This window comes from Pseudomonas sp. NBRC 111119, assembly GCF_001320125.1.
Taxonomy (GTDB): domain Bacteria; phylum Pseudomonadota; class Gammaproteobacteria; order Pseudomonadales; family Pseudomonadaceae; genus Aquipseudomonas; species Aquipseudomonas parafulva.
The window spans coordinates 1-57671 of record NZ_BCAV01000023.1 but is presented as its reverse complement, the minus strand read 5'-3'; the positions used below and the strand labels follow the sequence as shown (position 1 = coordinate 57671).

Annotated in this window: 49 protein-coding genes and 1 pseudogene (1 of these 50 running past the window's edge); 16 read left to right on the top strand and 34 right to left on the bottom strand. The window is 63.0% G+C overall.

The window, feature by feature from the left end; translation table 11 throughout:
* From APH25_RS25470 to pedF, 8 genes are all read right to left on the bottom strand, one after another.
* Nucleotides 1–38 carry the start of a hypothetical protein gene (locus APH25_RS25470; protein WP_154660085.1) on the bottom strand. The gene continues 196 nt to the left of window position 1, outside the view, so the window shows 38 of its 234 coding nt (coding positions 1–38); the start codon lies at nucleotides 36–38; its stop codon lies beyond the left edge, outside the window.
* Nucleotides 39–175: 137 nt separating this feature from the next.
* On the bottom strand, nucleotides 176–1903 hold the full coding sequence (locus APH25_RS10440) for a NahK/ErcS family hybrid sensor histidine kinase/response regulator (RefSeq protein WP_060481847.1): 1728 nt from the start codon (nucleotides 1901–1903) through the stop codon (nucleotides 176–178).
* Nucleotides 1887–3050, bottom strand: a complete 1164-nt coding sequence (gene ercA / locus APH25_RS10435) for an alcohol dehydrogenase-like regulatory protein ErcA (protein ID WP_060481846.1) — start codon at nucleotides 3048–3050, stop codon at nucleotides 1887–1889. Before ercA ends, APH25_RS10440 begins: the two co-directional genes overlap by 17 nt.
* Before the next feature lie 135 nt (nucleotides 3051–3185).
* On the bottom strand, nucleotides 3186–3257 hold the full coding sequence (gene pqqA, locus APH25_RS24920) for a pyrroloquinoline quinone precursor peptide PqqA (protein WP_080667878.1): 72 nt from the start codon (nucleotides 3255–3257) through the stop codon (nucleotides 3186–3188).
* Between the two features lie 121 nt (nucleotides 3258–3378).
* Entirely contained in the window at nucleotides 3379–4899 is a 1521-nt protein-coding gene (locus APH25_RS10430) for an aldehyde dehydrogenase family protein (protein ID WP_060481845.1), read from the bottom strand.
* Nucleotides 4900–5500: 601 nt separating this feature from the next.
* On the bottom strand, nucleotides 5501–6436 hold the full coding sequence (locus tag APH25_RS10425) for a quinoprotein relay system zinc metallohydrolase 1 (RefSeq protein ID WP_060481844.1): 936 nt from the start codon (nucleotides 6434–6436) through the stop codon (nucleotides 5501–5503).
* Nucleotides 6437–6473: 37 nt separating this feature from the next.
* A complete protein-coding gene (locus APH25_RS10420; RefSeq protein WP_060481930.1) occupies nucleotides 6474–7184 on the bottom strand; it encodes a quinoprotein dehydrogenase-associated SoxYZ-like carrier in 711 nt (236 codons plus the stop codon).
* Nucleotides 7185–7246: 62 nt separating this feature from the next.
* Nucleotides 7247–7708 (bottom strand): cytochrome c-550 PedF, encoded by a 462-nt coding sequence (gene pedF / locus APH25_RS10415; protein ID WP_028634287.1) that lies wholly within the window; start codon nucleotides 7706–7708, stop codon nucleotides 7247–7249.
* Nucleotides 7709–7960: 252 nt separating this feature from the next.
* On the opposite strand from pedF, the gene exaA reads away from it, so the two are divergent.
* Nucleotides 7961–9856 (top strand): quinoprotein ethanol dehydrogenase, encoded by a 1896-nt coding sequence (gene exaA, locus APH25_RS10410; protein ID WP_060481843.1) that lies wholly within the window; start codon nucleotides 7961–7963, stop codon nucleotides 9854–9856.
* Nucleotides 9857–9917: 61 nt separating this feature from the next.
* The gene (locus APH25_RS10405; RefSeq protein ID WP_060481842.1) at nucleotides 9918–10577 is read left to right on the top strand and encodes a pentapeptide repeat-containing protein; all 660 of its coding nucleotides are present in this window, start codon (nucleotides 9918–9920) and stop codon (nucleotides 10575–10577) included.
* 6 nt (nucleotides 10578–10583) lie between these two features.
* Here the strand turns inward: APH25_RS10405 and APH25_RS10400 are convergent, their stop codons facing one another.
* Nucleotides 10584–11222, bottom strand: a complete 639-nt coding sequence (locus tag APH25_RS10400) for a response regulator transcription factor (protein ID WP_028634290.1) — start codon at nucleotides 11220–11222, stop codon at nucleotides 10584–10586.
* Nucleotides 11223–11372: 150 nt separating this feature from the next.
* Here APH25_RS10400 and APH25_RS10395 point away from each other — a divergent pair, with 150 nt between their 5' ends.
* Together APH25_RS10395 and APH25_RS10390 are read left to right on the top strand one after the other, a co-directional pair.
* Nucleotides 11373–11933: a PQQ-dependent catabolism-associated CXXCW motif protein gene (locus tag APH25_RS10395; protein ID WP_060481841.1), complete on the top strand. Its 561-nt coding sequence runs from the start codon at nucleotides 11373–11375 to the stop codon at nucleotides 11931–11933.
* Nucleotides 11934–11991: 58 nt separating this feature from the next.
* Nucleotides 11992–12657 (top strand): response regulator transcription factor, encoded by a 666-nt coding sequence (locus APH25_RS10390; RefSeq protein WP_028634292.1) that lies wholly within the window; start codon nucleotides 11992–11994, stop codon nucleotides 12655–12657.
* Here the strand turns inward: APH25_RS10390 and nahK are convergent.
* The 9 genes from nahK to pstS all read right to left on the bottom strand — a co-directional run bounded on the left by nahK (nucleotide 12654) and on the right by pstS (nucleotide 23148).
* The gene (nahK, locus tag APH25_RS10385) at nucleotides 12654–15302 is read right to left on the bottom strand and encodes a hybrid sensor histidine kinase/response regulator NahK/ErcS' (RefSeq protein ID WP_082428258.1); all 2649 of its coding nucleotides are present in this window, start codon (nucleotides 15300–15302) and stop codon (nucleotides 12654–12656) included. The two genes, APH25_RS10390 and nahK, sit on opposite strands and share 4 nt — an antisense overlap.
* Entirely contained in the window at nucleotides 15232–16395 is a 1164-nt protein-coding gene (gene nosP / locus APH25_RS10380; protein ID WP_060481839.1) for a nitric oxide-sensing protein NosP, read from the bottom strand. The genes nahK and nosP overlap by 71 nt, the downstream gene beginning before the upstream one ends.
* Nucleotides 16396–16522: 127 nt before the next feature.
* Nucleotides 16523–17707, bottom strand: a complete 1185-nt coding sequence (locus APH25_RS10375; RefSeq protein ID WP_060481838.1) for a porin — start codon at nucleotides 17705–17707, stop codon at nucleotides 16523–16525.
* A 262-nt stretch (nucleotides 17708–17969) separates the two neighbouring features.
* Nucleotides 17970–18569, bottom strand: coding sequence for a hypothetical protein (locus tag APH25_RS10370; RefSeq protein ID WP_060481837.1), 600 nt, complete (start codon nucleotides 18567–18569; stop codon nucleotides 17970–17972).
* Nucleotides 18569–19261: a hypothetical protein gene (locus APH25_RS10365; protein ID WP_028634297.1), complete on the bottom strand. Its 693-nt coding sequence runs from the start codon at nucleotides 19259–19261 to the stop codon at nucleotides 18569–18571. Before APH25_RS10365 ends, APH25_RS10370 begins: the two co-directional genes overlap by 1 nt.
* Nucleotides 19262–19354: 93 nt before the next feature.
* Nucleotides 19355–20116 (bottom strand): phosphate ABC transporter ATP-binding protein PstB, encoded by a 762-nt coding sequence (gene pstB / locus APH25_RS10360; protein WP_042141089.1) that lies wholly within the window; start codon nucleotides 20114–20116, stop codon nucleotides 19355–19357.
* Between the two features lie 75 nt (nucleotides 20117–20191).
* Complete coding sequence (gene pstA, locus APH25_RS10355) at nucleotides 20192–21085, bottom strand: phosphate ABC transporter permease PstA (protein WP_060481836.1); 894 nt, start codon at nucleotides 21083–21085, stop codon at nucleotides 20192–20194.
* A complete protein-coding gene (pstC, locus tag APH25_RS10350) occupies nucleotides 21085–22050 on the bottom strand; it encodes a phosphate ABC transporter permease subunit PstC (RefSeq protein ID WP_028634300.1) in 966 nt (321 codons plus the stop codon). The genes pstA and pstC overlap by 1 nt, the downstream gene beginning before the upstream one ends.
* A gap of 66 nt (nucleotides 22051–22116) precedes the next feature.
* Nucleotides 22117–23148 (bottom strand): phosphate ABC transporter substrate-binding protein PstS, encoded by a 1032-nt coding sequence (gene pstS / locus APH25_RS10345; RefSeq protein ID WP_028634301.1) that lies wholly within the window; start codon nucleotides 23146–23148, stop codon nucleotides 22117–22119.
* A gap of 196 nt (nucleotides 23149–23344) precedes the next feature.
* On the opposite strand from pstS, the gene APH25_RS10340 reads away from it, so the two are divergent.
* Together APH25_RS10340 and APH25_RS10335 are read left to right on the top strand one after the other, a co-directional pair.
* Nucleotides 23345–24040: a type 1 glutamine amidotransferase domain-containing protein gene (locus APH25_RS10340; RefSeq protein ID WP_060481835.1), complete on the top strand. Its 696-nt coding sequence runs from the start codon at nucleotides 23345–23347 to the stop codon at nucleotides 24038–24040.
* A 163-nt stretch (nucleotides 24041–24203) separates the two neighbouring features.
* Nucleotides 24204–24611, top strand: a complete 408-nt coding sequence (locus APH25_RS10335; protein ID WP_033728069.1) for a response regulator — start codon at nucleotides 24204–24206, stop codon at nucleotides 24609–24611.
* Between the two features lie 42 nt (nucleotides 24612–24653).
* On the opposite strand, the gene APH25_RS10330 is transcribed toward APH25_RS10335, so the two are convergent.
* On the bottom strand, nucleotides 24654–26252 hold the full coding sequence (locus APH25_RS10330) for a hybrid sensor histidine kinase/response regulator (RefSeq protein ID WP_060481833.1): 1599 nt from the start codon (nucleotides 26250–26252) through the stop codon (nucleotides 24654–24656).
* Nucleotides 26253–26450: 198 nt separating this feature from the next.
* On the opposite strand from APH25_RS10330, the gene APH25_RS10325 reads away from it, so the two are divergent.
* The 3 genes from APH25_RS10325 to APH25_RS10315 all read left to right on the top strand — a co-directional run bounded on the left by APH25_RS10325 (nucleotide 26451) and on the right by APH25_RS10315 (nucleotide 29723).
* Nucleotides 26451–27260, top strand: a complete 810-nt coding sequence (locus APH25_RS10325) for an alpha/beta fold hydrolase (RefSeq protein ID WP_028634305.1) — start codon at nucleotides 26451–26453, stop codon at nucleotides 27258–27260.
* Complete coding sequence (locus APH25_RS10320; RefSeq protein WP_060481832.1) at nucleotides 27257–28435, top strand: PAS domain-containing sensor histidine kinase; 1179 nt, start codon at nucleotides 27257–27259, stop codon at nucleotides 28433–28435. Before APH25_RS10325 ends, APH25_RS10320 begins: the two co-directional genes overlap by 4 nt.
* 82 nt (nucleotides 28436–28517) lie before the next feature.
* Nucleotides 28518–29723: a zinc-dependent alcohol dehydrogenase gene (locus APH25_RS10315; protein WP_028634307.1), complete on the top strand. Its 1206-nt coding sequence runs from the start codon at nucleotides 28518–28520 to the stop codon at nucleotides 29721–29723.
* A gap of 52 nt (nucleotides 29724–29775) precedes the next feature.
* On the opposite strand, the gene APH25_RS10310 is transcribed toward APH25_RS10315, so the two are convergent.
* From APH25_RS10310 to APH25_RS10300, 4 genes are all read right to left on the bottom strand, one after another.
* Nucleotides 29776–31806: a PAS domain-containing sensor histidine kinase gene (locus APH25_RS10310; RefSeq protein ID WP_028634308.1), complete on the bottom strand. Its 2031-nt coding sequence runs from the start codon at nucleotides 31804–31806 to the stop codon at nucleotides 29776–29778.
* Nucleotides 31807–31915: 109 nt separating this feature from the next.
* Nucleotides 31916–32440 (bottom strand): hypothetical protein, encoded by a 525-nt coding sequence (locus tag APH25_RS10305; RefSeq protein WP_028634309.1) that lies wholly within the window; start codon nucleotides 32438–32440, stop codon nucleotides 31916–31918.
* A 30-nt stretch (nucleotides 32441–32470) separates the two neighbouring features.
* Nucleotides 32471–32641 carry a hypothetical protein gene (locus APH25_RS25650; RefSeq protein ID WP_177331166.1) on the bottom strand — a complete coding sequence of 57 codons (171 nt, stop codon included), beginning with the start codon at nucleotides 32639–32641 and terminating at the stop codon, nucleotides 32471–32473.
* A gap of 9 nt (nucleotides 32642–32650) precedes the next feature.
* Nucleotides 32651–32884, bottom strand: a complete 234-nt coding sequence (locus APH25_RS10300; protein ID WP_060481929.1) for a PLDc N-terminal domain-containing protein — start codon at nucleotides 32882–32884, stop codon at nucleotides 32651–32653.
* Between the two features lie 171 nt (nucleotides 32885–33055).
* Between APH25_RS10300 and APH25_RS10295 the strand changes: the two genes are divergently transcribed.
* Nucleotides 33056–33559, top strand: coding sequence for a CinA family protein (locus tag APH25_RS10295; RefSeq protein WP_028634311.1), 504 nt, complete (start codon nucleotides 33056–33058; stop codon nucleotides 33557–33559).
* A gap of 16 nt (nucleotides 33560–33575) precedes the next feature.
* Here the strand turns inward: APH25_RS10295 and APH25_RS10290 are convergent, their stop codons facing one another.
* Nucleotides 33576–33860 carry a DUF6555 family protein gene (locus APH25_RS10290; RefSeq protein WP_028634312.1) on the bottom strand — a complete coding sequence of 95 codons (285 nt, stop codon included), beginning with the start codon at nucleotides 33858–33860 and terminating at the stop codon, nucleotides 33576–33578.
* A gap of 228 nt (nucleotides 33861–34088) precedes the next feature.
* Here APH25_RS10290 and APH25_RS10285 point away from each other — a divergent pair, with 228 nt between their 5' ends.
* Nucleotides 34089–35840, top strand: coding sequence for a glycoside hydrolase family 15 protein (locus APH25_RS10285; RefSeq protein ID WP_256217513.1), 1752 nt, complete (start codon nucleotides 34089–34091; stop codon nucleotides 35838–35840).
* Nucleotides 35841–35881: 41 nt separating this feature from the next.
* On the opposite strand, the gene APH25_RS10280 is transcribed toward APH25_RS10285, so the two are convergent.
* Nucleotides 35882–36991 (bottom strand): Gfo/Idh/MocA family protein, encoded by a 1110-nt coding sequence (locus tag APH25_RS10280; protein ID WP_060481831.1) that lies wholly within the window; start codon nucleotides 36989–36991, stop codon nucleotides 35882–35884.
* Nucleotides 36992–37049: 58 nt separating this feature from the next.
* A complete protein-coding gene (locus APH25_RS10275; protein ID WP_028634315.1) occupies nucleotides 37050–37274 on the bottom strand; it encodes a hypothetical protein in 225 nt (74 codons plus the stop codon).
* A 291-nt stretch (nucleotides 37275–37565) separates the two neighbouring features.
* Here APH25_RS10275 and APH25_RS10270 point away from each other — a divergent pair, with 291 nt between their 5' ends.
* Together APH25_RS10270 and APH25_RS10265 are read left to right on the top strand one after the other, a co-directional pair.
* Nucleotides 37566–39116, top strand: a complete 1551-nt coding sequence (locus tag APH25_RS10270; protein ID WP_060481830.1) for a sensor histidine kinase — start codon at nucleotides 37566–37568, stop codon at nucleotides 39114–39116.
* Nucleotides 39117–39244: 128 nt separating this feature from the next.
* Entirely contained in the window at nucleotides 39245–40402 is a 1158-nt protein-coding gene (locus APH25_RS10265) for a mechanosensitive ion channel family protein (RefSeq protein WP_060481829.1), read from the top strand.
* A gap of 47 nt (nucleotides 40403–40449) precedes the next feature.
* Here APH25_RS10265 and APH25_RS10260 read toward each other — a convergent pair whose 3' ends face one another.
* The 4 genes and pseudogenes from APH25_RS10260 to pssA form a co-directional block, all read right to left on the bottom strand.
* A complete protein-coding gene (locus APH25_RS10260; protein WP_060481828.1) occupies nucleotides 40450–40737 on the bottom strand; it encodes a hypothetical protein in 288 nt (95 codons plus the stop codon).
* A gap of 216 nt (nucleotides 40738–40953) precedes the next feature.
* Nucleotides 40954–42091: pseudogene (locus APH25_RS10255) on the bottom strand (GGDEF domain-containing protein).
* A gap of 126 nt (nucleotides 42092–42217) precedes the next feature.
* Complete coding sequence (locus APH25_RS10250) at nucleotides 42218–44764, bottom strand: EAL domain-containing protein (protein ID WP_060481827.1); 2547 nt, start codon at nucleotides 44762–44764, stop codon at nucleotides 42218–42220.
* Nucleotides 44765–44867: 103 nt separating this feature from the next.
* Nucleotides 44868–46196, bottom strand: a complete 1329-nt coding sequence (pssA, locus tag APH25_RS10245) for a CDP-diacylglycerol--serine O-phosphatidyltransferase (RefSeq protein ID WP_060481826.1) — start codon at nucleotides 46194–46196, stop codon at nucleotides 44868–44870.
* A gap of 52 nt (nucleotides 46197–46248) precedes the next feature.
* Here pssA and APH25_RS10240 point away from each other — a divergent pair, with 52 nt between their 5' ends.
* Nucleotides 46249–47253 (top strand): GlxA family transcriptional regulator, encoded by a 1005-nt coding sequence (locus APH25_RS10240; RefSeq protein ID WP_060481825.1) that lies wholly within the window; start codon nucleotides 46249–46251, stop codon nucleotides 47251–47253.
* Here APH25_RS10240 and APH25_RS10235 read toward each other — a convergent pair.
* Nucleotides 47234–48451 (bottom strand): aminopeptidase P family protein, encoded by a 1218-nt coding sequence (locus APH25_RS10235; protein WP_060481824.1) that lies wholly within the window; start codon nucleotides 48449–48451, stop codon nucleotides 47234–47236. The two genes, APH25_RS10240 and APH25_RS10235, sit on opposite strands and share 20 nt — an antisense overlap.
* A gap of 239 nt (nucleotides 48452–48690) precedes the next feature.
* On the opposite strand from APH25_RS10235, the gene APH25_RS10230 reads away from it, so the two are divergent.
* Nucleotides 48691–50883, top strand: coding sequence for a TonB-dependent siderophore receptor (locus APH25_RS10230; RefSeq protein ID WP_060481823.1), 2193 nt, complete (start codon nucleotides 48691–48693; stop codon nucleotides 50881–50883).
* Nucleotides 50884–50919: 36 nt separating this feature from the next.
* On the opposite strand, the gene katG is transcribed toward APH25_RS10230, so the two are convergent.
* Both katG and APH25_RS10220 read right to left on the bottom strand, forming a co-directional pair.
* A complete protein-coding gene (katG, locus tag APH25_RS10225) occupies nucleotides 50920–53178 on the bottom strand; it encodes a catalase/peroxidase HPI (protein WP_060481822.1) in 2259 nt (752 codons plus the stop codon).
* Nucleotides 53179–53288: 110 nt separating this feature from the next.
* Nucleotides 53289–54167: a DMT family transporter gene (locus tag APH25_RS10220; protein WP_028634325.1), complete on the bottom strand. Its 879-nt coding sequence runs from the start codon at nucleotides 54165–54167 to the stop codon at nucleotides 53289–53291.
* A 246-nt stretch (nucleotides 54168–54413) separates the two neighbouring features.
* Here APH25_RS10220 and APH25_RS10215 point away from each other — a divergent pair, with 246 nt between their 5' ends.
* A complete protein-coding gene (locus APH25_RS10215; protein ID WP_060481821.1) occupies nucleotides 54414–55238 on the top strand; it encodes an aldo/keto reductase in 825 nt (274 codons plus the stop codon).
* Between the two features lie 14 nt (nucleotides 55239–55252).
* On the opposite strand, the gene APH25_RS10210 is transcribed toward APH25_RS10215, so the two are convergent.
* A complete protein-coding gene (locus tag APH25_RS10210) occupies nucleotides 55253–57364 on the bottom strand; it encodes a bifunctional diguanylate cyclase/phosphodiesterase (RefSeq protein ID WP_060481820.1) in 2112 nt (703 codons plus the stop codon).
* Nucleotides 57365–57671 lie beyond the last annotated feature (307 nt).

Genomic DNA, 57671 nt, shown 5'->3' with positions numbered 1-57671 from the left:
ATGGACTCGGCCTGCCCCGCGCATATCAGACAACTCATGTTAGCCCCCTATTGTTCTTGTTCAGCTGCGAGCAGCTGCAAGGTCAACCCGGCTGCGCCGTGCCCGCATTACATGAGATATCCATGCCAACCTTAAAATTCCCTGACAATGCCCTGACGTTGTCAGCCAAATAGCGTCAGGCCAGCAATTGGCTCAACACCGCCCGTAACTTGCCCGGCTTGACCGGTTTGTTGAGTATCGGCATGCCCAGCGCCTGCAGCGCCCGGCGGCATGGGTCGCTGCGGTCTGCCGTGATGACTACCGTAGGGATGTGCTGGGCGAAATGCGCCCGCAGCCGGCAAGCCACATCGCAGCCCAGCACACCATGGTCAAGGTGGTAGTCGGCCAGAATCAACTCAGGCGACTGGCCCTGCAAGGCCAGCAAGGCAGCCTGCTGGTCGGTGGCGGTGACCACTTCGCACCCCCATTGGCCCAGCAACGCGCCCATGCTTTGCAGAATGCTCGCTTCATTATCCAGCACCAGCAGGCGCCGCCCCGGCAGCGGGTCCCCCGCCATCGGCAGCACCTGGCAGGGGCGAACCTCCACTGGCAGTGCATCGGCCAATGGCACCTCGATGCTGAACACCGAGCCCCGCCCCGGCCAGGAGCGCACCTGTACCGAATGGCCGAGGATCTTGGCGATGCGCTCGACGATGGCCAACCCCAGGCCCACACCCTTGCGGTCGGCAGCGCGGCCCACATCCAGCTGGTTGAACTCAAGGAAGATGGCCCCCAGGCGATCTTCGGCGATGCCCCGCCCGGTGTCCCAGACTTCCAGCCGCAGGTACCGCCCACGGCGCCTTGCCCCCAGCAATACTCGGCCCTCGGCGGTATAGCGGAACGCGTTGCTGAGCAAGTTGCGCAAGATACGGGTCATCAGCCGCAGGTCGGTGCTGACGGCATGCTGCCCGAACCGGGCACGCAACGCGATGCCTGCTGCATCGGCCACCGAGCGGAATTCCGACACCAGCGGCGCGAACAGCGCCTGCAGGTGATACACGGCAATGTCCGGCTTCACCGCCGCCTGGTCCAGGCGGGAAATGTCCAGCAGGTCGGTAAGCAAATCCTCGGCGCCTTCGAGGGCTTGGTGGGTACGCTCCACCAGCACCTGCTCGGCTTGGGGCAGCTGCCGCTCGCGCAGGGTCGAGATGAGCAGCCGGGCGGCATTCAGCGGTTGCAGCAGGTCATGGCTGGCGGCAGCCAGGTACTTGTCCTTGCTGCGGTTGGCGGTTTGCGCAGCGTCCCTGGCATCACGCAGCGCCCGGGCAATCTGCTTGCGCTCGGCAATCTGCTGCTGCAGGTTGCGGTTGGCCTCCAGCAGCTCGTCGGTGCGGGCGGCTACGCGCTGCTCAAGCTGGTCATTGAGCTGCTGCAGGTGTTGCTGGGCCAGCTTGCGCTCGGTGATATCGGCCACGAACCCCTCGACCAAGGCTTGCTGGCCGGGCTTGAGCAGCAGGTTCATCAGCACATCGACAGGGCTACCGTCCCGGCGCCGCAGGCGGGTTTCGTAGCCATGCAGGCTGTGTTCGCGGGCCAGCGTGGCGGTAATCGCCTGCAGCTCCTGAGCGCCGCCGACGAACAGGTTGGCGGCGAGGTCCTTCAGGCTGAACAGCACAGCCTGCGGGTCGTCATACCCCAGCATGCGCGCAAGCGCCGGGTTGGCGGCGCGCATGCCGTCTTCCAGGCTGGCCTGGAAAATGCCATGAACTGCGTTTTCAAACAGCCATTTGTAGCGGTTTCGCTCTGCCTCCAGTTCCTCCAGCCGGGCGGCCAGCTCGGGGTAATGGCTCTTGCGCGCCGAGTGGTCACCCAGGCCCAGCAACCCGGCCAGCGCCCGCTGCTGCTCCTCAGAGGGCCTCGCCATACACGACCTCCACGTCGCGCTGGCTGGACGCGCGGGGGTTGGTAAGAATGCACGGGTCGCCCATGGCATGCTGGGACAAAAACGGTATGTCGCTGGTACGCACACCGTGCAGGCCCAGGGTTTCATGGAAGCCCATGGCGTGCTTGAGGGCGATCAGGTGCTCCACCAGGCGCGCGCAGATCTGCCGGTGGTTCAAGCCCCGGCAGTCGATGCCCATCACCTCGGCAATCACCTTGAACCGCTCCGGCGCCGAGCTGTAGTTGAATGCCACCACATGCTCGACCAGCACGGCATTGCACAACCCATGAGGCAGGTCGAGAAAGCCGCCCAGGCTGTGTGACATGGCGTGCACCGCACCCAGGATGGCATTGGAAAACGCCAGCCCCGCCTGCATGCTGCCCAGCATCACTTTCTCGCGCAGGCCAATGTCGCGGGGGTTGGCGATCATCTCCACCAGGTTGCCATTGATCAGGCGCATGGCTTCCAGGGCATGGGGGTCGGTCAGCGGGCCGTGCCCCGTGGAAACGAACGCCTCGATGGCGTGCACCAGCGCGTCGATGCCGGTACAGGCCGACAGGAAGGGGTCCATGCTCAAGGTGGTCTGCGGGTCGATCAGCGACACATCGGGCACCACCGCCTTACTGACGATGGAGAACTTCATGCGCTCCTGCTGGTTGGAGATGATCACGAACTGCGACACATCCGCCGATGTACCGGCAGTGGTCGGGATGAGGATCAGCGGCGGGCTGGGCACGCGGATCATGTCCACCCCTTCGAACTCGAGAATGCTGCGGCCATGGGCGACCACGATGCCGATGGCCTTGCCGCAGTCCATGGGGCTGCCGCCACCCACCGCAACGATCACATCGCAGTGGTGCTCGCGGTAGAGGTCGGCGCCGAGCATCACCTCTTCAACCCGGGGGTTGGGCGATACCGCGCTGTACAGGCAATAGTCGATGCCCTGCGCCTGCAGGCTGGCCTCGACGTCCGCGACCCAACCGGCAGCGATCACGCCGGGGTCACTGACCACCAGTACCTTGCGCGCGCCGAAGGTTTTGGCGTAATTGGCCACGTTGTGCCGGCAACCGGCACCGAAGATGATTTCAGGCGAGACGAACTTGCGAAGCGGGCTGAAACTCTGGCTCATGGGCAAGCCTGTTCTTATTGTTCTGGAAGGTAGCCGCCAGCGTAATGCATCCCCCAGCGAAAGCAACCAGACCAAAGTGCCAACCAGGCGTGTGGCCGGCGCCGGCCGCCGTCGTGGCGGCCGGTGCCTGATGCCTCAACGGTTGGCGAAATACATCGTCACTTCAAAGCCGATGCGCAAGTCGGTATAGGCGGGTCGGGTCCACATGGGCAGGTCCTCTTCTTGTGCCGGGCGATTCCGGTAAAGGCATTAATGCACGGGGGGCGTCACGGCCAAATGCTACTTTGGAACGAACTTTCCCCCGGCAGGGACAGGCGGCGGCACTACTTCAGAAGAAGCCCAACGGGTTGATGTCGTAGCTCACCAGCAGGTTCTTGGTCTGCTGGTAGTGGTCGAGCATCATCTTGTGGGTTTCACGCCCCACGCCAGACTTCTTGTAGCCACCAAAGGCAGCGTGGGCCGGGTACAGGTGGTAGCAGTTGGTCCACACGCGCCCGGCCTTGATGCCCCGGCCCATGCGATAGGCGCGGTTGATGTCGCGGGTCCACACACCGGCGCCCAGGCCGAATTCGCTGTCATTGGCAATGGCCAAGGCTTCGGCCTCGTCCTTGAAGGTGGTTACACCCACCACCGGGCCGAAGATTTCCTCCTGGAACACGCGCATCTTGTTATCGCCCTTGAGCAGGGTCGGCTGGATGTAGTAGCCGCTTGCCAGGTCCCCCTGCAGCCGCTCCGCGCTGCCACCGGTGAGCAACTGCGCACCCTCGTCCTGGGCGATCTGCAGGTAGGAGAGGATCTTGTCGTACTGCTGCTCCGATGCCTGGGCGCCCACCATGGTGTCGGTGTCCAGCGGGTTGCCACGGGTGATCTTGGCGATCTTCTTCATGACCTCGGCCATGAAGGGTTCGTAGATCGATTCCTGGATCAGCGCACGTGAGGGGCAGGTGCACACCTCACCCTGGTTGAAGAACGCCAGTACCAGGCCTTCTGCGGCTTTTTCGATGAACGCAGGCTCGGCCTGCATGATGTCTTCGAAGAACACATTGGGTGACTTGCCGCCCAGCTCCACGGTAGAGGGGATGATGTTGTCGGCAGCGCACTTCATGATGTGCGAACCCACCGGGGTGGAGCCGGTGAAGGCGATCTTGGCGATGCGCTTGCTGGTGGCCAGCGCCTCCCCTGCCTCGCGGCCGAAGCCTTGCACGATGTTGAGCACCCCTGCCGGCAGCAGGTCGGCGATCAGCTCGGCGAACACGGTAATCGACAACGGCGTCTGCTCGGCCGGCTTGAGCACCACGCAGTTGCCGGCAGCCAGCGCCGGAGCCAGCTTCCAGGCGGCCATCAGCAGCGGAAAATTCCAGGGGATGATCTGGCCCACCACGCCCAGGGGCTCATGGAAGTGGTAGGCGACCGTGCCTTCGTTGATCTCGGCCGCTCCACCTTCCTGAGCGCGGATGCAGCCGGCGAAGTAGCGGAAATGATCTGCTGCCAAGGGCACGTCGGCATTGAGGGTTTCGCGCACAGCCTTGCCGTTGTCCCAGGTCTCGGTCACCGCCAGCAGCTCCAGGTTCTGCTCGATGCGGTCGGCGATCTTGAGCAGTACCAGGGCGCGGTCCTGCACCGAGGTTTTCCCCCACGCGTCGGCTGCAGCGTGGGCAGCGTCCAGGGCCTTGTCCACATCTGCGGCCGTGGAGCGCGGGAATTCGGCAATGGGCTGGCCGTTGACGGGCGAGCTGTTGGTGAAGTACTGCCCAGCCACCGGCGCAACGAACTCGCCGTTGATGAAGTTGCCATAGCGTGGCTTGAAGGACACGACGGCGCCTGGGGTTCCGGGTTGTGCGTAGATCATGCTGAGCCTCTGCGGGTCGATGCCTGTCCAGCGACAGGCGATGCAGCGATGGTATGAAGCCCGCGCAGAGGGGCGAATGCATCGTTGGCAGGGGGCAGCTCGTCATTTGGTCGTAGGCGCGCGTGGCGGGTTCCAATCACAGGCAACCCTAGAACCTGTGGAAGACAATAGTTCCCACAGTGATTGCGCCAGCTTTGAGACCTTATGCAAGACAGTTTCACACACAAGGATTGCGCAATTTTTCTGACTATGTAGTGTGGGAGCCTGATTCTGCTGTCTGTCTCGTGGGTGACCTTCTTTGTCCGGTCCTTCAGCCGCCAATGCCCCGCAGCCCCGCTGCGTCGCCAAGGCCAGTTGGGCGCTTCCGCCTGATCAGGCGCCCTTGCGGGTGAACCCCCATCCTGTGGGAGCGGGTTCACCCGCGAAGCAGGCAGCGCCGTGCATGGCACCGGCTTCGCCGGTGTTCGCGGGTAAACCCGCTCCCACAGTGATTGCGCCAGTTTTGAAATCTTATAGAAGACAGTTGCTCCCTCAGTGTGGGTTGCGCCAACTTCCAGATTTTATGCAAAACAGCTGCCTTCAAAGAGGCACCGATACCCGCTTAATCGGGTTTGATATCCACACGCTTCAGTGCCCGCCGTTCATACAGGGGGTACAGGTGGCTGACACTGCGGATCAGCTCGTACCGGGCCAGGCGGATGCCGGCGAACCGTTCAGGGATCGGGGTGCGGATCACCTCGGTCATGTCATCCCCACGCGCAGCACCCTCGCGCATCAGCCCATCAAGCCAGCCCAGGTAATCACGCATCTGCTCCAAGGGCTGCGGATCGCTGGCCAGCGGCCCATGGCCCGGAACCAATTGCTTCCAGGGCAGCGCCTGCAAGATGTCCAGGTCGTGCAGCCAGGTGTCCAGCCCGGGGCTGTTGGGTGTGGTCAAGGCGCGTTGATAAAACACTAGGTCACCGGCAAACAACACACCGGTGGTTTCATCGAAAATCGCCAGGTCGGCACCGGTGTGGCCTGCCAGCCCCAGTAGGCGCAAACGGTGCCCCCCCACCGTGTGCAGCCCCGGTTCCAGCACGTGTGTCGGCAGCACCACTTCGGTGCCGCGCATCCAGTCCCCGACCAGCCGATACATGTTCTCGGCCATGGCATCGCCCTGCTGGCGCAGCAGTTCAGTGGTGCCCACCAAGGCCCTGATGGGCACGTCGGCAAAGGCCTGATTGCCCAGCACATGGTCGGGGTGATGATGGGTCAGCAACACCTCGACCACAGGTTTGTCGGTAATGCTGGCAATGGCCTGGCGCAGCGCCTCGCCATAACGCTTCGAGGGCCCGGTGTCGATGACCACAACGCCGTTGTCAGTGACGATGAAGGCCGTGTTCACCACGTTGCCGCCATTGTCCTTGGCAAAATTGTCGGTACTGCCCTCCAGCAACCAGGTGCCCTGGGCGATTTGCCGGGGTGCCAGCCGGTATTGCAAATCGGCCAGGGCGGGCAAGCCCAGGCCCACCAGCAGCAACAGCATCCAACGCATGACGGCTTCCCCCGTTAGTCACAAGCCAGGCACGGCATCACGGCACGGCGGCCTCGAAGCGGTTGCCGCTGTTGTCCTGCAATATCAACCGGGTCGGCCCGTGACCCTGCAGATCAAAGCCCAGGTTGGGGTTCTCGCTCACCGCCGGGTACAGCGCCAGCGTGGCAAGAACCTGGCCCTCGGCGCCCTGCAACTCGGCATGGTCGATGAAGAATTCAGGGATGCCACTGACCAGCCCGTTGTCCATCGGGTGCGCCACCTGCACCCGCAGACGGTCGCCGGCCCCACGCGGGTAACGCCCGCCCAGCACTTCACCCAGGTGCTCCTCCCAGCCGGGTTGCGTGCGCACCACGCTGGGCGCTGTACAGCCGCCGCCGGCGGCGTCGATCAGGGTCGAGCCCACATGCCAGGTACCGTCGCGGGTGAGTACCGCCGCACGTAACGGCGTTGCCTGCTCGATGCGGATACGGATGGACAGCCACGGCAGCACGCCCGGGCCGGGTTCGAAGTCGACGATGCGGGGCAAGGGGTTGAGCTCGGCCCAGGCGATGATCCGCACCACCTCCGCACCCAGCGCCCGGGCGTCGATTTCCAGCGGCACCTGGCGGGCATCTTCGGCAAACGGCGGCGCCAGCAGCTTGACCCGCTCATCGAAGACAAACGCGCCCTGCCCCAGCAGTTGCTTGTGGTAAAAGGCCCACATCACCGAAGGCACCGGGTCGGCGTTGCCGCGGCTGTCGCCCGCCATGGCGGGGCTCGTCAGCCAGCACAGCAGCAGTGTGGACAGCAGCCCGACCAGGCGCACGGCCGTCACTCCTCGACGTGAACGCTGTCGAGGTAGGTACGCACGGCCCACAGGGCTTCCTGGCTCAGGTAGTCAGCCATTTTTGGCATGTACACCCGGCCATCGCGCACGGCGCCGTTGCGCACGCGCTCCACAAACCATTCGTCCCCGGCATCACCGGCGTCGAGCATGCGCAGGTCCGGGGCGATGCCACCGGATTTCGCCTCCAGGCCATGGCAGGCCGCGCAATTCTGGTTGTAGGCAGAAGCGCCGATCTCCACCGCCCTGTCGTGCTCGGGGGAGGTGCGGTAAGGGTTGGCCATGGCCCAGCCGTTATCGTCGAGGGCGGCGCCGGTATCCTTCACCGGGGTCAGGCCCTTGGTCTCCACGGCCTCGGGCACCACATTGCCATGGGCCCAGGCCGTTCCGGCCACCAGCGCGCCGACCAACAGGCCTGAAGCAAGCACGACGTTGCGTTTGGTTTTCATTGTTATGCCCTCACGGTTGCACGCAAAGCCTCAACCACAGAGGCCGTGCCGCCATACTAAAAACCGCCCCGCAAGGCCCGAATGCTGCTTTGGTGGCCGCGGCCTCGTCCGTTGGTAGTAGGGCTTGTGGCGAAGGGCCAAAAGAGGTGGGCAATGGGAAGTTTTCCCGTGTTCACCGGGACTTTCTCCCTATGCCCAGGCCTCACGCCGGACCACCCTGTGCTGGCCAAAACTCCACAGGGAATTGCAACCATGACAACAAGATCGCTACCCGCCCCTTCCCCCCTGGCCCTGAGCGTGCGGGCCCTGTTGCTGGCCGGGAGCCTGGCCATGGGGACCGCGGCCACGGCGGCCACCCCACCCGCGGCACCTGCCACCAAGAACGTGACCTGGGAAGACATCGCCAACGACCACCTCACCACCACCGATGTGCTGCAGTACGGCATGGGCACCAATGCCCAGCGCTGGAGCCCACTGGCCCAGGTGAACGACAAGAACGTGTTCAAGCTGACGCCGGCCTGGTCGTACTCGTTCGGCGACGAAAAGCAGCGCGGCCAGGAGTCCCAGGCCATCGTCAGCGACGGCGTGGTGTACGTCACCGGTTCGTATTCGCGGGTGTTCGCCCTCGACGCCAAGACCGGCAAGCGCCTGTGGACCTACAACCATCGCCTGCCAGACAACATCCGCCCGTGCTGTGACGTGGTCAACCGCGGCGCCGCCATCTACGGCGACAAGATCTACTTCGGCACGCTGGATGCCCGCGTCATCGCGCTGAACAAGAACACCGGCAAGGTGGTCTGGAACAAGAAGTTCGGTGACCACAGCGCCGGCTACACCATGACCGGCGCACCGGTGCTGATCAAGGACAAGACCAGCGGCAAGGTGCTGCTGATCCACGGCAGTTCCGGGGATGAGTTCGGGGTGGTGGGCCAGCTGTTCGCCCGCGACCCGGAAACCGGCGAAGAGGTGTGGATGCGGCCCTTCGTCGAAGGCCACATGGGCCGCCTGAACGGCAAGGAAAGCACCCCGACCGGTGACGTCAAGGCGCCCTCCTGGCCCGACGACCCCACCACCGAGACCGGCAAGGTTGAAGCCTGGAGCCATGGCGGCGGTGCACCGTGGCAAAGCGCGAGCTTCGATGCCGAGACCAATACCATCATCGTCGGCGCTGGCAACCCCGGCCCCTGGAATACCTGGGCGCGAACCTCCAAGGACGGCAACCCGCACGACTTCGACAGCCTCTACACCTCTGGCCAAGTGGGCGTGGACCCCAGCACCGGCGAGGTGAAATGGTTCTACCAGCACACCCCTAACGACGCCTGGGATTTCTCTGGCAACAACGAGCTGGTGCTGTTCGACTACAAGGACAAGGACGGCAAGGTGGTCAAGGCCACCGGCCACGCCGACCGCAACGGTTTCTTCTACGTGGTGGACCGCAACAACGGCAAGCTGCAGAACGCCTTCCCCTTCGTCGACAACATCACCTGGGCCAGCCATATCGACCTAAAGACCGGCCGCCCGGTGGAAAACCCCGGCCAGCGCCCTGCCAAACCACTGCCGGGTGAAACCAAAGGCAAGCCGGTCGAGGTTTCGCCACCGTTCCTGGGTGGCAAGAACTGGAACCCCATGGCCTACAGCCAGGACACCGGCCTGTTCTACATCCCCGGCAACCAGTGGAAAGAGGAATACTGGACCGAGGAAGTGAACTACAAGAAGGGCTCGGCCTACCTGGGCATGGGCTTCCGCATCAAGCGCATGTATGAGGACCACGTCGGCACGCTGCGCGCCATGGACCCCACCACTGGCAAGCTGGTGTGGGAACACAAGGAGCACCTGCCGCTGTGGGCTGGGGTGCTGGCGACCAAGGGCAACCTGGTGTTCACCGGCACCGGCGACGGCTTCTTCAAAGCCTTCGACGCCAAGACCGGCAAGGAGCTGTGGAAATTCCAGACCGGCAGCGGCATCGTCTCGCCGCCCATCACCTGGGAACAGGATGGCGAGCAGTACATCGGCGTTACCGTGGGCTACGGCGGCGCGGTGCCACTGTGGGGTGGCGACATGGCCGAGCTGACCAAGCCCGTGGCACAAGGTGGGTCGTTCTGGGTGTTCAAGATCCCGAGTTGGGATAACAAGACCGCGCAGCGTTGACCCTGCCGGGGGCGGGCTTGCCTGCCCCCGTCATGCCTCTACAAGCCAGGAGACCTCGACCATGAACTACCTGCCACTCGCCCTGCTGCTGGCCCTGAGCCCCGCTTTCGCCACCCTGGCGGACGACGACGGTGGCGATGAACCGTTGGTGATCAACGGCTGCGTGATCGCCGAAGCCAGCCAGTGCCCCGGTGCAAACCTGCGCGGCGCCAAACTGGCCAACCAGGATATGCGCAAGATGAACCTGGCCGGTGCAGACCTGCGTGATGCCGACCTGCGCCATACCCGGCTGGACCTCGCCAACCTGGAAAAAGCCCGCCTGCAAGGCGCCAACCTGACCCGCGCCAGCCTGCAGCAGAGCAACCTGCGCCTGGCCGACCTCAGCGGCGCACGCTTGATGGCCGTGCAGGGCTGGGGCCTGTTCGCCCAGGGCGCGCAGTTCGAGAAAGCCGACCTCAGCGCGGCCTACCTGCAGTTCGCGCGGTTGACCGGCGCCAAGATGCAGCAAGCCAACCTGCAGGCCGCCGACCTGGAAATGGCCTGGTTGAGCAAAACCGACCTACAGGGTGCCCACCTCAACGATGCCAACCTGCAGGAGGCCAAGCTCGGCCAAAGCAACCTCGCCCGCGCCGACCTCACCGGTGCCCGCCAGCACTATGGCAACTTCCAGGATGCCGACATGGAAGGCTGCAGCGGCTGCCCCGACAGTTGGGACCATTGAGCCCCGTCAACCGGCCAGCCTTACCACGCCCAGCTGTATCCCCAGGTGCACCAGTTCTGCATGGGAGCTGACCTGCAGTTTGCTCTTGAGCAATGTGAGGTGGTTGGAAACGGTCTTGGTGCTGATGCATAGCTGGCCTGCGATGGACCGCGTCGGCGTGCCGTTGGCCAGCATCATGAAGATCTCCAGTTCCCGTTGGGTCATGCGCTGCAACCGTGGGTCCTGGGCGCTTGGCTGGGAGGCGCAGGCCAGTTGCGTGGCCAGCGGCTGCTCGATGTAGGCGTGCCCGGCCATGACCCGCTGCACGGCCTCGACCAGTACGTGCGGGTCGGCCTGCTTGGTCACATAACCCATTGCGCCCGCATCCAGCACTTGCCGCACGATCAGGGGTTCGTCGTGCAGGCTGAAAAACAGCACCCGCAACTGAGGCAGGCGTTGGCGCAGGCGGCGCAGGGTTTCCAGGCCGCTGATGCCCGGCAGGCCAAAGTCCATGATGACCAGGTTGGGCACCTGCTCATGCACCCGGGCCAGCGCCTCTTCACCATTGGCCGCTTCGCGCACCTGCAGCGCGGGGAACGCTGCGAGCAGCAGGCTGGCATAGCCACGGCGGACCACAGCGTGGTCATCTACCAGCACGATATTCATGGCGACACTCCTGCGCGGCTTTTTTGCCATCGTAGGGCCGCCCGGCCGGGTGTTGGCTACTACTTTGGTACTGCCCGGGCCGTCTGATCGTCGCATTCACAATTGCGCAGCCCTGGCATGTAATGGCGCTATAACAAGAAGGATCTGACCATGCCACGTGCCCTGCCCCGGCTGCCATGCCTCCTGCTGGCCGCCGCCGCGTCATGCCTCTCGCCGGGCGGCGCCCACGCCGAAACGCCCGCGCTGTTCACGCCCGATGGCTACCGCGCCACCTTGTACCGCAGCCCTACGCCCCAGGAAGTTGCAGGCGGCACAGTCATCGACACCGCCACCTTGCAGCACTTGCTGAACCAAGAGCCACGCCCTGTGCTGATCGACGTCTACCGCCGCCAGTGGCTCCAGGGCCGCTTCATCGAGGACGAGCCCCACGCCAACCTGCCGGGCAGCCTGTGGCTGGCCAACACGGGTGATGGGCAGCTGACGCCGGCCTGGCAGGCCTATTTCGCTCACAACCTGCAACGGGCCACCGCCGGCCAGGCTGAGCAACCGCTGGTGTTCTATTGCCGGTCCGATTGCTGGCTGAGCTGGAACGCGGTAAAACGCGCTGCAGGGCTGGGGTACCGCACGCTCTATTGGTACCGCGACGGCCTGGATGCGTGGCAGCAGGCCAATTTGCCCGTGCAACCCGCGCAACCTGTGCCGTTCCCTTGAAACTGCCGCCATGCCAGAGCGTGTCCGGGCCATCCAATAACAAAAAGGTGAAAAGACCATGTACAAAATCTTGATCGCCGACGATCACCCGCTGTTCAGAGAAGCCATCCACAACGTCATCAGCGACGGTTTCCAGGGCACCGAGGTGATGGAAACCGCCGACCTGGACAGCGCCCTGGCGTTGACCCAGGCGCATGACGACCTCGACCTGATCCTGCTGGACCTGAACATGCCGGGCATGCACGGCCTGAACGGCCTGATCACCTTGCGCAACGAGGCGCCCACCACGCCGGTGGTGATCGTATCCGCCGAGCAGGACAAGCAGATCGTGCTGCAGGCCATTACCTACGGTGCGGTAGGGTTCATCACCAAGTCCTCCCCGCGCGGGCAGATGATCGAGGCCATCGAGCAGATCCTCAACGGCAACGTGTACCTGCCCCCCGACATCATTCGTGCGCAAAAAAGCACAACCAGCCGGCGCCTGAGCGATGCCCCCAGTTTCCCGCCTGAGATGCTGCAAGCCTTGACTCGCAAGCAGTTGCTGGTGCTCGAACGCATGACCAAGGGCGAGTCGAACAAGCAGATCGCCTACACCCTGGATATTGCCGAGACCACGGTAAAGGCCCACGTCTCGGCCATCTTGCGCAAGCTCAACGTGCACAACCGGGTACAGGCCATTCTCAGTGCCGGGGACATCGACTTTACCGACTACCTGCGCCGCTAGGCACGCGGGGGCTGATGCATGGCCAGTAAATGAGTCATGGCAGTTTTCAGCTTCATGGGCCGCACCGGCTTGTGCATCAGCGTGTGGCCCAGCTCGCGTACTTGCTGCTTGAGCTCATTGCTGTAGTTGGCCGTGATCATCAACGCTGGGAGTGGCCGTGCCCGGCGCCCATTGATGCGCGCCACTGCATCCACACCGTTGCAGTCGTTGTCCAGGTGGTAATCGGCAATCAGCAAGTCGGCATGGGCGTGGAAGTTGTCCACCTGGCGGGCCAGGTCTTGCTCCGAGAGCGCGGTAACCACCCGGCACCCCCAGCCCTCCAGTAACGTGCGCATGCCGGCACAGATGGCGGCGTCGTTGTCCAGCACCCAGACCTGGGCGCCACGCAGGCATTCAAGCATCGGCTCGCACACGGCCTGGGCCAGCGGAGCTTTGGGTGCAGCAGCGCTCAACGGCACCTCCACGGCGAACACCGACCCTTTGCCAGGCCATGACCGCACCGCGATGCGGTGGCCAAGGATGCCCGCGATCTTTTCCACGATCGCCAGCCCCAGCCCCAGGCCGCGGTCCTGGTCGGGCCGCTGCACGGCCCCGCGCTTGAACTCCTGGAACATCTCCTCCAGGTGCTCTTCGGCGATCCCGATACCGCTGTCCCATACCTCGATGCGCACCCGGTCGCGCAAGCGACGGCAACCCAGCACCACCCGGCCCGTCGGGGTGTAGCGGATGGCATTGCTGAGCAGGTTGCGCAGCACCCGCGCCAGTAGCAGGATATCGCTGCGCACCACCGCCGAGCAGCCCACAAAGTGCAGCGCCAGGCCTACACTGCGCGCCACCTGGGCGTATTCGGCGGCCAGGTTGTCCATCAGTTCGGCCAGGGCGAAGGGCGCGATATCGGCCTTGATCACCCCGGCGTCGAGCTTGGAAATGTCTACCAGGGTACCCAGCAGGTTCTCCACGTCCTCCAGCGAGTTGCTGACGTTGCGCACCAAGTGCGCACTGGCCTGTGGGTCGCGGCGTTCGAGCAAGGCCGCGGTGAACAGCCGTGCGGCATTGAGCGGTTGCAGCAGGTCGTGGCTGACAGCCGCCAGAAACTTGGTTTTCGACAGGTTGGCCTGCTCGGCCTCGCGCTTGGCTTCTTGCAGCCGCGCCTCGGCACGGCGGCGTTCGTCGATTTCGCGCAGCAGCTGGCCGTTGAGCGAGGTCAGTTCGGCGGTGCGCTCGCGCACGCGCAATTCCAGATGCTGGTAGGCCTGGTGCAATGCCTGCGAGGTATTGCGCCGCTCGGTGATGTCGCGGATCAGCACAAAAATACCCACCACCTCCCCCCCCGCCAGACGGTTGGGCACATAGGAGCGCAACATGTAGCGCTCCTGACCGCTGGTGTTGGTTTCGGCGAACTCGAACGTGACGCTCTCACCAGCCAGGGCCCGTGCCACATAGGCCTCCAGGCGCTGACAGTGTTGCTCGCTGTGGGCTTCGCGCAGGCTCTGGCCCAACATCAGGCCACTGGGCCAGCAGTACCATTGCTCGTACACCTTGTTGGTGAACTCGTAGACCAGGTCAGCGTTGAGGTAAGCGATAAGGGCCGGCACATGGTCGGTGATCAACCGGATCCAGCGGGCGCTTTCACTCAACGCCTCCGCATGCTGGTAACGCTCGGTGATGTCGGTGAAGGTATTGACGAACCCGCCGGTGGGTAACGGGTGGGTGCGGATCTCCAGCATGCGGCCGCCGAACAGGCGTTGTTCGCACTCGTGCAGCACGCGCCCGTGCGCATCACGGCTGTCGGGGGTAAGCAGCCGCAGCTCGCTGTCGGCGATCACGTCGGCGAAGGGGCGGTGTGCAGCCACTGGTGCCAGGCCGCTAAGCTCCAGAAAACGCCGGTTCCACAGCTCCAGCACGCCCTCGGCATTGACCATGGCCACGCCCTGGGACAGGTTGTCCACCGCCCGTTGCAGCAGGTGCGACTTCTGCGCCAACGCCTGCTCGCGGCGCAGGGTCTCGCTCTGCTTGACCTCGGTGATATCGGTGAACAGGATCACCCGTCCACCGTCGCAGGTAGGCCGCTCGCTCACCTGCAACCAGCGCCCGTTGTGTTGCCGGTACAGCACGTTTTCTTCAGCATGGCCGCGCGGCTCTTCACTGAACAACCCGCTGCCGGCCATCAACCGCCTGACTTCGGCCAGCCGCATGCCGGCCATGATGCGCACCCGTCGGTTGGCCCAGAATGCCTTGAAGCGGCTGTTGCACAGCACCATGCGCAGGTTGTGATCGAACAGCACGAAGGCGTCCGAGATGCTTTCGATGGCATCGACCAGGTGCTGATGAGCCGTTTCGGCGCGCAAACGGGCCTCGCTGAGCAACTGGTTGCCCGCCTTGAGCTCCGCCATGGCCTGGTTGAGGGCGTCGGTACGCTCGCGCACCTGTTCGGCCAGCACCACCGAATGCTGGAACGCCGCATACGGGCCGTTGCCCCGCGTGGCACCGGTTTCGATGCGCTCGATCAGCGCACCATTGATGCGTTGCAGCTTGTGGTTTTCATGCTGCAGCCGAGCGATTTCGGCGTGCAGCTCATCGACCGATGGGGGGGTGATTGCGGGCAATGGCAACGCCGGTGAAGGTCTGGTTGATGTGCATGCCATTGAACTGTTCTCCGTAGGTGTTGAAGCCGATCACCCGTTGCTCGCGCAGAAACGCCCCGACCGGCTCCAGGCCGCGCTGGCCCTCGAGCTCCAGGCGGCGCAGAAAACAGTCGCAACCAATGGTCAGCAACAGCGGGCCCAGGCGCTGCTGCAAGCCTTCGAACAGCTGATGCAGGTTCGGCAACAGCGGGCCTGGGGTCATGGCGGTCAGCACGATGCCGGTTTCCACAGCGCAGTAGAAGCTCAGGCTCAGGTCGGCGTGCACCTGCTGGATGGCCCGTACGTAATGCTGGTCGTGCATGCGCACGGCCAAGGGGTGGGCGGCGAATACACGGTGGTCCAGCGCCGCCACCGGCACACCGATCAGCCGGGCATATTCCTCGGCGGCAGGCTCGGCGTTCAGCTCGTAGACCCTGCGCTGGGTGCTGTCAGCGCCGGTAACCACCAGTTTGTCCTGCCGGGGCAGGATGTGGTGGGTGGTGAACACCTCGAAATCTAGCCAGGTGTTGACCAGCACCACTACGGCTGCCCCCGTGTGAAATGCCCCGGCGTAGTACACGTGGGTACGGGTCAGGTAGTTGTCGTCCCCGGCCGACCCGCCAAAATGCGGGATGTCACCCAAGGCTGCGCTGAAGGCTGCCAGCACCGTCTCTTCACGGCTGGACAGCCCATCGAGCAAGGTCAGCGCAAAACTGTGGCCTTTGATAGGCGCCAGGGTGTTACTGCGACAGCAACTCACCAGCCGCTCGACCGTCTGCTGGGCGTCGATCAGGCTGAAGCGCTCCATTTCGTCGATCAACTCTGCGGCGATCGAGAAGTGGCGGTGGTCAAAACCGACCGCCGTGACGCAATTGCGCCCATAGCCTTGCGGGGTGATTTCACCGGCGCTGGTGCAGCCCACCAGGCGAATGCCGCCGAAACCCTGCTCCAGGGCTTCGGCCAGCGTCGGCAGGTCGTACTCGGCCGTGCAGAAAAACAGCACGAACCCCAGGTGCGGATGCAGCAGTTGACGCGCCAGTTCCTGGGCGGCCAGGCGGGCATCGCTGGCCTGGGACATGGCGCTAACCACGCCCTCGTTGTGCGCCTGCTGCATCGTGGTCTCCGGCATGGGCTGGCTGAACGGTCAGTGTACGAAGCCCGCGCCGGGGCACGAATGCTACTTGGGTAGCGGGTGGGGGCTTCGATGGTTGTAGTTGCGGCTGCCGCGCTTGGCCGGCTGCTTACCAGGTGAGTACCGCACCTACGGCAAAGGTGTCGGTGTCTTCGTTCTGGGCGCTGGTGCCATGCCCATCGATAGAGAACTGGTTGTACTCGGCCACCAGCTTGAGGTTGTCGTTGATGTCATGGAACAACGCAATGCCGCGGGTTTGGTAATCTGCGCCGCTGCCCACCGCGCCATTGCCGTCGTCCTTGGTCTTGCCGTAGGACAACGCCAGGCGGTTCTTGCCCAGCTTGTACGACGCCTGCAACAAGTAGCCATCGCTGTCGACGTTGCGCAGCACCGGCTCCCCCGCATTGTTGGTGAAGAACGGGTTGATGCCTTTGGCCTGGAACCCTGAACCGGTCACAGAGAAGCCACCCATCTTGGCCTGTACGCCATAGCCAAGCCCCTTGGAGGTCACGGCGTTCACGTCGGCGTCGGTGTTGTCGGAGGTCTGGTAGCTGCCGTTGAGCCAGCTGTAGACCTGCGCACCGCCCAGGTCGAACTGGTAAGTGATTTCAGCCTCGGTACGCGGGTTTTTCTGGTAGGCCTTGCCGGTTGGGCTGCTGTCGTTGGTGTCCACCGGGTCCATGATGCCCACCGCTACCCGCAGCCCCTGCATGACCGGCGTACGGTAGGTGATCTGGGCGGTTGGGAACGGGTACGGGTAGCCGCTGCCGATATTGCCGAACGAGACACCGCCACCGTCCACCAGCCCGAGCGTATCGCTGACCTGACCGTAGCCGGCAAGCAGTTCGTCCAGCAGAATGTTGGAGCGGGCAAACAGCCCGAAGTCCTTGCCGATCAACACTTCACCCCACGCCGGGTTGGCCACGGTGCCGTAGAACTGCCTGACATCGATGGCGGTATCGGTGCCGTTGCTTTCGCTGTCATTGATGCTGACCCAGAACGAAGCGCGTGCACCGAGTTTAAGGTCATCCACCTGTTTGCCCATGTTGAAGCCCAGGTAGTTGGGCAGAAACCCCATCTTTACCCGCGACTGGCGGCGGTCGAACTGCTCGCCTTCACGGTCGACCTTGCTGTTGACGTAAAAGGCATTGATGTAGCCATCGGTCGAGAACGTGGTCTGGTCCTTGTCATACAGCATTATTTCGGCACTGGCGGCCTCGCTCAGGCACAGCGCTGCAACGCTCAACGTGGCAGCTGCGAGCAGACGGGGGTGCGGGTTCTTATTGTTGTACATGGCGCGCTCCGGAACGGGGACGGGTTGTCGGAGGCGATTATCAGAAGCGGCATGGGCGCAGGGTACGCTGCTTTGGGGGGCATTGGCCTGGGCTTTGGGCAGCCTGGCCGGGCGCAATGATTCAGTGCCGGGACCGGGCTAAGCCAGGTCTCGGCACTTCAGGCCTACGCCTGGGTAGCAGGCAGGGCCTGGCACTTGCGCAGGCCGCGGGAAGGACATACATGAGGAGTACCAGGCAAGCACCGCCTGGCAAGCGTTGGCGTCAGGAGACCAGGGCCGAGGGGCGCTGGGATACCGGCCTTGGGAACCTGTGGGGTTGCTGCCAGGCCAATTGCGCCTGCACCTCGCCGGCTGCCTGCAGCACCTTCTGTGCCCAGTGCCGGTCCTTGGGGCACACCACCACCACGCGGAAACCATGGTCTACGCCTTCGAGGCGCACGCCTTCGGAATCGTCGACATGCAGGTCGATATCGAACGCCGACGGCAACTTCGACGGCGCCAGGGTCAGGCCCTTGTCAGCCAGCACCTGCTGGTGTCGGTCGCTGTTGACCACGCCATCGACGCGGATGCCATACAGCATCAGCCAGCGGCGGATATAGGCCGGCGTGCGGCCGGACGAGGTATAGATCCAGATGCTGCAGCCCTGCCGACGCAAGTCACGGATGAGCGCGCGGGTGCCCTTGCGCAGCGGCTCGCCCCACCAGCGGTGGACAAACGCGGGCAAGCGGCTGCCCTCTGCCGCCGCATGGTCCGGCTGGCAGGCCAGCGTGTCGTCGATGTCGAACGAAATACGCACCTGTGGGCGGCGCAGTGTACGCGCCAGGGCCCGTTGGCCTCGCTGCAGCATTGAAATACGCTCCATCAGCGGCTACCCCCATGAGCATGCGCCCCACGCAGGAAGAACTTGCCAGGGGCAGGTGCCTTAGCTTCAAGGAAGGCAGCGTATTTTTTCTTGATCTTGGGCAATTCGTACAAAGCTTTCACACCATGCTTGGCGGAGTTGCGAATGACCGAGGACGGGTTGAAGTAGCCCTCGGCGTTGTCCAGCGACAGCACGAATGGTGGTAACCCTGCGCGCATCAGCAGGTAACTGACGATCAGCGAACCGGTGCGGTTGTTACCTTCGATGAACAGCTGCGGCTTGCTGAGGATGCGCACATAAACGCCCGCTGCACGTTTCCAGATCGAGTCGCTGCCGTAGGAACAGTACCAGTTGTAAAGGTCCTTGATGCCGCCTTCGACGTTGTTGAAAAAGTGCGCCTCGGTGGCGGCCAGGTGCGGCGCGAATTCCTTGCGCCGCTCAGGGTCGCTGCCGCACAGCACGGTGGCATTGATTTCGAGCATCAGGTTCAACTGCTGCAGGTCGAACAGGTCGATACCGCGAGCGACATAGTCGTCAATCAGCGCATAGCCTTCAAGCACATTCAGCAGCACCTCGTCGGTGAACGGGTCGCGGGGTTCGGTAAAGTGCCGGCTGAGTTCGGCAAAGTGCCCCTGCACCTCGCGCAGTGCGCGCTCTATCGCTGAAAGATCAAGTCGGGGTATGGCTGCCATCGGTTATCCCTGGTTACATTTTAGTGACACACATGCAGCCGGGTGCAGGCGCCTTCCTGGCCCCTGCACCCGGCTGCCTGAAGCGCATCAGCGTCAGCTGAACTTGCCGCTGATGTAGTCGGAAGTGAGCTGCTCACGCGGGTTCTGGAAAATCTGGGTTGTCGGGCCCATCTCGACCAGGTAGCCGGTACGGGTGCCCTGGGTGATGTCCACCGAGAAGAACGCGGTGGTATCCGCCACGCGGATCGCCTGCTGCATGTTGTGGGTGACCAGAGCGATGGTGTAGTCCTTCTTCAATTCCACCATCAGTTCTTCTACCCGCCGCGTGGCGATCGGGTCCAGGGCCGAGCAAGGCTCGTCGAGCAACAGCACTTCAGGCTCGGTGGCAATGGCGCGGGCGATGCACAGGCGTTGCTGCTGGCCGCCGGACAACGACAGGCCGCTGACCTTGAGCTTGTCTTTCACCTCGTCCCACAGCGCGGCCCCTTGCAAGGCGTGTTTCACGCGGTCGCCGATATCACCCTTGTAGCGGTTCAGGCGCAGGCCGAAGGCAACGTTGTCGAAAATGCTCATGGAAAACGGGTTGGGCTGCTGGAACACCATGCCGATGTAGCGGCGCACCACGACCGGGTCAACACCCTTGCCGTACACATCCTGGCCCAGGAAGTGTACGTGGCCTTCGAAGCGGAAACCCTTCACCAGGTCATTCATGCGGTTGAGGCTGCGCAGCACGGTACTTTTGCCGCAGCCGGACGGGCCAATGAAACCGGTGATCTCGTTTTTACGGATAGGCACGTGGCTGTCGCGCACGGCCATGAAATTGCCGTAGAAAATCTTGTCCAGCTTGCAGTCCATGACGATAGGGGCTTCGCTGGCCAAGGGAGCGGCTCTTTGGGCGGTGGATACGTTCACGGTCGAATGCTCCCTTTCTCAATACTTGGGCTTGCCGAAAACTCGGCTAAGAATGTTGATTACCAGCACGATCATCACCAGTACCAGCGAGGCCGCCCAGGCGAGCTCGAGCTGGTTGTCGAACGGCATGCCGGAGAAGTTGTAAATGAGCACGGCCAACGATGCAGTCGGGTTCATCACCGCCAGGCTGCCGTCGTGGTAGATCCAGTAGTTGCTGAACAGCGCGGTGAACAGCAGCGGTGCGGTTTCGCCCGCGGCCCGTGCCACGGCCAGCATGACGCCGGTCAGGATGGCCGGCAGCCCGGTGGGCAGCACGATTTTCCAGATGACCTGGGCACGGGTGCAGCCCATGCCGTAGGCAGCGCCTTTCATGATCTTCGGTACCATCTTCATCGCTTCTTCGGCGGTGAGCACCACGATGGGCAGCATCAGTACCGCCAGCGCCACACCACCGGCCGGGGCCGAGTAGGTGCCCGTGGTCATCACCACCAGGGCGTAGGCGAACACACCCGCCAAGATCGACGGCAGGCCGGTAAGCATCTTGGCCGCGAAGCGTGCCGCGTTGGCCAGCTTGCTGTCAGGGCCCAGTTCGGCGAGGAACACCGCAGCCAGGATACCCACCGGTACTGCGATGGCGGCCGCAATGCCGACCATGACAAAGGTACCGGCCATGGCGTTGCCGAACCCGCCGCCCATTTCGAAGCCGGTGGGCGGCAACTCGGTGAACACTTCGAGGTTGAGCCGCGCACCGCCGCGGGTGATCAGCATGTACAGCACCGAAATCAGCGGCACGCTGGCCACCAGGGCGGCGAACCATGCCAGGCTGGTCAGCAGCACGCTGCGCAGGGCGCGGCCTTCGAGCTTGCGCTGCAGGCTGGGCAGCGCGGCAACAGGGGTCGAGAGGTCAGTCATCATTTATTACCCCGCTGGGCGTAGAGCATGATCATCGAGCCGAGCACGTTCACCAGCAGGGTGATGAACATCAGCACCAGGGCGGCGTACATCAGCACTTCCACCTCGTTGGGGCCAGCCTCCGGGAAGTTCAGCGCCAACAGTGCAGCCAGGGTATTGGCCGGGGCGAACAGCGACAGGGAAATGGTGTTGGCGTTGCCCACCAGCATGGCCAGTGCCATGGTTTCCCCCAGGGCGCGGCCCAGGCCGAGCACCAGGGAGCCGAAGATGCCAGTTGCAGCGGAGGGCACCATCACCTTGAGGATCGCTTCCCAATGGGTGGTACCCATGCCGTAGGCGGCCTGCTTGGTCTTCATCGGTACGCTGGTCAGCGCGTCCTGGGACACCGCCGCGATGGTCGGCAGAATCATGATTGCCAGTACCAGCGCCGCTGGCAGCAGGCCAGGGCCGCTCAGTGAAGTACCGAAGAAGGGGATCCAGCCCAGCTCGCTGTTCAGCCACGCCGTGAGCGGGCGGATAGCCGGGATGACCACGTAGATGCCCCACAGGCCATAGACCACGCTGGGGATGGCAGCCAGCAGCTCGACGATGGTGCGAAACACCGCCGCCAGCCTGGCAGGAAGAAAGTCCTGGGTCAGGAAAATAGCCATGCTGACGCCGAAGAAGCCTGCGATCAGCAATGCAATCAGGGCGCTGTAGAGCGTGCCCCAAATGGCAGGAAGAATGCCGTACTTGCCTTGGTTGACGTCCCAGACACTGCCGAACAGCACGTCGAAACCGTGCTTTTCGATGCCGGGCAATGCCTTGCGGCCCACTTCATAAACCAGCGCGAAGACCAGCGCCAGCACCAGCACCACGCCAATACGGGCGAGCGCGCGGAAGGTGCGGTCCACCAGAAAGTCTTTTGTCGACGGTGGCTGGCACGCGGAGTCTGGGTTATCCGGTATGGCAAAGGGTGTGTTCATTGGCAGGTTCCGGGACAGGGTGCAACACCCCCGGCGCGGTACACGCACGCCGGGAGCGCCTGGGTGTTACTGGATGTTGGCGGACGCTTTACGCACTTGCTCGACAACCGACGGTGGCAACGGGATGTAGCCCATGGAGTCGGCGATCTTCTGCCCTTCGGTCAGGCTGTACTCGACCATTTCACGCATGGCCTTGGCCTTGGCCGGGTTGCCGTTGTCCTTGCGGAAGATCATCCAGGTGTACGAGGTGATCGGGTAGGACTTGGCGCCATCCGGGTCGGGCAGCCAGGCCACGAGGTTTTCCGGCATGTTCACGGCAGCCAGGGCTTCTGCACCGCTCTCGGCGGTCGGTACCACATACTGGCCGGCCTTGTTCTGCAGCTGGGCGAAGTCCACCTTGGCCAGCTTGGCGAAGCCGTACTCGATGTAGCCGATGGCGCCTGGGGTCTGGCGAACGGTGGCGGTTACACCATCGTTTTTAGGCGATTTGATGAACTTGTCGGTGGCAGGCCAGTTGACGGTGTTGCCCTCACCCAACCCCTGCTTGAAGTCTGGGTTGATGGCCGACAGGTGCTTGGTAAAGACGGCGGTAGTGCCGCTGGAGTCGGCACGTACCACCACGGTGATCGGCGTGGCTGGCAGTTTCAGGTCAGGGTTGGCCGCAGCGATCTGTGGGTCGTTCCACTGGGTGATCTTGCCCAGGAAGATGTTCGAATACACATCACGTGGCAGTTTCAGGCCCTTGGGGTTGCCTGGCAGGTTGTAGGCCAGAACGATTTCGCCGGCAGTCATGGGCAGCAGTTGCACGCCCTCGCCTACTTTGGCGATGTCCGCTTCGCTCATGGCCGAGTCGCTGGCAGCGAAATCGACGGTCTTGTTCAGGAAGTCCTGAACGCCTGCGCCGCTACCCTTGGATTGGTAATCAACGGTGACACCCGCGGTCTTCTTGCTGAAGTCCTTGAACCAGGTCAGGTAGATCGGTGCAGGGAAACTGGCGCCGGAACCGGTCAGGCGGACGTTTTCTGCGGCGATGGATGCCGAGGTGGCGCAAAGGGAGACCGCAACGGCGAGTGCAGCAGACTTCATCAGGCGTATCATGGAAAAGCGCTCCGTGTGATGGCCGGCACACTTTGCATCAGCTGTGTTACAGCTTTGTGACCATCCGGTGGCACCCCGCTAGCCAAGGCACCGGCGAGGGCCTGGGCACACCGATGGAACGCTGCCGGCGCACCGAACTCCCACTCTTCAGGCAGCGCGTTTGGCGCTGCGCGCCCTTACCTGGAGGAAGCCCTGCATGAAGAAAATCCTGATGGTGCTGACATCCCATGATCAACTGGGTAACACCGGCAAGAAAACCGGCTTCTGGCTGGAGGAGTTCGCCGCTCCTTATTATGTCTTCATCGACAATGGCGCCGATGTGACCCTTGCTTCGCCCAAAGGCGGCCAGCCACCCCTGGACCCTAAGAGCGACGAGGCCGATGCCCAGACTGATGCCACCCGGCGCTTTGCCAGCGACGCCGAGGGGCAGGCGGCCCTGGCTGATACCGTGCCCCTGGACCAGGTGGACCCCTACCACTTCGATGCCGTGTTCTACCCAGGCGGCCATGGGCCATTGTGGGACCTGGCCGAAGACAAGCACTCGATCACCCTGCTGCAGGCATTCTATGCAGCCAACAAGCCGATTGCCGCCGTGTGCCACGCACCCGGGGTGCTGAAGAACGTCAAGGCACCTGACGGGCACCCTGCTGTGAAAGGCAAGCAGGTTACAGGCTTCACCAACAGCGAAGAAGCGGCTGTAGGGCTTACCGATGTGGTGCCGTTCCTGGTCGAAGACATGCTCAAGGCCAAAGGCGGTGCCTACTCCAAGGGGGCTGACTGGTCCAGCCATGTGGTCGAGGATGGGCATTTGATAACGGGCCAAAACCCCGCTTCCTCCGAAGCCGCAGCCGAGGCGCTGCTTGCCCGGCTGGCACAGGAACCTGGCGCCTGACCGCCCAGCCCTGCCACTTCCGCCCTTTGAGCAAACGTTTACGGAATTATTGCTCAGGGGCGGTGGTCAGACGGGTAGCGCACAGTTATCGCTCGCGCGTTACCTTGCGAGCCCACACGGATGTCCCCTCTAAAACCTGAGTGCGCCTAGCCTGAGTACTGCCATGAAAGTGTGCGAACTTCCAAGATGTCCGACTGTCCTGCTGGTGGAGGACGAACCCATCATTCGCGAACTGATTGCCATCGCACTTGAAGACCTGGGCGCCACGGTCACCAGCGTTGAAACCGCGCAGGAGGGCCTGGAAATGACCTCGCATTCCTCCTTCTCGATGCTGCTGACCGACGTACGTACCCCCGGGACCGTCGACGGGCTGGAGCTGGCGCGCCAGGTCGGCAAGCAACAGCCGGACACGCGTATCGTGGTCATGAGTGGCTATCACGACCCCTCCAGCCAGGCGCTGCCATTGGGTGCCGTGTTCCTGCCCAAGCCGTGGACGCTTGATCATTTCATTGGCGTGGTCAGCGATCAGTTATCGCGCTCCGCAAAACCGCTGGCACAGCCACTGAGGTGATGCCGTATCAGCGCCCTGATATTCAGGGCGCTGATGGGGTTCTCAGGCGATCCCCGTTGGCCCGTCCAGCACCTGCCTGACCCGCCTTGCCAAATCATGTGGTTGGCAGGGTTTGGAAATCACATCAAATTCCGACCCGCCGATATCCGTGCGTTCGATCGAGTTCTCTGCGTAACCCGTAGTCAGCAGCACCTTTATCTGCGGCTGCAGGCGGCGCACTTCCCGCGCCAGCATCACGCCGTTCATGCCACCCGGCATGATGAGGTCGGTGAACAGCAGGTCGTAGCGTTCACCCGCCTGGATGAGCTTCAGCGCCTCGCGCGCGTTAAGCACCATGTCTGCGTCATAGCCATAGTTTTCCAGCACCATCTTGGCCAATTCGGCGACGTCCGGGCGGTCCTCGACAATCAAAATGCGCTCTGTGCCCGAGCTGCGCTCCGCAAGTTTTACGGGTTTTTCCTGCACCGGGCTTGCTTCATCCACCGGGAAATACAAGCGCAACGTAGTGCCTTCGCCTTCTTCGGTATAGATACGCGCAGCGCCCCCTGACTGCCTGGCAAACCCATACACCATCGACAGCCCCAGCCCGGAGCCTTTGCCCTCCTCCTTGGTGGTGAAGAACGGGTCCATCACCCGGTCGCGGATGCTGGCTGGCATCCCGATACCATTGTCGGTAATCGAGATGCTGACATAGCTGCCGGGCAACAGCCCATCAAAGGACTGGTTGATATCGCTCACCTGGATATTGCGGGTTTCGATGAACAGGTGGGGCCGTTTGCGGCCGATCAGGGCGTCCCGCGCATTCATGAAGATATTCAGCAGCGCGACCTCGGCCTGGGTGCCATCGATACGGCAATTGCGCAGTTGCGGATCCAGGTCGTAATCCACCGTCACCTCGCCGCCGAAGGTGCGCTCGATGATGGGGCGGACGTCATCAATGAGGTGGTTGAGGTTAAGCACCCTGCCGTGCAACTTCTGTTTGCGGGCGAATGCCAGCAATTGTTTGGTCAGCGTGCTGGCCCGGTCCACGGCGGTTTGCGCGTGGCCGACACTGCGGCGAATGCGGCTCAGGTCGGGCTGGGCCTTGTCGGTCTCGTTGGCAACCAGGCCCATGTAGCCGCCCATGACCTGCAGCAGGTTGTTGAAGTCATGGGCGATACCGCCAGTGAGCTGGCCGAGGGCTTCCATCTTCTGCGCTTGGCGCAGGGCGTCCTCGGCATCGCGCCGACGGCTCACATCCAGCTGCGAGGCGAAGAAATAAATCAGGTCACCCCGTTCGTTGAAAATGGGCGAAATGAACAAGGCATTCCAGAAGCTCGAGCCATCCTTGCGGTAGTTGAGCACTTCCGTGGCGATATCGACCCGGCGGCTGATGGCGTCGCGGATGGCATCCACCACCGCCACTTCGGTTTCGGCGCCCTGCAGAAAACGGCAATTGCGCCCCAGGATCTCGCTGCTGGCATAGCCGGTCATCTCCAGAAAGGCGCGGTTGGCAAAGATGATCGGGTTGTCCTCGCGGTTGGGGTCAGTCACGATCATCGGCATGCGCGTGGTTTGCACCGCCGCGAAAAACATGTCGTGCGGCAGCTTGGAGATATCCCCGGAAGCCTGATTGCTGACGCGTGCCTTCTTGTCCGTCACGGGACTCTCCTGAATGAACAGTGGTGCAAATCGTCAACTCTTGACAACGGCGCAGCCCAAGTTGCTCATTCGGCGTTCACCGTTTACGAAACTTATGCCGAACACCCACTGTCGACTCGTTCACGCCTGGCCTATCCTGCACAATGAACTGCCAGGCCCCGCACCTAACAAGCAGGATGCTGCTGCCCGTGGAATCTCATGAATCTATCGCTGCGTAACAACGTACAGGTCACCGGTAGCGGCCCAGCCACCCTGGTGTTTTCCCACGGTTTCGGCTGCGACCAGTCCATGTGGAAGTACCTGCTGCCCCACTTTCACGGGCGCTTCAGGCTGGTGACCTACGACTTGGTAGGCGCCGGGCAATCGGACCTCACCGCCTACGACCGCCGCAAATACGACTCGCTGCTGGGCTACGCCCAGGACCTCAACGAGATAATCGATGCCTTCGCCGAAGGCCCGGTGATCGTGGTCGGCCATTCGGTCAGCGCAATGATCGGCGCCCTGGCCGACCGCAAGCAGCCAGGGCGCATCGCTGCCCATGTTATGGTCGGGCCGTCCCCTTGCTACATCGATGACGGCGACTACATAGGGGGCTTCAAGCAGGCCGATATCCAGAGCCTGCTCGACACCCTCGACAGCAATTACCTGGGTTGGTCCAGCACCATGGCGCCCGTGATCATGGGGGCACCCGGGCAGCCGGCGCTGGGCGTTGAGCTCACCAACAGCTTCTGCCGTACCGACCCTGAAATTGCCGGGCACTTCGCCCGCGTCACGTTCCTGTCGGACAACCGCCAGGACATTGCCGGCCTGGCCACACCGGTACTGATCCTGCAGTCCCACGATGACCTGATCGCCCCCGTTTCGGTGGGTGAGTATCTGCATGCGGTCATGCCCAACAGTACGCTGTGCCTGATCGAGAACATCGGCCACTGCCCGCACATGAGCGCACCCACTGCCTGCTCCGAGGCCATGGACGCGTTCTTGCAGCCCTGGGCGCTCGGCCAATGACCCCCGAAGACGCCCTGCCGCTGGTAGAGCAGCTGTACGAAGGCGCCCCCTGCGGCCTGGTCGTCACTACCGAAGCCGGTATTATCGTGCGGGCCAACCAGACCTTCTGCAACTGGCTGGGGCACTCGCTGGAAACCTTGTTGCAGCGCAGGTTTCAAGAGCTGTTGACCATGGGCGGGCGCATTTTTCACCAGACCCACTGGGCACCGTTGATGAAAATGCAGGGCTCCGTGGCGGAGGTGAAACTTGAAGTGCTGCACCGCGACGGCCATGTCATCACCATGTTGCTCAATGGGGTACGGCGCGAGCACGCCCATGGCGTATTCCACGAAATGGCCCTGTTCGGCACCATCGAGCGTGACCGCTATGAACGTGAACTGCTGGCTGCGCGGCGCCGGGCCGAACAGTTGCTGGCCCAGACCACTGAAGCGGAAGCGGCGCTGCAACACGCCAAACAGGAGCTTGCCGACGCCTACCATGATGCCCAGCGGCGCGCGGCCTTTGCCGAACAGATGGTGGCGATCGCCAGCCACGACCTGAAAAACCCGCTGACGGCGATCAAGATGGCCACCCAGTTGCTGGAGCGCGGCGAGCACCGGGAAAAGGAGCGGCGCCTGCTGAGCAGCATCAGCCATTCTTCGGAACGGGCGCGGCGCATGATTGCCGACCTGCTCGACTTCGCCTCGGTGCGGATCGGCGAAGGCATCACCATCCGGCGCAGCCCTACGGACCTGCCAAGAACCGTGGATCAAAGCGTCAACGAGTTGCGCGTGGCCTTTACCCACGCCCACATCCGCCACCTGTCCCGCGGCCATGGCGAGCTGGACATCGACGGTGATCGGCTGCAGCAGATGATTGGCAACCTGGTTGCCAACAGCGTGGCGTACGGGGACCTCGCCCACCCCATCACCCTGACCACCGACCTGCAGCCCCACGCCGCCGTGATCGCCGTGCACAACCATGGCCCCTGCATCCCCGAGCGTTCGCTGCCAACGCTGTTCGCCCCGATGACGCGCGCCAGCAGCCACCGCGACCCGGTGCGCTCCATCGGCCTGGGCCTGTTCATCGTCAGCGAGATCACCCAGGCGCATGGGGGCGCTGTCACCGTCAGTTCCGACGCGGTGTACGGCACCACCTTCACCATCCGCCTGCCAGTCGGGGCAGGTGCCTGCTGAGGCCGGTGCGCGCCGGGAGCTGAACTATACTCACGCCGTGGTTAACCCTGAACTGCACAACCGACCTTGCAGGAGCTGAACCATGAGAGCACTGACCTTCCACGGCGCGCAGGATGTCCGGGTCGATACGGTTCCAGACCCAACGCTCCAGGCCGATGACGACGTCATCTTGCGCGTGACTGCCACGGCCATCTGCGGGTCGGACCTGCACCTTTACCACGGCAGGATTCCGCAGACCGAACCGGGCGATATCTTCGGCCATGAATTCATGGGTATCGTCGAAGAGGCAGGCCCCGGCGTTACAGACCTGAAGGTCGGGGATCGGGTAGTCATCCCCTTCGTGATTGCCTGTGGCAACTGCTTCTTCTGCCAGCACGACCTGTTTGCCGCCTGCGAAACCACCAATACCGGGCGCGGCGCCATCATCAATAAAAAAGTGATCCCGCCAGGGGCAGCCCTGTTTGGCTACAGCCACCTGTATGGCGGCATACCGGGCGGCCAGGCGGATTACGTGCGGGTACCCAAGGCCAATGTGGGGCCGTTCAAGGTGCCCACGGCGTTGCCGGACGACAAGGTGCTGTTCCTCTCCGACATCCTGCCGACGGCCTGGCAGGCTGTGACCAATGCCGAGGTAAGCCAGGGCTCGACAGTGGCCATCTACGGGGCCGGGCCTGTGGGGCTGCTGAGCGCGGCCTGTGCCCGCATGCTGGGCGCCCAGACCATCTTCATGGTGGATCACAACGACTACCGCCTGGCGTTCGCCCGCGATGCCTACGGTGTGGTGCCGATCAACTACGAACAGGATGATGACCCGGCAGACAGCATCATCCGCCTTACCCCAGGCAAGCGCGGCGTCGACGCGGCCATTGATGCGGTGGGCTTCGAAGCCAAAGGCAGCACTGCCGAGGCGGTACTGACCACCCTCAAGATCGAGGGCAGCAACGGCAAGGCCTTGCGCCAGTGCATTGCTGCCGTGCGCCGAGGTGGGGTGGTGAGCGTGCCAGGCGTGTATGCGGGGTTCATCCACGGCTTCATGTTCGGCGACGCATTCGAAAAAGGCCTTACCTTCAAGATGGGCCAGACCCACGTGCACAAATACCTGCCGCAGTTGCTCGAGTACATCGAGGCGGGCCGGTTGCAGCCCGAACAGATCGTTACCCACCGCATGGCGCTCGAAGAAGCCACCCTGGCGTACAAACTGTTCGACCAGAAAAAAGACGATTGCCGCAAGGTGATTCTGGTACCTGGTGCGGCGGCGAGCGCATCGGTGAGCGGCATGTCGGCTTGATCGCAGGGTTGACTGACCGGGGCCGCCTATCGGCCCCAACCATCACCAGAAACTACAGGCTGAGGGTGTTGAGCGCCTTGATCAGCGCATCAAGCGTGAACGGCTTGCTCAACACCGCCCCCGCCTCCCCCGGCCAGCCGACAGTTGAAGGCTCGGTCGGCGCATAGCCAGTCATGAACAACACCGGCAACCCTGGCCGGGCAGCCCGGGCTGCTTCGACCATTTTTCTGCCATCCAGCCCACCCGGCAGGCCCACGTCCGTGATCAGCACATCGATGCGCGTGTCAGAGCGCAGCAACTGCAAACCTGCCAGGCTGTCGGCTGCTTCGATGACCACATACCCCAGCCCATTGAGGATCTCGCTCACATACATGCGCACCGAAGCTTCATCATCCACCACCAGCGCCGTGTGCCCGGGCACTGCGCGGTGGCTGGTGGCGCTGGGCGGCGGTGCTGTAGCCACATGGCGCGGCTCCCCATGGCTGGGCAACTGCAGGTAAACCCGGGTACCCACCCCCTCGGTGGACTCGATGCGCACCTGCCCGCCACTCTGTTTGGCAAAGCCATACACCATCGACAGGCCCAAGCCCGTACCCGCCCCTACGGGCTTGGTGGTGAAGAACGGTTCGAAGGCCTTGGCCAGGGTGTCCGGGGCCATGCCCGTACCCCCATCGGCCACGCAGATGCACAGGTAGTCGCCAGCCTGCAACTCAGGGTCGGCACCGTCATCTAGATGCTGGTCTTCAGTGTGAATACTGATACAACCCGCGCCAGCGAGTGCGTCACGGGCATTGATACACAAGTTGACCAGTACGTTCTCAAGCTGGGCCGGGTCCACCAGGCAAGTGCTGGCCAAGGCCTCAAGGCGCACCTCAAGCGTGATCGAAGGCCCCACGGTACGGCGGATCAACTCCTCCATACCACCAATCAATGCATGTACATCGGTTTCTACCGGCAGCAACGTTTGCCTGCGGGCGAATGCCAGCAGCCGGTGAGTCAGTGCCGCCGCCTTGCGGGTAGCACCATGGGCCACGGTCAGGTAACGCTCGACATCGTCCATACGCCCTTGCCCCAACCGCGCGCGGATCAGGTCGAGGCTTCCCGAAATACCTGCCAGCAGGTTGTTGAAGTCATGGGCGATCCCGCCCGTCAACTGCCCCACCGCCTCCATCTTCTGCGCCTGGCGCAGGGCTGCTTCAGCTTCCTCACGCTCGGCCACCGCCTGGCTGATGCGTGCTTCGAGCGTGCGGTTGAGTTCCAGCAACTGGGCCTCGGCCTGCTTGCGGGCCGTGACATCAATGGACGAACCAATCAGCCCGATCACTTCGCCATCGTCGCCGAGCAAGGGCGCTTTCAACGACAGCCAGTAGGTGGCAGAGCCGTCTGGCATATCCACGCGCTCCTCGACCTCCACGGCCTTGCCGGCTGCCATGACGCGCTGATCGGTTTCCATCACCTGCTGCGCCTGCTGCTTGTCTTCGAGGAACTCCAGGTCGGTCTTGCCGATGTAGTACTCAGGTGGCTTGCCGATCAGCACCGTGGTGCCGTGGTTGGCTACCAGCATCCGCCCCTGGCGGTCCTTGGCATAGACCACACCCGGCACCGCAGCCGTGAAGGTGCGCAACATGGCCATGACCCGGTCGCGCTCTGCCTGGGCGGCGCGGCGTGACTCGATGTTCATCAGCACACCCGGGAAGCGCACCGGCGCCCCCTCCCCGTTCAACTCAACCCGCCCGCTGGCCTCTACCCAGCGGTAGCAACCATCGTCATGACGAACGCGGTACTCGCAGCGAAACGCACCGCCACAGGCCATGGCGGCCTGAATGGCATCGGCCACATGCTCACGGTCTTCGGGGTAGATGGAGTCGAATGCCTCGACCAACGGCATACCCGCCAGGCATTTGGCCAGTGGCAAGCCGAACGAATGGGAAAAGCGCTCGTCAGCGGTTACCCGGTCGTTGGGGATGTCCCACACCCAGGTGCCGATGATCGCGCCCGCGCTAAGCGCAAGCTGCAGCCGCTCGGCCGTCTGAGCAGCGTCATCCTGGCCACTGGCAGCGCTGCCAGCGGGTTGTTGTTCCATGAGTCGACCTCGAACATCGTGATGGGTCAGCACAGCCAGGGCGCCAGGGCCCGCGTGCTGCAGGTGCACATGATGGGCACGACACACGGGGCTTGAAAAGGGTTTGGCACTACGCCAGCTGAATAAACAGGGCGTATGCGCCCAGCAGTACCCAGCAGGCGAGGAAAATCCACGGTGTACGCAGTGAGAACAACAGCGATTTACGATGCCCGGCTCGGGAAGTTTCCGCCTCACTGAACAGTGGAGACTCATCGTAGGCCAGGCCCATCATGGGCTCGCTGCGCAGTAAATGGCTTTGCTTGAGCTGCCAGTGTTCGATGATCTTGAACGCTGCGCGAATACCCGGCCACGCATTAAGTGAGCTGAGCACACCGAGCAGTGCCAGAAACGGAGGAACGACCAGGGTAAACATCTCACCCCAGCTTTCATTCAGGTTGCCCATGGCCGAGACGAACGCGATGACCAGAAATGACTGAGCCGCCAGGTACGCATCCGTGCGGTTGGCCAGGATACTGGTTTCGTACTGGATTTCCTGCCGGTAAAAATCCAGCCGCTCCTTGGGGGAGCCGAACATGCGTGCGCTTTGCTCCTCCAGATCCGTCTCAGGCGTAGCCGGGGTGATAATACGTGGCACGTTACAGCTCCTTGGTGTGCTGGCGACTCATTACTGTTCACGTCCTTTCCGGGGTGCTTCCCGGGCGGCTTTCTGCGCTGTTGAGTCTTGCGAGGTACCGGTCGAACCCTCAGGGCGGTGAGCATCGTTGTCGCGCTCCTGCTCACCGTCGGTTTTGGCCAGGTCAGCGCCCTTGCGTTGTTCGTCACGTAGCTTGCTCATACTGCCACCTTAACCTTTGCTGTGTTCCGGCGAAAAGGGCCCGGTGCCGCGCTTGATGCCACGCGGCCCCCACACACCCCATATCCCCAGGCCGATAACCGGGAGCGCCAGCAGCACGAGTGCCCACAGCGCCTTGGTGGTGTCTGCCTTGTCACTGCGAAACACGCTGACGATGGCCCACAGGTCCACCAGAAGAATGATCACCGCCACGGCAATCCAGAAGTACGTCACAGGCTCTATCATGATCACGCCCTCAGTTGGCGGCCAGCGATCCCGACCTCCTATGCAGAGGAAGCCCATGCCTACCACGAAGTTCAGCCCGGCTTCTCGAAGGTGGACGGGTGGGCGTGGATGCGCTGAACCAAACCCGCTTGCAAAACGTCCACCCCTGAAGAGCACAACGAGTATGCGTTCATGCCAAACAACGTCATCGCGCAAGCGTTCGATTACCTCGAAGCCCATGACCTTGTGCTGACCACAGCCGAATCCTGCACAGCCGGCGCCATGATCGCTGCGTTAGCCAGCATTCCAGGCACCGGCGCTGTGCTGGAAAGCGGGTATGTGGTGTACTCGCCAGCCGCCAAGCAACGGCTGCTCGGTGTAAGCCCCGTCACCATCGAGCGCTACGGCCTGACCAGTGAAGCGGTCGCCTGGGAAATGGCGTTGGGTGCACTCAAAGACAGCCAGGCCTCGGTGGCCATTGCCACTACCGGGGTTGCAGGGCCCGACGCCCAAGGCAGCATAGCGCCCGGTACCCTCTGCTTCGCCTGGGCATTCGCAGGCCACCCCACAGCAGTGTTCACCCGCACGCAACGCTTTTTTGGCCAACGGGGCGACGTGATGCAACAGGGGGCCGTCTATGGCCTTTCACACCTTGCCCACTATCATCAGCGCTGGTTACGCGGCGAACGCGCGTAACCCGCACCGACAACCCTCATTTGCTAACAGCAAACTTTTTCATATCCACCGCAGGCGCCACAAATTCAGGGCCTGTGCCAGACAACCGCCATTTCACATTGGCCAAGCCATACCGCTCAGCCATCGGGCGGCTGACTTTCTTGATGGTGTGCTGCCCAAACCGGGGAATGATCCCGACTCCGGCATCGCAACTGGCCCAATGCCAAGCTTCGCTATTGTCCATGCGCTCAAGGCGAATGATGAACGTGCGGTAGTCCCCGTGAAGCTCATACTCGATCACATACAGTTGCTGCCCTGCCATTGGACTCTTCTCCATCAAACCCAGCCTAATGGAGCGAACAGCCGAGCAAAAGATTCCATTTATTTTGACTCACTGGTCATGCCGGTAGCTTTGCGTCTGAAGCCTAGAACTCTTCGCGCAACCCTCTAGTCCCAGCACTACGACTGACGTTGGAGCTTGCCTGTGGACGACGATACGAAAAGCCTGACGCAACAAGGGGAACCCCAGCGCGATACCGGGGGTTGGCTTTTGCTGGAACATTACGCAGCACTTGGCGACGGGCGCTCAGTGGCCCTGGTCGGCCTGGACGGCTCCATCGATTGGTGGTGCGTGCCGCACATGGACTCGCCGCCCTTGTTCGACAGGTTGCTGGCGCCGACCACCGGGGGCCACTTTGCCATTACCCCAAGCCAGCCCTATGTAGCTGAGCGGCGCTACCGGCCGGGCAGCAATGTGCTGGAAACCGACTACATCACCAGCAGCGGCAGGGCCAGGCTGACTGAGTCGCTTAACAGCGGCCCGGCCGGGCGGCTGCCCTGGGCGGAACTGGCCAGGCGAATCGAAGGCATCGAAGGCTCGGTGGCATTCCACGTGTCCATCGATTTCGGCACCCAGGCCGATACTGTCAGCCCTTATCTTTCGCCCAACGATAATGGCTGCGTATTCCATGCCGGGCACATTCTGGGCATGTTCCTGCACGATGACCGGGTGGATGTACAGCGCAAGGATGACCTGGGCGTGCGAGGCACCGTGGAGATCACGGCCGGCCAGCGGACGGTGCTCGGCCTTATCGCCGGTTACGACGAACCGCTGGTGGTGCCTGCGCTGAGCTTGGTCGATGCCCGCATAGATGGCTCTGACAGGGAGTGGCGGCAATGGTCCCAGGGCCTGGATTACGAGGGCCCCTACGAAGCGGTAGTGGTACGCAATGCGCTGGCGCTGAAACTGCTGCTGTCATCGCCCAGCGGGTCGATCATGGCGGCGGCGACCACATCGCTGCCAGAGCGTATCGGCGGCTTCAAGAACTACGATTATCGCTTCGCCTGGATACGGGACGCCGGTTACACCATCGAGGCGTTTCTGGGCATTGGTGCCCAGCCCGAAGCCAAGGCTGCCTATACCTGGTTGCTGCGTCGGCTGGACGAGCATGGCGCACGTGTCTTTTACACGCTCGACGGGCACGTCGGTGACGGCATCCACTCCATAGACCTACCCGGTTACAAGCAATCGCCGCCTGTAGTGGGCAATGACGCACACAATCAACTGCAACACGGCGTGTTTGGCGACATTTTCGAGACCACCAGCTGCTTTATTCAATGCGGCAATATCCTCGACAACGTCAGCGCAGCGCTGCTGGCGCGCCTGGCCGACGACTGCGCAGACTGTTGGCGCCAGCCCGATTCCGGTATCTGGGAGCTGCACGAGGTACGGCACTACACCTTGTCCAAGATCAGTTGCTGGCAGGCCCTAAGCCGCGCCATCGAGCTGGCCGACGGCGGGCACCTGCCCACCACCTGCCGGGAACGCTGGGTACGCGAACGGGGCCGCATCCAGGAGTGGGTAGAAAGCCATTGCTGGAGCGAGCGGCTACAGGCTTATGTGTTTTACCCCGGCAGTGAACGCCTTGACGCAGGCATTGCGCTAGCCGTGCGTTTTGGCTACCCGCAGCGAGAGCGCCTGCGCAGCACCCTGCATGCAGTACAGCAATCGCTGGGCAGTGGCCCCTTCCACTATCGCTACAGCGGGGCCAGTGAAGAGGAAGGCTGCTTCCTCGCCTGCTCGTTCTGGTTGGTGGAAGCCTGGGTGCTGCTTGGGCATCAGGCTGAAGCGCAAAAGGCTTTTCACGCCGCGCTGGAAGGCCTTGGCCATGGCGCAGGCATCTACTCGGAAATGGTAGACCCCGACTCGGGCAACTACCTGGGTAACCTGCCGCAAGGGCTGACACATCTGGCGGCACTGCGCGCAGCTCTGGCGCTAAGCGGTCGACGCCCGCCGTGTTGAACGCCCGGCCTGCGCGCCAGGCTTGGCGCGCAGGCCGTTGGTTACTCGGTGGGTGATTCGGTAGCCACCATCGGCGGCACTTCCGCGAGCGGGAAAGCCCTATGCTGCTCGCGGCGGCGAGCGTGCTGGCGAGCCGGCAGAGGTTCGAGCTGCTGCGGCTGCCCCGTCTGCAATGCCCGTTCGATGGCCGCGATCACGCGCACGTCGCGCAGCCCCTCTACCCCGTCCGGCTCCGGCGCCTGGTCGCGCAGTATACAGTCGGAGAAGTAGGCGGTTTCACCTGCAAACTGGTCTACGACCGGGTTCACATGCACGCGGGTTTCGCCGTCGATCGTCGCTCGGTAGCTGATCGCCACCCCCTCGCCGTAGCCGAAGCACGGTGAGGCCTCGATTTCCCCTTTGCTGCCCAGCAACTGGAAACGCTCGGTGTCTGGCAGCGTGTAGCTCACCGTGAACTGTGCCAGGCGTTCGTCCGGAAAGCGCAGGCTAACGGTGACGGTGTCCCAGGTGTTCACAGCGCTGCCCGGTGACTGCACACCGATTGCCGCCACCTCGATGGGCTCGGCGTTGAACAGCTGGCGCACCATGTTCAGCGGGTAAGGGCCCATGTCTGGCACTGGCCCTGCGGCAAAGCCATTCTGGGCACGGTGGTTACTGGGTTTGACCCGCTGCGTGAAGATCGAGGTAAACAGCCGGGGGTCGCCGAAATCGCCTTTGTGCACACGCTCGATCATGTCCAAGGTGCCGGGTTCGCAGTGCAGCCGGTAAGCGACCATCAGCTTGGCGCCTGTGCGCGCTGAGGCATCTATCATCGCCTGGCAGTCGGCCTCGCTGGTACCCATGGGTTTTTCCAGCAGTACGTGAATGCCCGCTTCAAGGGCCGGGATCACGAACTCGCGGTGGCGGAAGTTCGGCGTTGCGATATAAAGGGCGTCGACTTCGCCGGCCGCCAGCAGTGCCGGATACTCCTCGTAGGCATAGGTACGGAGCCCATACCGTTCACCGAGTTGCCGGGCTTTTTCGGGGTCACCCGTCACCAGCGCGGTGATCACCGAGTTATCGGTCTGGCCGACACCCGGCATGAATGCACCCTGGGAAATAGAACCGCCGGCAACCACGCCGTAGCGAATCTTTTTGGGTGTATCAGGCATGACAGTCCTCCTCGTTGTCGCGATCAGGTGGGTGGCATACTGCGGACCGAGCGCCCGCCTACCGGCCCACCTTTTTTTCCACATCCTGCAACCGGCGCTCGATGGCCTCGGTTTGCGCTTCCTGTTCCTTGATCGAGGTTGGGGTAATCACTTTGTCGACCACCTCGGTATCGGGGTCGGGGCGCTGGAGTATCGGGTCTGGCACCTGTTCACCTTGTTGCGCCTCTTCAGACGAAAGTGGACGCGGTACCTTGTCGCCAGCATGGGGGTGGTTGTCTTTCATCGGGCATCTCCAGAATGAGCGGTGTCTTTCAGAAGAGCGCAGAGAACCGCGATAGTTTTATCTTTCTGAACAGTTGGTTGTGTCGAACAGGCACAACGCTGGGCGGAAACCCGGTGCATTCGGTCTGCCTTGCCCCAGGCAGTGCTGTTACTTTTGCCGTCATGCGTGTAAATTCCCGCATGATTTGGACACTGCGTTGTGCGCTGGCCCAGGCAATGTGGCTGTGCCCTACCCCTCCATGCCAAGAACTGTTGCCTATCTCCCCCACCTGCCTCATGCCGGATGCACCCCATGCCCGAATTGTCGACTGACGAAATCATTCGTGCCGCCTTGCAGATCTCCCACACACGCTTACGCAAACAGCATGAACTGGTGGTCGGTTTTGGTGTGCAGTCGCTGAAGCTGACAGACCTCGATGAGCTTCTGGACCAGGCCTGTGAAATAGCCGCGAAAGGCATGGAAACGCCGTTCGCAAAGGTATTGCGGCCAGTGCCTGGCGAACCGCTGTTGGTGCTGGCCCATGGTGTAGGCTGGAAGGCCGCAGACATTGGTACTGCAACGGTAGGGGCCGACGAAGCCAGCCCGGCAGGTTATGCGTTCGCCACCAACCGCCCCGTCATCTCGAATCACCTGGGCGAGGAGCTGCGGTTCAGAACCCCCTCATTGCTCAGGGCCTATGGCATTGAACGTGCCATCAACGTTCCCGTCCGAGGGGTGACGGGCACGTTCGGCATTTTGGAGGCAGACAGCCGCGATGGCGACGATTTCATCGAAAGTGACGTCGTTTTCCTGGAAGGGCTGGCCAATATCATTTCCATGGCCATCGAGCGCCTTGCTGTTCAGTTCGAATCAAAAACCTCCCCGGCCTACTCAGAGAGCGTCCTCAATGCCAGCCCGGACTGCGTCAAGATCCTCTCGAGGGACGGCAGGGTGGAGTTTTTCAACGCAGCAGGCTTGTGCCGCATGCAAATTGACAGCCTGGACACCGTGTCAGGCCAGCCTTGGGTAAACCTGTGGCCGGAAGGCTCCAGGCCTGTGGTGGATAATGCACTCGCACGGGTTGTCGCCGGTGAGTCTGTGCGGTTCGAGTCCTTCTGCCCAACCGCCAAGGGCGAACCGAGGTGGTGGGACGTGACAGCGGCCCCCATTCTCGACCCACAGGGCCACATCGACAAGATCATTGCCGTTTCCAGGGACATCACGGAACGCCACGAGCAGGAAGCCCAGCTAGAGGCCTTGATCGACGCGCAGAACGTAAAGCTGACTGAAAAGGGTTTACACCTGGAGGAAATCCACCATCGGGTTAAAAACAGCCTGCACCTGGTTAACACCCTGTTGATTTTGCAGGCCAACCTCTCGAACGAAGAAGCCGTCCAGTCCCAGCTGCAAATCGCAGCCAACCGTGTACTCACCATCGCAACCGTCCACGAACGCCTCTATCAGAATGCCTATTGCGAGGGCGTCAGCGCGTCGGAGTACTTGAGCGGGCTGGTTGGGGATATCGGCAAGGCCTTTGCAGAGCGCAAGATCGAGCTGGAGATCGAGGCATTTCAACTGTCGTCAGAACGGATGGCGCCGTTGGGGCTGGTAGTTTCGGAACTGGTTACCAACGCGCTGAAGTATGGCCGAGGCCTCATTACGGTCAACGTCACCCGCGACGGCAAGGATGCTGCAATCGTGGTCACCGATGAAGGTGACGGTTTTCCCGATTCCTACCCGAAACCCAGTGGAACGGGGTTGGGCATGCGGCTGGTGAAGAGCTATTCGGGCTATGGCGCGCAAGCCATCCGCATTGATGCTTCAGCCCCGCTCAGCACGATACGGGTGCGCTTCAAGCTCTAGCCCCGCCCCTCGGTTTTCGACAATTCGATCGAACCCATCGCACCGAATTCTGACCAAGCACTGCGAGGCCTGTATTTCGCGCTGCACGCGAAGCCGTCGAAACCACAGTAGGAGGAGGCAAGCCTTTCATGAGCGATCGCATCATCACACTGTTCACCGACACCACGCTGTTCGGTATCTCCATACTCAATTTGCTGCTGGCGATCACGGTCGCCGTACTCACCTTCCTGGTATCGAGGGCGGCAATCAGTTTTCTACTGCGCCGGGTCCAGCGCTGGTCGGAGCACTCCGGGGCGCTGAGTCACGTTGTGGCCAGGGTGCTGTCGGGCACCAGCAATTCCTTGCTGTTCCTCGCTTCACTGTTGGTAGGCCTGAGCATGCTGGACCTGCCTGAACGGTGGCTTAGCCGGGTGGGCAGCCTGTGGTTCGTGGTAGCGGCCCTGCAGATCGGCTTGTGGGTGAACCGCGCCATCAGCCTGGGCCTGGACCGCTACTTCCTGCACAACGGCACCGACGGCACCAGCCAGGGCAGTGCACTGGCGACACTGTCGGCCTGGGGCGCGCGCGTGTTGCTGTGGTCGGTGGTGCTGCTGGCCATGCTGTCCAACCTGGGGGTGAACATTACCGCGTTCGTTGCCAGCCTGGGGGTGGGCGGTATTGCGGTTGCGCTGGCCGTGCAGAACATTCTGGGCGACCTGTTCGCCTCACTGTCGATTGCCGTGGACAAGCCCTTCGAAGTGGGGGATTTCATCGTCATAGGCCCGTTGGCGGGCACTGTGGAGCACGTTGGGCTGAAAACCACCCGCATCCGCAGCCTGGGCGGTGAACAGATCGTCATGGCCAATGCCAACATGATTGGCAGCACCATCCAGAACTACAAGCGCTTGCAGGAGCGTCGCATCGTGTTCGAATTTGGCCTGTCGTACGACACCCCGACCGAGGCGGTCAAACAGGCGCCCACCATTGTGGAAGAGGCGATCAAGGCTCAGCAACAGGTGCGCTTCGACCGTGCTCACTTGCGCGGGTTTGGCAAGGAAGCGTTGGAATTCGAGTGTGTGTATATCGTCAAGGACCCAGGCTACAACCTGTACATGGACATCCAGCAGGCCATCAACTTTCAACTGCTGGAAAAGTTCTCCAACATCGGCGCCGCATTTGCCGTACCTGTGCGGGCCATCAAGGTGACTGCGCTGCCGCAGGAGGCGACAGGATCCGGCAACGTGCGGGACAGGGAACAGACGCACACAGGGAACAGGGAGCGCGCGGCTTCATTCACCGCCAGGTGACAGGAATGCCGGGGCGGCACTGGCCGCCTCGGCCGCGCACCTGAGTTTCAGCGCTGATTATCCTTCATCTGGCCACCTTGCTGCCCGGCGTGCCCACCTTGGCGGCCGGTTTCCTCGTCATCCATCTCTGCGGTGCCTGCGGCATTCCCTGCGCCAGTCCCCATCCCACCCTGACGACCTTGGTCAGAATCGGGTCTGGGGTTCTTCGTGATGTCCGGGCCGGGCATCTGCCCGCCTTGATGGCCAGTGTCGGGGCTACGATCACGGTCTTGGTCGGTGCCATGTGTGTCTGCCTTGCCGCCCTGAGTGCCTGGCATGTCTTGATTGTTAGCCATGGTGATACACCTCATATCTGCTACACAGATAAGCCTGTGTATACGTAAGACTGAGCAACGTTGCATTCAGCCGGCTTTTTTCACGCTATCCAGACCAAACGCATGAAGCACTCGCACGCGATATGCCTATGCACCAGCGCCCGTTACGCTGGCTACAAGGCCCCCGTTAATCCACGCTCCAATCGCTATGAACGCAAGAGGGACGCTGGCTCAGGCCTATGCCTGGACCTGGCGCTCGGCGAACCGAATGCTGTCCCGCCCACCACGCTTGGACTGATACAGCGCCACATCACCCTGCTCGATCAGCGCCGCCAGGCTCACCGGTGCCTGGTCGAACACACTGGCCCCGATACTCAACGTCACCGCCTCAGTTGTAGGGACGGTCACGCTCGCATATTGCTGGAACCGCTCGCGCAGCATCCCCCCCCAGCTCCAGCACCTGCTCATTACTCGCGCCACTCAGCAAAATGACGAACTCATCCCCCCCTAGCCGCGCCGCCAGCGAGCGCTCCGGGAGCACCGCACGGATCATCTCGCTCAGGGCCACCAGTAACCGGTCCCCCGCGATGTGCCCATGCAGGTCATTGACCAACTTGAAGTTGTCGATATCGATCAACAGCAAAGCCCCAGGCCGCACGGCGCTTACATCCTTGAAAAATGGCCCTGCCCTCACCTCCAGCGCACGCCGGTTGTAGAGCGCAGTGAGCGGATCCCGCGCCGCCAGCCGGGCAATCCGCTCTTCACGGCGGTAGCGCACCGTACCGGTCATGGACAAGGCAATCAGCATGATCGCCATGGCCCCCTCCACCAGCGAGACCTGGATGATCAGCCCACCAAAGGTGGCCAGGTCTATCAACGTTCCTGGCGCAATGGCGATGATGGCCTTGATCACGTAGAACAAACCATGAATCAGCAGCACATAGCGCAACTGCACAGCCCCTACACTCAGCGACTGGCCATGGGGCTGCAACAGTGAACTGGCCTTGAGGGTGAGCGACGCCACCAGCAACGAGTTGGCCATCAGCATCACCTTCGACCACTCCGGCCCGGCCGGCAGCATCAGCAACGCGAACCAGATCAACACGATCACCAGCCATGCCCGTGACACGCGGTCCTGGGTAAAGCGCAGCACCCCTAGCAAAAACAACCCGTGGGCCACCACCAGCAAGCCGTTGGCGAACCAAATACCAATGAACAACAGGCCGATGCCACGCATCAAGGCGAGGGTGCAGCCAACCGTGATGGTGGCGAAGCCCGCGCTCCAGTACAGCAATGATTGCTCGCGAACGCTGCGCCACTCGATGGCCAGGTAAAGCGCCGCCGCCGCAGCCAGGGCGATGGAAATCGTGAGCATGGTCGGTGGATCAAGCGCCATGAAAGGTGTAGCCCGTGTGAATGGTCATGAAAGCGGCGATTGTATGCGCTCTGGATGGCTTTTCAGAGGGGGCCACCGGGTTGCACGCCAAGGTTTTTCGCGATTCTAAGCACCTTTCGGGGCATTGGCATGGCTATTTGCCATCAACCGGACGAACGCCTCGTTCTCGATCGGGCGGCTCAACAGAAAACCCTGCACTTCATGGCACTGATCGTCCCGCAGCATGGCCAGCTGCTCCGGCGTTTCCACCCCTTCGGCCGTGACCGTCATGCCCATTGCGTTGCCCAGGTTGATGATTGCCTGCACCACACTGCGATCGCTGCTGCGTTTGCCCAGCGCCTGTATGAAGCGCTTGTCGATCTTGATGCTGTCGAACGGGTAAGTACGCAAGTAGCCCAAGGATGAATAACCCGTACCAAAGTCATCCATGTTCAGGCGTACGCCCAGCTCCTTCAGCGCATTCATGGTGTGCAGGGCGCCTTCCACGTCGTTGAGCATCACGTTCTCGGTGATTTCCAGCTCCAGGCGGTGCGCCGGCAGCCCTGTGCTGCGCAGCGCTTCGGCAACGTCCCGTACCACATCGCTGCGGCTGAACTGGGCAGGTGACATGTTGACCGAAACCAATATGTCCAGCGGCCAGGCTCGGGCCAGACCGCAGGCCTGATGCAGTACCCAGTTGCCCAGCAGCACGATCAGGTCCGACTCCTCGGCCAACGGGATGAAGCGGTCCGGCGCCAGCAAGCCAAGGCGCGGGTGGTGCCAGCGCACCAGCGCTTCGGCGGAGGCGACGGTTACCCCATCGACCTTGAAGCGTGGCTGAAAATGCAACCTCAATTCGCCGCGCGGGATGCCCTCGCGCAGTTCCTGTTCCAGCACGCGTTTGTCCAGCAGCGCGGTGTTCATCTGCGGCGAAAAATAGCGCCAGGTGTTCTTGCCCGCCTGCTTGGCACCGTACAGGGCCACGTCGGCGAAGCGAATCAGGTCGCTGGGGGTGCCAGGGTAATCGGCAGACAGCACGACCCCCAGGCTACCCCCGACCTGCACCCGGTGCTGGTCGATCGCCATCGGCCGCCTCAGCGCCTCGATGACGCGGGCGCAGAAGCGGTCGACCTCCTCGCGTGTGCCGGGCCCTGCCAACACCAGGACGAATTTGTCGCCCCCCAGGCGTGCCACCAGGTCGGTGCCCCGGGTTACCTGACCAAGCCGGGCGGCGACTTCGATCAGCACCGCATCCCCTGCCGGGTGGCCCAGGCTGTCGTTGATGGGTTTGAAATTGTCCAGGTCCAGCATCAACACCGCCTGTGAAGCCTTGCCGGCGTCTTCCAGAAAACGGAACAACTTGTTGCGGTTGGGCAGCCCGGTCAGGGGGTCGTGCTGGGACAGATGCTGGATACGGGCGTGGGCCGTGACCTCGTCGGTGATGTCGGTGCAGGTGCCACGAAAGCCCTTGCAGATCGTGTGTTCGATGATGGCCTTGGCGGCTACCCGGCACTCGCGCCGCTGCCCGGCCTGGTCGTGATACTGGCAACGCAAGCTGCCTGTGGCTTCGCTGGCGCCCAGGCCATGCAGCCAGGTTTCGACATGCCCGGTTTCGCAATCGAACAGCTTGCTGACGGGCTTTTGCAACCAGTGTTCTGCAGGGTGCCCGGTCAACTCGGCAAACCGTGGGGACAAGTAGGTCAGGTGCTGCTGGGCATCGGTTTCCCATATCCAGTCGGAGGCCGCTTCGGCCACAGCCTTGAAGCGCGCCTCACTGGCCTCGAGCGCCTGTTTGGACGCCGCCAGCTGCCGGTGGCTGCGGTCGATGCCGGCGCTGGTGCGCATGGCATAGCGGGCAAACAGCGCCATGATCAAGACGATGATCAGCACCGCCACGATCAAGGGGCCAAACACCGCGCGGATTAACGCACTGCCAGGCTGCTCGATGTGCCAGGTCAGGCTGTGGCCGCTCGCCTCCAGCGGCAGGTGCCCTTTGCCTTTTGGCGGCTGGGCACCGGCAGTGACCGCAAACTCTGCCAGCCCGACAGATTGCCCGAGCTGGCCCAGAACCGCCGGCGCCAGCACCCGAATGAACACCAGCACGGTTTTAGGCGCCGGCAGGTGGTGAGGGAGCGTTGGTGGGCGAATGACTGCGGCCGTGAACAGCGCTGGCTGACCGGCGAATACCAGGTAACCGGACGCCGGTTGCTGGCGCTGCACGGCCTCCCGGGCCTGCTGCAAGATACGGCCACTGCTGGCGCTGTACTGCTCCAGGCCCTGATCGCTGAGGCGCCCGCGAACGACGGCGTAATGTGTCCCGTCGTCATCGAGAACGAATACGCCCTCGTAGCCGTCCTCGGTAAACAGCGTTGCGCCGACATTGTCTTCCTCGAACGCCCAATGGGGGTCTACCGCCACCACAAGGTGGTCGTAGGCCGCTTGCCAGGCCGCGTGGGTCCACAGGTAGCTGCGTTCGCTTTTCTGCAACTGCACCAGCGCAGATTCGGCGTGGAAGCGGCTTTGCACCAGCTCCCGCTCGTCCAGCCCCTGTGCGATGCGGTACAGCGACACCATGCCCAGCACCAGGGCCAGCAACAGCAGGCCGGAAAACGCCAGGATCAGCTGGCGAACCACGTGACTGCGCGGCGAATCATTGCCAAACGTTGCTTCCATTCCGTGAGCGCCTTTAGCCGAGGTCCACAGGGTTGACTCACAGCCCATCACGTTGATCGCAACAACTGACCACCGGCCTGCGCATTAGCATCCTGGCTGGCCGCTAAAGCACCCGCTTGATCAACGGTTCCAACCGGCTATAGCGTAGCCTGCGCAGCAATTTGCGCACGGGCTTGGGGTGATCGGCCTTGATACCCAGTTCATCTGCCGACCCGATAGCGGGGGCAACCCGGCGCAGTGCGGCCAGTTCCGCCTCCCGTGGCGCCAGCCACTGCCGCTGCGGGTCGTCGATCAGCAGGCCGTTTTCCAGGTCCAGGTTGAAGCCGCGCGGGTTCAGGTTGTTGCCGGTCAGCAATGAGTAGCGTTGGTCTACCCACATGCCCTTGGCATGGAAGGTATGGCCGGGGTCGTTCCAGATGCGGATCTGCAACTGCCCACTGGCCAGGCACACGTGCCGGCGGCGGGCAAAGGCCCGCAGGTTGTCTTCATACAGGTAAGGCAACGCACCGCTCGCGCTGAACGGCTCCCCCGGGGCGATGTAGAAATCGTTGGCCGTACGGTCGCCCACGATCAGCTCCACCTCGACGCCCCGCGCCAGGGCCTGGTCGATTTCCCGCATCACCGCCCTGGGCGGGTTGAAATACGGGGTGCAGATGACGATGCGCTGCTGCGCCACGGCCAGCAACGCACACACCGTACGGTTCAAGGTATTGCCCCGGCCCACGCCAAGCAGCGGTACAACCCGCATGCCCTGCCCCGGGCGACTGGGCACAGCCTCGTACACCAGCCGCCGAAGCCGCGCCCGCAGGCGGCGGATGTCGCTGCGCAGGCTGCCTGTGGCGGGCGGCTCGGGCAGGTCCAGACGCGGTGTGGCCACAGGGTGCAGCAGGCGCTGCACCAGGCCGGCCATGGCATCGGCAAGGGCCGGCGACTGGAACACGTGATAACGGTCCAGGCGATAGCGGTCAAAGTGGTGAAGGTAGACGTTATTCAGGCTGGCACCGGTGTACAGCACACAGTCGTCGATGATGCTGCCCTTGAGGTGCAACACCCCGAACAGCTCACGGGTTTGCACCGGTACGCCGTAAATCGGTACGTCCAGGCCCTGCGACTGGCGCTGGGCCTGATACCAGGCGGCATTGCCGGGTTGCCGCCCAGCACCCAGCAGGCCGCGCCGGGCGCGGAACCAGTCGACCACCACGGTGATGTCCAGCGCTGGCCTGGCGGCCTTGGCCCGGTACAGCGCATCGAGTACTGCCTGCCCCGCCTCGTCCTGCTGCAGGTACAGCGCCACGATGACAATGCGCCGCTCAGCGGCGGCGATCCGCGCCAGCAGGCAGTCACGGTAGGCCCTTGCATCGGGCAGCACCTGTATCGCGTCGGGGGTCAGCTCAATGCCTGGCAGGCCAGCCAGCAGGGTTTCAGGATTCACTTGCGGTCACCTTCGCGGCAAACTGTGCCCCAGCTTGCACAGGAATCGCGCAATGGTCCACCCCGCGTCGGAAAAACCGCAGCCCGGCACGTTGAAGACATTTGGTTTTCTGATCGTACCCAACTTCACCACGATCGGCCTGGCGTCGGCGGTGGAAACCTTGCGCATGGCCAACCTGGCGGCACACCAGCCGGTGTTCCGCAGCGTACTGCTTGCGGCAGACGACGCCCCGGTGGTTGCCAGCAACGGCATGCGCGTGCTCCCGGACTGCAGCATTGCCCGTGCACCCGCACTCGATGCCGTACTGGTGGTTGGCCCCAACCCCATCGAACGCGGCCGTGCTACCCGGCCACTGGTACGCTGGCTGCAGCAACTGGCCCGACAGCGTGTGCCATTGGGCGGCATCTGCACCGGCAGCTACCTGCTGGCCAAGGCAGGGTTGCTGGATGGCTACCGCTGCACCATCCACTGGGAAGACCTGCCGACGCTGCAAGCACACTTCCCCGGCATCATCATCTCCCAGCGGTTGTTCGAACTGGACCGCGACCGCTACACCTGCTCTGGCGGGGTGGCGGCGATCGACATGATGTTGCAACTGGTGGCCCGCGAACCCCAGGGCGTCGACATGGCGGCCAAAGCCGCCGAGCTGATGCTGTGCGACCGGGTACGCGGCGAGCGCGAGCCCCAGCGTGTTTCCCTGCGCACCCTGCTGGGTAGCGCACAACCCAGGCTCAGCCAGGTGGTGGCGCTCATGGAAGCCAACCTTGAGGAGCCCCTGGCAGTGGAAGAACTGGCCAGCCTCAGCCAGGTAACCGTGCGCCAGCTGGAGCGCCTGTTCAACAAGCACCTGCAACGCACGCCCAGCCAGTATTACCTGCAACTGCGCCTAGCCCGGGGGCGTCACCTGCTGCTGAACGGCGATGCCCCGGTGGGCGAGGTGGCGCTGGCTTGCGGGTTCAGCTCGCCGGCGCACTTTTCCAAGAGCTTCAGCCGCCTGTTCGGCGAATCACCCTCCGCGCAACGCCAGCGGGCCCGCCTCACCCCCGCGTGCGAATGATGTTGTGCTCGGGGCCATAGGGGAAGCCGGTAATGTTCTGCGCCCCGTCCTCGGTGACGATGAGGATGTCATGTTCGCGGTAGCCACCGGCCCCCGGCTGGCCCTGGGGCAGCATGATCATCGGTTCGATCGACACCATCATGCCCGGCTCCAGTACTGTTTCGATGTCTTCTCGGAACTCAAGCCCGGCCTCGCGCCCGTAGTAATGGCACAGCACGCCAAAGGAGTGGCCATAGCCGAACGTGCGGTACTGCAGCAGGCCGTGACGCAGGAAAATCTCGTTCAGCTCGTGGGCAATGTCGCAGCAGCGCACACCCGGGCGAACCAGCCGCTGACCCGCTTCGTGCACCTCCACGTTCGCCTGCCATAGCCGCAGGTATTCATCCGGGCAGTGGTCGAGAAACACCGTACGCTCAAGCGCTGTGTAGTAGCCGCTGATCATCGGGAAGCAGTTCAGGCTGAGGATCTCGCCCTTGCCGACCCGGCGGCTGGTCACCGGGTTGTGCGCCCCATCGGTGTTGGGCCCGGACTGGAACAGCGTCCAGGTGTCCATCAGTTCGGCGTGCGGAAAACGCCGGGCAATCTCCCGCACCATGGCCTGGGTGGCATGCTGCGCCACCTCGTATTCCGGCACCTGCTCGGCCAACGTCTCCAGCGCAGCGGCCGCGCCGACGTTGGCCACCTGCGCGCCCTGGCGGATCAGCGCCTGCTCCTCGGCTGACTTGACCAGCCGCAGGCGCATGCAACCTGCGCTGATATCCAGCAACTCGGCATCGGGGTAGCACGCGGCCAGCTTGGCGTGGTTGACCCGGTTGAGGTGGTCGTCCTCTACCCCTATGCGGCTGGCACGTGGCAGCGCCTGGTGTACGGCAACGAAGAAGTTGTCCCGCTGCCAGTCGGTGTACACGATGTTGTCGGTGCCCACGGTGCGGCGCCAGGGTTGCCCACCGTCGATGTTGGCACTGATGCTGATCACCTGATCATGGGTCACCACCAGCGCATAGGGCCGACCGAACGAGCAGTACAGAAAATCGCTGTAGTAATTGACGTTGTGATACGAGGTGAACACCGCGGCGTCGATGTGCTGCGCGGCCATCAGCGCCCGCAGGCTGGCGTGCCGGCGCGCATATTCCTGCGCACTGAACGTGGGTTCGGTTTTGCTGCCATTGCGGATTCGAAGGGTGCTGGGCAGTTGCATGGTCTGGCTTCCTTGTAATGGTGAGCACGCTGTTCAGGCCGGCCGCCCTGTGAGCCATTGCAGCAAAAAGGCGTGGTGCGCGCTTGTATGCACCCGACTTGAAGTTGGCAGTACTGCCCCTACCCCGACATCTCAGCACAGCTTTTCGAAAAAGACAGGGCGTTTCGATACAAGGCGCTTGACATATCAAGTAGTAAATATTCTCATTCGCTCCTTATTTTTCATTCGGAATAGCCTTCATGACGCACCCGGCCTCATCACGTAGTTTTGGCCATGCCCGCAGTCTGCTGGCCGCAGCCATCTGCCTGGCGACGCTGGCGCCTGCGCAGGCTGCGGAGGGCGGCAAGACAGCGCCCACCAATACCCCTGGCACCCTGGAGCTTGGCGCGACCGAGATCGTCAACACCCAGTTGGGCAGCGTTACAGAAGGCTCGGCGTCTTACACCACTGGCGCCATGGCCACTGCGACCAAGCTGCCAATGACCCTGCGTGAAACACCGCAGGCCACCACCGTCATCACCCGTCAGCGCATGGATGACCAGGGCATGACCAGCATCAACGATGTGGTGAAAAACACGCCGGGCCTGTTCCTCGACTCCTCCAGCGGCCCCGGTAGGCAAACCTACTCGGCCCGCGGTTTCGACATCGACAACCTGATGTATGACGGCATCCCCAGCGGTTACAGCGGCTGGGTCGTCGGTTCGCAGCCCAACCTGGCGATGTTCGACCGCGTGGAGATCGTGCGCGGCGCCACCGGTCTGGTGACCGGGGCCGGCAACCCCTCTGCGGCCATCAACCTTGTGCGCAAGCGCCCCCTGGCAGAACAGAAACTGACCCTCACCGGCGCCGCCGGCAGCTGGGACGACTACCGCGGCGAACTGGATGCCTCCAGCCCGCTGAACGACAGTGGCACGCTGCGTGGCAGGGTGGTGGCCTCGTACCGTGGCAATGGCAGCTTCGTGGACGATGTCGACGAGGACCACGGCCTGTTCTATGCCGTGACCGAGGCCGACCTGAGCGACGACACCACCCTTACCCTCGGCTTCTCGCACCAGAAGGACAAGACCAACTATTTCTGGGGTTCCTCCATGGTTGGCCTGGATGGCCATCACCTGAACCTGCCACGCTCCTTCAACCCTGGCACATCCTGGGAAAACAAGGACCAGAACATCGACACCGTGTTTGCCGAACTGCGCCAGCGCCTGGCCAATGACTGGCAGTTGCAGGTGAACACCAACTACAGCGAACAACAGGCCACGTTCTCTGGGTCTTACCTGTCGCGCTGGTCACCCGACCTGAGCCTGAAACGCACTGTTTACCAGTCCAAACATAACCAGAAGCAAGCCGGCGTGGACGCATTCGTCAGCGGCCCGTTCGAAGCGTTCGGCCGCAGTCACGAACTGGTGGTAGGCGCCAGCAGGCGGGTCGCCGACTTCAGGCAAACAAACTACAAGCCCTATAACCCTGAGTGGCCACTGGATGCAGGCAAACCAAACTTCATGCGTGTAGGCAAGAGCCGCGCCGTGACGACTCAGGACGGCGTCTACCTGACCACTCGCCTGAGCCTGGCCGACCCACTGAAACTGATCCTGGGCGGCCGGCTGGACTGGTACGACTACGACAGCAAGGACGGTTCGGCAGCCGACTACAAGGTTACCCGTAACGTGACTCGCTACGGCGGCTTGGTCTACGAACTGGATGACCACCATTCGGTCTATGTCAGCTACAGCGATATCTTCAACCCGCAAAGCTACAAGGATACCGCTGGCAGTATCGTCAAGCCTGTGGTGGGCAAGAACTATGAAATCGGGCTGAAGGGCGAGTACTTCGATGGTGCCTTGAACGCCAGCGTGGCAGTGTTCCAGGTAGACCAGGAGAACCGCGGCGTTCAGGTTACAGGGGCGGGCCTGGCAGCCTGCGCGGACCCGAACAACTGCTATGTGGCATCCGGTGAAATCCGCAGCCAGGGTATCGACTTCGAACTGCAGGGCGCACTGCTACCCAACTGGCAGGTGGGAGCCGGCTATACCTATGCCCGCACGCATTACCTTAAGGACAAACTCAACCCGCAGAACGAAAACCAGCGCTTTGACACCGACATGCCCGAACACCTGTTCAAGGTCTCGACCACCTACAGGTTCCAGGGGCCGTTGGAGAAACTGCGCGTAGGCGGCAATGTGTATTGGCAGAGCCGCATGTACAACGATATCCCGACTGCGAGCGGCACCCACTACCGCCTGCAGCAAGGCAGCTACGCCACCACCGACCTGATGGCAGGGTACAAGGTCAACGAGCATCTGGACCTGCAGCTCAACGCCAACAATATTTTCGACCGCACGTATTACTCGGCGATTTCCAGCTCGGTGTATTACGGCGGGGATGTGTACGGCGCACCACGCAACCTGATGCTGACGGGGAAATACAGCTTCTGATGCTGTTGGGGCCGCCTTGCGGCCCCAACATCTCAGCTACCGCAGGTCAAAGCGGTCCAGCTCCATCACCTTCTCCCAGGCCGCGACGAAGTCCCTGACGAATTTGCCCTGCGCGTCGCTACTGCCATACACCTCGCTCAACGCCCGCAGCTGAGCATGGGAGCCAAACACCAGATCGACCCGGCTGGCCGTCCACTTCACCTGCCCGGTGGTGCGATCGCGGCCCTCGAAGGCCTCGTTGTCCGCAGAGGTTGGTTTCCACTCCACCCCCATGTCCAGCAGGTTGCGGAAGAAATCATTGCTCAGCACGCCGACCTTGTCGGTGAACACCCCTTGAGTACTGCCAGCGTGGTTGGCACCCAGCACCCGCAAACCGCCCACCAGCACCGTCAGTTCCGGCGCTGTAAGCGTCAGCAGTTGTGCCCTGTCCAGCAGCAGCTTCTCCGCCTTGACGCCGTAGCGGGCCTTGAGGAAGTTGCGCAGGCCATCAGCCACCGGCTCCAGCACGGCGAACGATTCCACATCGGTCTGCGCCTGCGAAGCATCAGCGCGGCCGGGGTGGAAGGCCACGGTCACACTGTGGCCAGCGTCAGCCGCCGCCTTCTCCACCGCTGCTACGCCCGCCAGCACGATCAGGTCTGCCAGCGACACCTGCTTGGCGCCGGCATTGAATTCGGCCCGCACTGTTTCCAGCGCTGCCAGCACCTTGTCGGTGCCCTGGTTCACTGGCCAGTCTTTCTGTGGAGCCAGGCGCAAGCGCCCGCCGTTGGCGCCACCACGCTTGTCCGAACCGCGGAACGTGGAGGCCGCCGCCCAGGCAGTGGCCACCAGTTCCCCGACCGCCAGGCCGCTGGCCAGTATTCGGGTTTTCAACGCAGCGATGTCCTGCGCATCGATCAGCGGGTAGTCCACCTTGGGGATGGGGTCTTGCCAGAGCAATTCTTCGGCAGGCATTTCCGGGCCCAGGTAACGCGCCAGCGGCCCCATGTCCCGGTGGATCAGCTTGTACCAGGCGCGGGCGAAAGCGTCCGCCAGCTGGTCAGGGTTGTCCTTGAAGCGCCGGGCAATAGGCTCGTACACGGGGTCGAAGCGCAGGGCCAGGTCCGAGGTGAGCATCATCGGCGCGTGCCGCTTCGCCGGGTCGTGGGCGTCGGGCACAGTGCCGGCGCCCTTGCCATCTTTCGGCCGCCACTGGTGCGCGCCTGCCGGGCTCTTGGTCAGTTCCCAGTCGAAGGCGAACAGGTTGGTGAGGTACTCGTTGCTCCACTTGGTCGGGGTAGACGTCCACGTCACCTCCAGGCCGCTGGTGATGGTATCGCCGCCCTTGCCGGTGCCGAACGTACTCGCCCAACCGAAGCCTTGCTGCTCCAGGCCCGCAGCTTCGGGCTCGGCCCCGACGTTGTCGGCTGGGCCGGCGCCATGGGTCTTGCCGAAAGCATGGCCGCCTGCGATCAGTGCCACGGTTTCTTCATCGTTCATGGCCATGCGGCCAAACGTTTCACGGATATCACGGCCTGAGGCGACCGGGTCGGGGTTGCCCTCGGGGCCTTCCGGGTTGACGTAGATAAGCCCCATCTGGACGGCGGCCAGGGGGTTCTCAAGGTTGCGCTCACCCCCCAGGTTGCGGCTCTGTTCTTCGCCGTGCTTGGCCGGTTCGGCCACCAGGTCGCCCTCTCCGGGGGGTTGGGCCTTGGCCTGCTCCTTGCCGTAGCGGGTGTCGCCGCCCAGCCAGACCTTTTCCGAGCCCCAGTACACATCTTCGTCTGGCTCCCACACGTCCGCACGGCCGCCGGAAAACCCGAAGGTCTTGAAGCCCATCGATTCGAGGGCGACGTTGCCGGTGAGTACGATCAGGTCGGCCCAGGAGATCTTGCTGCCGTATTTTTGCTTGATTGGCCACAGCAGGCGCCGGGCCTTGTCCAGGCTGACGTTGTCTGGCCAGCTGTTGAGCGGCGCAAAGCGCTGCTGGCCAGAGCCCGCACCCCCGCGGCCATCGCCGGTGCGGTAGGTCCCGGCGCTGTGCCAGGCCATGCGGATGAACAGCGGCCCGTAGTGGCCGAAGTCGGCCGGCCACCAGGCCTGCGAGTCGGTCATCAGCGCTGTCAGGTCGGCCTTCAGCGCCTGGAAATCCAGGCTCTTGAATGCCTTGGCATAATCGAAATCAGCGCCCATGGGGTCAGACAGGGACGCGTGTTGGTGAAGTATTCTCAGGTTCAGCTGGTCCGGCCACCAATCACGGTTGGTGGTGCCGCCACCGGCGGTTTGATGGAACGGGCATTTCGGTTCGTTCGACATCTGCGGATACCTTCAGGTCGGTTGTCCAGATTCCCACCCGAAAGCCTAGCCGAGGTCGTGCAGAGGTCTAATAGAATAGCTATTGCGGGGCGATAGCCTGACGCTCTCGACTACTTGCCCCGCTGCATCCAGGCCGCCCCCAGGCCGCTGATACAGATGACCAGGATGCCCACCAGGCTAAGGGTGTCGGGTACCTGGCTGTAGAACAGCACCCCAAGCAGGCCGGCGAACACGATCTGGCAGTAGCTGAAGGGCGCCAGCAGCGCCGGCGCTGCGAACCGGAACGCCTGGGTCAGCAGCAAGTGGGCGGTCATCCCGAAACCGCCCAGGGCCAGCATCAGCAGCGCATGGTCCCAACGCGGTGTTTCCCAGAAGAACGGCACCAGGGCACTCATTGCCAGCGTATTGCACAGCCCCGCGTAGAAGTTGCTGGTGGTGGGGCTGTCGTGCGCCGCCAGAATGCGCGTGAGCAACTGGTAGAAGCAAAAGCCCAACGCTGAACCGAACGGGAACAAGATGGCCGGGGTAAACATGGCCCCGCCCGGGTGCACCACCACCAGTACGCCAATGAAGCCCAACACCACGGCCACCCACTGCCCTACCGTTACCCGCTCCTTGAGCAGGGGTGCCGACAACGCGGTGACCAGCACCGGGGCGAGGAAGTTGACCGCCGTGGCCTCAGCCAATGGCAGGTACTGCAAGCCAGTGGTGAACAGCAGGCTGGTACTGAGCAGGCTGAGGGCGCGCAGGGTCTGCAGCACCGGGCGGCGCGTACGCAGCACATTGAGGCCCGACTTGGGCAGGAAGATGCCGGCCATCAACAGGGTGTGCACCACATAGCGCGCCCACACCACCATGACGATCGGATAAAGGCCGCCGAGAAACTTGGACAGTGCGTCGTGACTGGCAAACAGGAACGTGGCCCCGACCACCAGCGCGATGCCGCGCAGGGGTTGGTTGACGCCGGACAGCGGGGTGCTGGAACTCATGGCTCTCTCGATGGGGGCGCCAGACCAGGCGGCGCCGTTTGAATGCCGCGCGGGCAATGCCGTGCGGGGGCAGCACTGGGATTCTAGAAGAGATGCGCGACGAGAAGAAAGTTCAATCGCCGCCTGGGCCGGCTCAGGTCAATTTGTGTGCGTTAATCGACCACTTTGCCGCCTGCCGGCGTGGCCCGTGGCCTGCCTATCGCTCACCATCGGGCAGGCACCCAGTGTTCATACAAGGATTCTTCAATGCACACGCTCACCACCCACAACGGGCTGGCCCTGCCGGCAGTCGGCCTGGGAACCTGGCCGATGACAGGCACCGCCTGCACCCAGGCGGTTGTTCAAGCGCTGGAGTTGGGCTACCGGCACATCGATACCGCGACCGCCTACGAAAACGAGGCAGATGTGGGTGCGGCACTGCGCGCCAGCCACGTGCCGCGCGAGCAGATCCACCTGACCACCAAGGTGTGGTGGGACAGCCTGTCGCCCAAGGCGATGCGCCAGTCGCTCGAAGCCAGCTTGCGGGCGCTGGGCACCGAGCACGTGGACCTGTTCCACATCCACTGGCCGGGCAAGGACTGGGACCTAGCGCGCAGCATCGAAACCCTGGTGGCGCTGCGCGAAGAGGGCAAGGCGCGCCATATCGGGGTGGCCAATTTCCCTCTGGGCCTGCTACGCCAGGTGATCGAGACGCTGGGTGCGCCGCTGTCGGCCATCCAGGTGGAATACCACGTTTTGCTCGGCCAGCAGGCGCTGCTGGACTACGCCCGCAGCAACGACTTGCTGCTCACCGCCTATACCCCGCTGGCCCGCGGCCAGGCGGCAGCACAACCGGCCATCCAGGCTATCGCCCGCAAGCACGGGGTGCTGCCCAGCCAGGTGGCGCTGAAGTGGCTGCTGGACCAGGACGGGGTGGCGGTGATTCCGAAGGCCAGCAGCCGCGAAAACCAGCTGGCCAACCTGGGCTCACTGCAGGTGCAGCTCGATGACGAAGACCGGGCAGCAATCGCCGCACTGCCCAAGGACCAGCGCGTGGTCAGCCCAGCGTTTGCGCCGGACTGGAACAGCTAACGGCACGCTGGCGCTCAGGCGGGTTGTGGCGAGCCGGCCACGTCAATGTGCTTCAAACGCTCGCTGGCAGGCACGGGCCGGCCATACAGGTAGCCCTGCAAGTGCGAACAGCCCTCGGCCGCCAGCCGCTTGCGCTGCTCTTCCGACTCGACGCCTTCGGCTGTGGTCTTGATCATCAGGCTGTTGGACAGGCCAGTGATGGCGCGGATGATCGACATGGCCTCGGGGCTGTCGCACATGTCATGCACGAACGACTTGTCGATCTTGATCCGATCAAACGGGAACGATCGCAGGTAACCCAGCGACGAGTACCCCGTGCCGAAGTCGTCCAGCGAAATGGACACGCCCAGGTCTTTCAGCGCCCGCAGCACACGCACGTTCTCGTCGCTGTTGCCCAGCAGCACCGACTCGGTGATCTCCAGCTCCAGGCGCTGCGCGGGCAGGCCTGAGTCCGCCAGCGCCAACGCCACAGTGTGCACCAGGTTGGCGTTCTTGAACTGCACGGGTGACAGGTTCACCGATACCGTCTGCTCGCTGTCCCAGCGCACTGCTTCCTGGCAGGCCAGGTTCAGCGCCCGTGTGCCCAGCTCATGGATCAGCCCGGTTTCTTCGGCAATGGGTATGAAGTCCATTGGCATCACCATACCGCGCGTTGGATGCAGCCAGCGCAGCAATGCCTCGTAGCCTGTCACGCTGCTGGTCAGCTGATCCACCACGGGTTGGTAGTGCAGCTGCAACTGGCCCAGGTGCAAGGCCGTGCGCAGGTCGGTTTCCACCAGGCGACGCTGGCGCGCCGCGACATCCAGCTGCACGGCGAAACACTCATAGCGGTTACGCCCGTTGCGCTTGGCCTCGTACAGCGCCATGTCGGCGTAGCCGAGCAACTGGTCGGCGTGCTGGTGATCATCCGGCGCGATGGCAACGCCGATGCTCACCCCCACGCTGAACTGGTGCCCTTCGATCTGAAACGGCGGCGTGATCGCATTGATCAGTCGCTGGGCAGTATTGTGAGCCGCCTCACGGCTATCCAGGCCGGTGAGCACGATGGCAAACTCATCACCCCCCAGGCGCGCCAGGGTGTCGCGCTCGCGCAACTCTCGGCGCAGGCGCTTGCTCAAGACCCGCAGCAGTTTGTCGCCAAAGGCATGGCCCAGCGAGTCGTTGATGTTCTTGAAGTGGTCCAGATCCAGGCACAGGGCAGCCGTCAGCTTACCTGCCTCGCCACCGCGCAGCAGTGCCTGGCCCAGCCGTTGGCTGAACAGGGTGCGGTTGGGCAGCCCGGTCAGCGCATCATGATGAGCCATGTGGTGAATCTGGGCATGGGCTGCCAACTGCTCGGTGGCGTCTTCGGCCACGAACAGCACGTAGTCGGCCTGCCCTTCCCGGTTCTGGCTAAGCAGCGTACGGCTGCGCAACATGCGTGGGCCACAGGCGGTATCAACCCGGGTTTCAGCCGCATGCCCTTTGGTGCTGCGGGCACCACGTGCCAACTGTTGCTGCACGTAGGCCGCAGCGCCAGGTGCCAGGCAGTCTGCTGGCAACTGCCCGACCATGGGCTGTTGCGGCACGGCGAATAGGCGCCGGGCCTGCTGGTTGGCCAGCAGAATACGCTGGTTCTCCAGCCCCAGCACCATGACACTGGCGGGGATATTGGCGATGACCGAGTCAAGAAACTGCGAGAGCCTGGCCATCTCCTGGCTGTATTGCTCGGCCAGCTCCTTGGCCTGCAGCAACGCCTGCTCTTGCTGGTAGCGCTCGGTAATGTCGCGGGTGACCTTGGCAAACCCGACGAGGTTGCCTTCATCGTCGTACACCGCGTCGATGACCACATGCGCCCGGAAGGCACTGCCGTCCTTGCGCAGGCGCAGCCCGGTTTCTTCAAAACGCCCGGTGCTGCGGGCCTGGGCCAGGTTATGCGCGGGTGCGCCGGCACGGCGTTCGGCTTCGGTGTAGAACACTGAGTAATGCTGGCCGACGATCTCATCGGCGCTATACCCTTTGGCGCGCTGCGCGCCGGGGTTCCAATTGGCGACCAGGCCCTCGGGTGTGAGCATGTAGATGGCGTAGTCGACCACGCTCTGGATCAGCAGCCGGTACATGGCGTCGGGGCTTGCGGCTAGCGGCATGGGTTTTTACCTGGGCCTGGGGAGGTGAGCGTTGACTGGCGGCAGGGCCGGCCTTTGATCAATGATGGCATTATGCCGTTAATGAAGGTTTTGTGAAGGGTGGTGGCCATTTGGCCTGCCCAGCGGCGGGTTACGTTGAGTGGCGGTGGGGGCCTGACAGTGTCAACCATGTGCCCGTAGACGTGTCCACCCTGTGTCCGGTCCGTATAGCCACGACAAAAAGTTTTCCGCCTTGAACGCTGAGCTGTGAACTTATTCAGTGTAGGCGCGTACACCGCGCAACTATTCATTCGCGCAAGTGGCGCTT

Bases quoted from the DNA above. Each gene is read 5' to 3' on its own strand.
- APH25_RS10440 (WP_060481847.1), bottom strand. From the start codon at position 1,903: ATGGCGAGGCCCTCTGAGGAGCAGCAGCGGGCGCTGGCCGGGTTGCTG.
- ercA (WP_060481846.1), bottom strand. From the start codon at position 3,050: ATGAGCCAGAGTTTCAGCCCGCTTCGCAAGTTCGTCTCGCCTGAAATC.
- APH25_RS10430 (WP_060481845.1), bottom strand. From the start codon at position 4,899: ATGATCTACGCACAACCCGGAACCCCAGGCGCCGTCGTGTCCTTCAAG.
- APH25_RS10425 (WP_060481844.1), bottom strand. From the start codon at position 6,436: ATGCGTTGGATGCTGTTGCTGCTGGTGGGCCTGGGCTTGCCCGCCCTG.
- APH25_RS10420 (WP_060481930.1), bottom strand. From the start codon at position 7,184: ATGGCGGGCGACAGCCGCGGCAACGCCGACCCGGTGCCTTCGGTGATG.
- pedF (WP_028634287.1), bottom strand. From the start codon at position 7,708: ATGAAAACCAAACGCAACGTCGTGCTTGCTTCAGGCCTGTTGGTCGGC.
- exaA (WP_060481843.1), top strand. From the start codon at position 7,961: ATGACAACAAGATCGCTACCCGCCCCTTCCCCCCTGGCCCTGAGCGTG.
- APH25_RS10405 (WP_060481842.1), top strand. From the start codon at position 9,918: ATGAACTACCTGCCACTCGCCCTGCTGCTGGCCCTGAGCCCCGCTTTC.
- APH25_RS10400 (WP_028634290.1), bottom strand. From the start codon at position 11,222: ATGAATATCGTGCTGGTAGATGACCACGCTGTGGTCCGCCGTGGCTAT.
- APH25_RS10395 (WP_060481841.1), top strand. From the start codon at position 11,373: ATGCCACGTGCCCTGCCCCGGCTGCCATGCCTCCTGCTGGCCGCCGCC.
- APH25_RS10390 (WP_028634292.1), top strand. From the start codon at position 11,992: ATGTACAAAATCTTGATCGCCGACGATCACCCGCTGTTCAGAGAAGCC.
- nahK (WP_082428258.1), bottom strand. From the start codon at position 15,302: ATGGCATGCACATCAACCAGACCTTCACCGGCGTTGCCATTGCCCGCA.
- nosP (WP_060481839.1), bottom strand. From the start codon at position 16,395: ATGCAGCAGGCGCACAACGAGGGCGTGGTTAGCGCCATGTCCCAGGCC.
- APH25_RS10375 (WP_060481838.1), bottom strand. From the start codon at position 17,707: ATGTACAACAATAAGAACCCGCACCCCCGTCTGCTCGCAGCTGCCACG.
- APH25_RS10370 (WP_060481837.1), bottom strand. From the start codon at position 18,569: ATGGAGCGTATTTCAATGCTGCAGCGAGGCCAACGGGCCCTGGCGCGT.
- APH25_RS10365 (WP_028634297.1), bottom strand. From the start codon at position 19,261: ATGGCAGCCATACCCCGACTTGATCTTTCAGCGATAGAGCGCGCACTG.
- pstB (WP_042141089.1), bottom strand. From the start codon at position 20,116: ATGGACTGCAAGCTGGACAAGATTTTCTACGGCAATTTCATGGCCGTG.
- pstA (WP_060481836.1), bottom strand. From the start codon at position 21,085: ATGACTGACCTCTCGACCCCTGTTGCCGCGCTGCCCAGCCTGCAGCGC.
- pstC (WP_028634300.1), bottom strand. From the start codon at position 22,050: ATGAACACACCCTTTGCCATACCGGATAACCCAGACTCCGCGTGCCAG.
- pstS (WP_028634301.1), bottom strand. From the start codon at position 23,148: ATGATACGCCTGATGAAGTCTGCTGCACTCGCCGTTGCGGTCTCCCTT.
- APH25_RS10340 (WP_060481835.1), top strand. From the start codon at position 23,345: ATGAAGAAAATCCTGATGGTGCTGACATCCCATGATCAACTGGGTAAC.
- APH25_RS10335 (WP_033728069.1), top strand. From the start codon at position 24,204: ATGAAAGTGTGCGAACTTCCAAGATGTCCGACTGTCCTGCTGGTGGAG.
- APH25_RS10325 (WP_028634305.1), top strand. From the start codon at position 26,451: ATGAATCTATCGCTGCGTAACAACGTACAGGTCACCGGTAGCGGCCCA.
- APH25_RS10320 (WP_060481832.1), top strand. From the start codon at position 27,257: ATGACCCCCGAAGACGCCCTGCCGCTGGTAGAGCAGCTGTACGAAGGC.
- APH25_RS10315 (WP_028634307.1), top strand. From the start codon at position 28,518: ATGAGAGCACTGACCTTCCACGGCGCGCAGGATGTCCGGGTCGATACG.
- APH25_RS10310 (WP_028634308.1), bottom strand. From the start codon at position 31,806: ATGGAACAACAACCCGCTGGCAGCGCTGCCAGTGGCCAGGATGACGCT.
- APH25_RS25650 (WP_177331166.1), bottom strand. From the start codon at position 32,641: ATGAGCAAGCTACGTGACGAACAACGCAAGGGCGCTGACCTGGCCAAA.
- APH25_RS10300 (WP_060481929.1), bottom strand. From the start codon at position 32,884: ATGATAGAGCCTGTGACGTACTTCTGGATTGCCGTGGCGGTGATCATT.
- APH25_RS10295 (WP_028634311.1), top strand. From the start codon at position 33,056: ATGCCAAACAACGTCATCGCGCAAGCGTTCGATTACCTCGAAGCCCAT.
- APH25_RS10290 (WP_028634312.1), bottom strand. From the start codon at position 33,860: ATGGCAGGGCAGCAACTGTATGTGATCGAGTATGAGCTTCACGGGGAC.
- APH25_RS10280 (WP_060481831.1), bottom strand. From the start codon at position 36,991: ATGCCTGATACACCCAAAAAGATTCGCTACGGCGTGGTTGCCGGCGGT.
- APH25_RS10275 (WP_028634315.1), bottom strand. From the start codon at position 37,274: ATGAAAGACAACCACCCCCATGCTGGCGACAAGGTACCGCGTCCACTT.
- APH25_RS10270 (WP_060481830.1), top strand. From the start codon at position 37,566: ATGCCCGAATTGTCGACTGACGAAATCATTCGTGCCGCCTTGCAGATC.
- APH25_RS10265 (WP_060481829.1), top strand. From the start codon at position 39,245: ATGAGCGATCGCATCATCACACTGTTCACCGACACCACGCTGTTCGGT.
- APH25_RS10260 (WP_060481828.1), bottom strand. From the start codon at position 40,737: ATGGCTAACAATCAAGACATGCCAGGCACTCAGGGCGGCAAGGCAGAC.
- APH25_RS10250 (WP_060481827.1), bottom strand. From the start codon at position 44,764: ATGGAAGCAACGTTTGGCAATGATTCGCCGCGCAGTCACGTGGTTCGC.
- APH25_RS10240 (WP_060481825.1), top strand. From the start codon at position 46,249: ATGGTCCACCCCGCGTCGGAAAAACCGCAGCCCGGCACGTTGAAGACA.
- APH25_RS10235 (WP_060481824.1), bottom strand. From the start codon at position 48,451: ATGCAACTGCCCAGCACCCTTCGAATCCGCAATGGCAGCAAAACCGAA.
- APH25_RS10230 (WP_060481823.1), top strand. From the start codon at position 48,691: ATGACGCACCCGGCCTCATCACGTAGTTTTGGCCATGCCCGCAGTCTG.
- katG (WP_060481822.1), bottom strand. From the start codon at position 53,178: ATGTCGAACGAACCGAAATGCCCGTTCCATCAAACCGCCGGTGGCGGC.
- APH25_RS10220 (WP_028634325.1), bottom strand. From the start codon at position 54,167: ATGAGTTCCAGCACCCCGCTGTCCGGCGTCAACCAACCCCTGCGCGGC.
- APH25_RS10215 (WP_060481821.1), top strand. From the start codon at position 54,414: ATGCACACGCTCACCACCCACAACGGGCTGGCCCTGCCGGCAGTCGGC.
- APH25_RS10210 (WP_060481820.1), bottom strand. From the start codon at position 57,364: ATGCCGCTAGCCGCAAGCCCCGACGCCATGTACCGGCTGCTGATCCAG.